This is a genomic window from Caulobacter sp. BE254 (assembly GCF_031457295.1).
GTDB lineage: Bacteria > Pseudomonadota > Alphaproteobacteria > Caulobacterales > Caulobacteraceae > Caulobacter.
The window spans coordinates 507,020-564,690 of sequence record NZ_JAVDWJ010000002.1; the positions used below are offsets into that span (position 1 = coordinate 507,020).

35 protein-coding genes and 1 pseudogene (2 of these 36 running past the window's edge) are annotated in these 57,671 nt (G+C 67.9%); 18 read left to right on the top strand and 18 right to left on the bottom strand.

The window, feature by feature from the left end; translation table 11 throughout:
• Both tssB and J2X41_RS06485 read right to left on the bottom strand, forming a co-directional pair.
• Window positions 1–330 carry the 5' portion of a type VI secretion system contractile sheath small subunit gene (gene tssB / locus J2X41_RS06480; RefSeq protein ID WP_310080574.1) on the bottom strand. It extends 180 nt beyond the left edge of the window, so 330 of the gene's 510 nt are visible here — the first part of the coding sequence; it begins with the start codon at window positions 328–330; its stop codon lies off the left edge, out of view.
• 85 nt (window positions 331–415) lie between these two features.
• Window positions 416–1,432 (bottom strand): type VI secretion system ImpA family N-terminal domain-containing protein, encoded by a 1,017-nt coding sequence (locus J2X41_RS06485; RefSeq protein WP_310080575.1) that lies wholly within the window; start codon window positions 1,430–1,432, stop codon window positions 416–418.
• 202 nt (window positions 1,433–1,634) lie between these two features.
• Between J2X41_RS06485 and J2X41_RS06490 the strand changes: the two genes are divergently transcribed.
• From J2X41_RS06490 to tagH, 3 genes are read left to right on the top strand one after another with little or no spacing between them, the layout of a single operon-like run.
• Entirely contained in the window at window positions 1,635–3,599 is a 1,965-nt protein-coding gene (locus J2X41_RS06490; protein WP_310080576.1) for a type VI secretion system tip protein TssI/VgrG, read from the top strand.
• 8 nt (window positions 3,600–3,607) lie between these two features.
• The gene (locus tag J2X41_RS06495; RefSeq protein WP_404979880.1) at window positions 3,608–4,162 is read left to right on the top strand and encodes a DUF6931 family protein; all 555 of its coding nucleotides are present in this window, start codon (window positions 3,608–3,610) and stop codon (window positions 4,160–4,162) included.
• Window positions 4,159–5,529 carry a type VI secretion system-associated FHA domain protein TagH gene (tagH, locus tag J2X41_RS06500; RefSeq protein ID WP_310080580.1) on the top strand — a complete coding sequence of 457 codons (1,371 nt, stop codon included), beginning with the start codon at window positions 4,159–4,161 and terminating at the stop codon, window positions 5,527–5,529. The genes J2X41_RS06495 and tagH overlap by 4 nt, the downstream gene beginning before the upstream one ends.
• Window positions 5,530–5,560: 31 nt before the next feature.
• On the opposite strand, the gene J2X41_RS06505 is transcribed toward tagH, so the two are convergent.
• The 5 genes from J2X41_RS06505 to tssK are packed head-to-tail and all read right to left on the bottom strand — an operon-like array spanning window position 5,561 to window position 13,026.
• The gene (locus J2X41_RS06505; RefSeq protein ID WP_310080582.1) at window positions 5,561–6,301 is read right to left on the bottom strand and encodes a protein phosphatase 2C domain-containing protein; all 741 of its coding nucleotides are present in this window, start codon (window positions 6,299–6,301) and stop codon (window positions 5,561–5,563) included.
• Between the two features lie 9 nt (window positions 6,302–6,310).
• Entirely contained in the window at window positions 6,311–6,847 is a 537-nt protein-coding gene (gene tagF / locus J2X41_RS06510) for a type VI secretion system-associated protein TagF (protein ID WP_310080583.1), read from the bottom strand.
• Entirely contained in the window at window positions 6,844–10,287 is a 3,444-nt protein-coding gene (gene tssM, locus J2X41_RS06515) for a type VI secretion system membrane subunit TssM (RefSeq protein WP_310080584.1), read from the bottom strand. The genes tagF and tssM overlap by 4 nt, the downstream gene beginning before the upstream one ends.
• Before the next feature lie 7 nt (window positions 10,288–10,294).
• On the bottom strand, window positions 10,295–11,686 hold the full coding sequence (icmH, locus tag J2X41_RS06520; protein ID WP_310080585.1) for a type IVB secretion system protein IcmH/DotU: 1,392 nt from the start codon (window positions 11,684–11,686) through the stop codon (window positions 10,295–10,297).
• Entirely contained in the window at window positions 11,683–13,026 is a 1,344-nt protein-coding gene (gene tssK, locus J2X41_RS06525) for a type VI secretion system baseplate subunit TssK (protein WP_310080588.1), read from the bottom strand. Before tssK ends, icmH begins: the two co-directional genes overlap by 4 nt.
• Before the next feature lie 249 nt (window positions 13,027–13,275).
• Here tssK and J2X41_RS06530 point away from each other — a divergent pair, with 249 nt between their 5' ends.
• From J2X41_RS06530 to J2X41_RS06545, 4 genes are all read left to right on the top strand, one after another.
• The gene (locus tag J2X41_RS06530) at window positions 13,276–14,508 is read left to right on the top strand and encodes a peptidoglycan DD-metalloendopeptidase family protein (protein ID WP_310080590.1); all 1,233 of its coding nucleotides are present in this window, start codon (window positions 13,276–13,278) and stop codon (window positions 14,506–14,508) included.
• Window positions 14,509–14,713: 205 nt separating this feature from the next.
• Window positions 14,714–15,334 (top strand): thioesterase domain-containing protein, encoded by a 621-nt coding sequence (locus J2X41_RS06535; protein WP_310080592.1) that lies wholly within the window; start codon window positions 14,714–14,716, stop codon window positions 15,332–15,334.
• 175 nt (window positions 15,335–15,509) lie between these two features.
• The gene (locus J2X41_RS06540; RefSeq protein WP_310080594.1) at window positions 15,510–16,310 is read left to right on the top strand and encodes a MipA/OmpV family protein; all 801 of its coding nucleotides are present in this window, start codon (window positions 15,510–15,512) and stop codon (window positions 16,308–16,310) included.
• A 5-nt stretch (window positions 16,311–16,315) separates the two neighbouring features.
• A complete protein-coding gene (locus tag J2X41_RS06545) occupies window positions 16,316–17,011 on the top strand; it encodes a response regulator transcription factor (protein WP_310080596.1) in 696 nt (231 codons plus the stop codon).
• On the opposite strand, the gene J2X41_RS06550 is transcribed toward J2X41_RS06545, so the two are convergent.
• The 8 genes from J2X41_RS06550 to J2X41_RS25260 all read right to left on the bottom strand — a co-directional run bounded on the left by J2X41_RS06550 (window position 16,963) and on the right by J2X41_RS25260 (window position 30,066).
• Window positions 16,963–18,012 (bottom strand): ATP-binding protein, encoded by a 1,050-nt coding sequence (locus tag J2X41_RS06550; RefSeq protein WP_310080598.1) that lies wholly within the window; start codon window positions 18,010–18,012, stop codon window positions 16,963–16,965. The two genes, J2X41_RS06545 and J2X41_RS06550, sit on opposite strands and share 49 nt — an antisense overlap.
• A gap of 65 nt (window positions 18,013–18,077) precedes the next feature.
• A complete protein-coding gene (locus J2X41_RS06555) occupies window positions 18,078–18,611 on the bottom strand; it encodes a hypothetical protein (protein ID WP_310080600.1) in 534 nt (177 codons plus the stop codon).
• A complete protein-coding gene (locus tag J2X41_RS06560; protein WP_310080602.1) occupies window positions 18,611–19,423 on the bottom strand; it encodes a VacJ family lipoprotein in 813 nt (270 codons plus the stop codon). Before J2X41_RS06560 ends, J2X41_RS06555 begins: the two co-directional genes overlap by 1 nt.
• Window positions 19,424–19,667: 244 nt before the next feature.
• Window positions 19,668–20,198: an OmpH family outer membrane protein gene (locus tag J2X41_RS06565; RefSeq protein ID WP_310080604.1), complete on the bottom strand. Its 531-nt coding sequence runs from the start codon at window positions 20,196–20,198 to the stop codon at window positions 19,668–19,670.
• Window positions 20,199–20,214: 16 nt separating this feature from the next.
• Complete coding sequence (bamE, locus tag J2X41_RS06570; protein WP_310080606.1) at window positions 20,215–20,667, bottom strand: outer membrane protein assembly factor BamE; 453 nt, start codon at window positions 20,665–20,667, stop codon at window positions 20,215–20,217.
• Window positions 20,668–20,704: 37 nt separating this feature from the next.
• On the bottom strand, window positions 20,705–26,485 hold the full coding sequence (locus tag J2X41_RS06575; protein WP_310080607.1) for a YadA-like family protein: 5,781 nt from the start codon (window positions 26,483–26,485) through the stop codon (window positions 20,705–20,707).
• A gap of 152 nt (window positions 26,486–26,637) precedes the next feature.
• Window positions 26,638–27,198, bottom strand: coding sequence for a hypothetical protein (locus J2X41_RS06580; RefSeq protein ID WP_310080609.1), 561 nt, complete (start codon window positions 27,196–27,198; stop codon window positions 26,638–26,640).
• 1,122 nt (window positions 27,199–28,320) lie between these two features.
• Window positions 28,321–30,066, bottom strand: a complete 1,746-nt coding sequence (locus tag J2X41_RS25260) for a Ca2+-dependent phosphoinositide-specific phospholipase C (RefSeq protein ID WP_404979881.1) — start codon at window positions 30,064–30,066, stop codon at window positions 28,321–28,323.
• Between the two features lie 39 nt (window positions 30,067–30,105).
• On the opposite strand from J2X41_RS25260, the pseudogene J2X41_RS06595 reads away from it, so the two are divergent.
• Window positions 30,106–32,989, top strand: a pseudogene (locus tag J2X41_RS06595) (TonB-dependent receptor).
• A 120-nt stretch (window positions 32,990–33,109) separates the two neighbouring features.
• Here J2X41_RS06595 and J2X41_RS06600 read toward each other — a convergent pair.
• Both J2X41_RS06600 and J2X41_RS06605 read right to left on the bottom strand, forming a co-directional pair.
• Window positions 33,110–33,301 (bottom strand): hypothetical protein, encoded by a 192-nt coding sequence (locus J2X41_RS06600; protein WP_310080612.1) that lies wholly within the window; start codon window positions 33,299–33,301, stop codon window positions 33,110–33,112.
• Window positions 33,302–33,405: 104 nt separating this feature from the next.
• A complete protein-coding gene (locus J2X41_RS06605) occupies window positions 33,406–34,146 on the bottom strand; it encodes a GntR family transcriptional regulator (RefSeq protein ID WP_310080614.1) in 741 nt (246 codons plus the stop codon).
• 553 nt (window positions 34,147–34,699) lie between these two features.
• On the opposite strand from J2X41_RS06605, the gene J2X41_RS06610 reads away from it, so the two are divergent.
• The 10 genes from J2X41_RS06610 to J2X41_RS06655 all read left to right on the top strand — a co-directional run bounded on the left by J2X41_RS06610 (window position 34,700) and on the right by J2X41_RS06655 (window position 56,018).
• On the top strand, window positions 34,700–37,423 hold the full coding sequence (locus J2X41_RS06610; RefSeq protein ID WP_310080615.1) for a TonB-dependent receptor: 2,724 nt from the start codon (window positions 34,700–34,702) through the stop codon (window positions 37,421–37,423).
• Between the two features lie 85 nt (window positions 37,424–37,508).
• Complete coding sequence (locus J2X41_RS06615; protein WP_310080617.1) at window positions 37,509–39,743, top strand: glycoside hydrolase family 2 TIM barrel-domain containing protein; 2,235 nt, start codon at window positions 37,509–37,511, stop codon at window positions 39,741–39,743.
• A complete protein-coding gene (locus tag J2X41_RS06620; RefSeq protein WP_310080618.1) occupies window positions 39,743–41,392 on the top strand; it encodes an alpha-L-fucosidase in 1,650 nt (549 codons plus the stop codon). The genes J2X41_RS06615 and J2X41_RS06620 overlap by 1 nt, the downstream gene beginning before the upstream one ends.
• A gap of 14 nt (window positions 41,393–41,406) precedes the next feature.
• The gene (locus J2X41_RS06625) at window positions 41,407–42,480 is read left to right on the top strand and encodes a glycosyl hydrolase family 18 protein (RefSeq protein ID WP_310080619.1); all 1,074 of its coding nucleotides are present in this window, start codon (window positions 41,407–41,409) and stop codon (window positions 42,478–42,480) included.
• A gap of 9 nt (window positions 42,481–42,489) precedes the next feature.
• Window positions 42,490–44,802, top strand: coding sequence for a family 20 glycosylhydrolase (locus tag J2X41_RS06630; RefSeq protein WP_310080620.1), 2,313 nt, complete (start codon window positions 42,490–42,492; stop codon window positions 44,800–44,802).
• A 26-nt stretch (window positions 44,803–44,828) separates the two neighbouring features.
• Complete coding sequence (locus J2X41_RS06635; protein ID WP_310080621.1) at window positions 44,829–47,468, top strand: glycosyl hydrolase 2 galactose-binding domain-containing protein; 2,640 nt, start codon at window positions 44,829–44,831, stop codon at window positions 47,466–47,468.
• Between the two features lie 9 nt (window positions 47,469–47,477).
• Entirely contained in the window at window positions 47,478–50,105 is a 2,628-nt protein-coding gene (locus tag J2X41_RS06640) for a glycoside hydrolase family 3 C-terminal domain-containing protein (RefSeq protein ID WP_310080622.1), read from the top strand.
• Entirely contained in the window at window positions 50,102–51,553 is a 1,452-nt protein-coding gene (locus J2X41_RS06645) for a glycoside hydrolase family 125 protein (protein WP_310080624.1), read from the top strand. Before J2X41_RS06640 ends, J2X41_RS06645 begins: the two co-directional genes overlap by 4 nt.
• Window positions 51,550–53,877, top strand: coding sequence for a GH92 family glycosyl hydrolase (locus tag J2X41_RS06650; protein WP_310080626.1), 2,328 nt, complete (start codon window positions 51,550–51,552; stop codon window positions 53,875–53,877). The genes J2X41_RS06645 and J2X41_RS06650 overlap by 4 nt, the downstream gene beginning before the upstream one ends.
• Window positions 53,878–53,942: 65 nt before the next feature.
• A complete protein-coding gene (locus J2X41_RS06655) occupies window positions 53,943–56,018 on the top strand; it encodes an alpha-L-fucosidase (protein ID WP_310080628.1) in 2,076 nt (691 codons plus the stop codon).
• Between the two features lie 125 nt (window positions 56,019–56,143).
• Here the strand turns inward: J2X41_RS06655 and J2X41_RS06660 are convergent, their stop codons facing one another.
• Window positions 56,144–57,671, bottom strand: partial view of a TonB-dependent receptor domain-containing protein gene (locus J2X41_RS06660; protein ID WP_310080630.1) — the 3' portion only. It continues 1,391 nt past the right edge of the window; 1,528 of the gene's 2,919 nt are visible here — the last part of the coding sequence; its start codon lies beyond the right edge, outside the window — the gene reads right to left on this strand; it ends in the stop codon at window positions 56,144–56,146.

Below are 57,671 nucleotides of genomic sequence, written 5' to 3' on the forward strand. Positions count from 1 at the left end.
GCCCGGCGAGAAGTCTTCCATCGACTTGAAGGTCAGGTCGACGCCGATCTTGCCGTCTCCGGTCAAGGTGTTCTCGACCGTGAAAGCGGCGCGGGGTGCGATCGCTTCCATCTTCTGTTCGAAGTTGTCCATGTCGAACTCGACAAAGTCGCGCTTGTCGAGCGGCTTCTTCTCGACGTTCGACTTGCCGGACAGGTCAGACATAACTCCGACCACGAACGGAATTTCGATCTTCTGGCGGGAACCAAAAGTCTCTACTTCGTATTCGATATGAACACGAGGCGCGCGATTCTCCTTGATGAAACGCTGCCCACCTTTGTTCGACGCCATGGCTATCCACCCGCAATTAGACGTTATGTGCCGCTATAATCACCACCATCATAGATCTACATGATGGCGCTGTTCAACCGATAGCTCAAGCTTGTTCGCGATGTTTTCTTGATTGCAGAACGTTGCGAGCTTCGTCCACGCTGCCGGGCGCGATATCTTCGAGAATTGCCATGAAGTCCAATCCAACCCATTCACGCGCACGCTGCAGCAACGTCAGGATCGGATGCCCCGGTTCCCTGCGCCGGTAGTAGTCGCCCAACGCCTCGAGGGCGCGGACGACATCGTCCCGGGTCTCGATCCGCGCGCCCAAGCCGGGCGTGGAGTTCGAGAAGCTTGGCGATGCAACGTCCGGTTCGGCGGTTGGTTCCCCGTTTTCTGGCGCGGTAGGATTTAGAACGAACGCCTGCACCGCGCGCCGCATCTGGCCAAGCGCTTCGTAGGTCGGCCGAAAATTCGTGGAACCGCCGTCGTCGGCGTTGGCGGTCAGCGTCAGATCCACGCGGCGAAGGCTGTCCTCGATCGTATTCAGCCGCTGGACGATCTCCGCGAGGCCGTCCTGGCTCACATCTTCGAGCGCGGCCCGGAACATTCCGTAGCCTTCCTCGGTTTCACCTCCCAAGCGGAAGCGTTCGAAGTCGTCGATCGAATAGTCGCCGAGGCGAGGATGGCGGATCAGCGTGATCCTGCGCAGGGGCTGGATGAACTGCGAGCTCCCGGCCAGGGAATCGCACGGGCCCTTGCGCCCCTGGAAACCGTACTCCTCGAGCCGGGGGTGCAAGCTCGGCCAATAGGCCTCCAGCAGGCCCGCCAGGTACTTGGCTCCGGTCTCGACGGTTTCCAGGTCGCCCGCGCGGGCGCCGGCGCGGCAAAGATAGATGGGCAGCCAGATGTCCTTGGTGCGCGCGCTCTGCTCGCCGATCTTGGCGATGGTCGCCCGCCAATCGATGTCGGACGCCTGGGCCTCGACGCCGGACGCGTCGATCGACACCTCGGTCTCGAAGGCCTGCTCGATTTCGTAGCGCTGCGGATCGTAGGCGAGGTCGGGGCCGGTCGGGTCGTCGTCGGAAACCGGCGCCAACAATCGACTCGGATCAAGCGCCATGTTCGCGTTCGCCTCAACGTTGATACAGCGCCCACGCCTTTTTTCTCGAACCCGCGAAAATCGACGGTGGGGGCGGGCGCGGAGTGTGGCCCAAGAAATCGTTTTGGCAAGTGTGTCTGGTTGAGATGTTTAAATTGATCGCTACACCTATGCAATGCGAGCCGCGGGCCGTAGGTTTCAGGCACAGTAACGGGAGCGATTAATGGATCGGCAGGCTACGATATCTGTCGCTCTTGGTACGGCTAAGCTTCACCTTGAGCGCTTCGAGTCCATTGAGCGCTTGAGCGAGCCGTTTGTGATTGTTGTGGAAGGGTTTTCCGCCGACGAGATCGATTTTCTGCCGCACCTCGGCAAGCCGGTTTCGCTGGACGCCGGCGATGAGATGGACCACGTCCGCTTCTTCCATGGGTTGTTGACAGAGGCCGCCCTGATCAAGGTCGACATCAACGGCGCGCACTACCGGCTGACCGTCAGGCCCTGGCTGTCGCTTCTGGACCAGAACCGAAATTACCGGATCTTCCAGGACAAGAGCGTTGTCGACATCGCCAAGCAGGTGTTCTCCGACGCCGGCATGAAGGACGTCGAGTTCGACCGGCTGACCGGCAGCTACAAGCCGCGTGAATATTGCGTCCAGTACAAGGAAAGCGACTTCAACTTCGTCTCGCGCCTGTTCGAAGACGAGGGCATCTACTACTATTTCCGGCACGAGGAAGCCGCTCACAAGCTGGTCCTCTGCGACGGAAAGTCGGCCCACAAGCCCGAACCTGGCTACGAGAGCATCCGCTTTCTTCCGGTCGCCGGCGACGAGACGAGCACGCCCGACACCCTCTCCGACTGGAACGAGCGGATCAGTTCGGTCAGTCAGGCCAGCGTGACCCTGCGCAGTTTCGACTTCACCAAGCCGCAGAACCCCGTCGAAGCGGTCAGCCAGGGCGCCGGCCAGCATCCCGGCGACGCGCTGGAGGTCTACGAATATCTCGGCGACTTCACCGACAAGAGCGAGGGCGAGGCCCGCGGCCAGGCGCGTTTGGCGGCCAGCCGCGCGCCCCGGCGCCTTTATAGCGGCGGCGGCGACGTCCTGGGTTTGGCTTGCGGCAGTCTATTCACCCTGACCGAAGCTGGGGTCGACCGCTTCAACCAGGAATATCTGATCATCGGCCTCAATCATGTCGTCGAGGCCGAAAGCCATCGCAGCGGCGACGACCGCCAGGCCCGGCGCGTCAATGTCGTGGCGATCCCCAGCGACACGCTGTTCCGCCCGCCGCTGGTCGCCACCAAGCCGATCTCCAGCGGCGTCGAGACCGCCACGGTGACTGGACCGCCCGGCGAAGTGGTCTATGTCGACGAATGGGGCCGCGTGAAGGTGCGCTTCCACTGGGATCGCTCGCCCGACCAGCCCGGCAAGACGTCGTGCTGGATGCGTGTCTCGCACCACTCGGCGGGCGCGGGTTTCGGCAATGTCGACCTGCCGCGCGTGGGACAGGAGGTCATTGTCGATTTCCTGAACGGCGATCCGGATCGGCCGATCATCACCGGGCGGGTCTATAACGGCCAGCGCAAGCACGCCTACGACCTGCCGGCCCAGAAGACCCGTTCGCTGTGGCGCACCCAGACGATCGGGCGCTCGGGCGACTATGCCGGGGCCGAGAAGACGCCGCCGCCCAACAGCGCGGGCTTCAACGAGATCCGGCTGGAGGACAAGGGCGGCGCGGAGGAGATCTATATCCACGCCCAGCGCGAGATGGTGCGTGACGTGCTGCTCGACGACACCCTGACCGTCCAGCGCGACCGCGCCACACGGGTGGGGCGCGACCGCAAGACCGCGGTCAAGCGGAACGAAACCACCACGATCGAGACCGGCGACGAGACCCACGAGGTCAGCAAGGGCAAGCGCACGACCACGATCGAGCTTGACGATGGAACCACCGTGCGCTCTGGCAACTATAGCTTGAAGGTGGACAAGGGGACGGTGACGATCGAAGCCGCGCAGAGCATCACGCTCAGGGTGGGGAAGAGTTCGATCGTGATGACCCCTTCCCAAATCACGCTGGACGCCGTGACGATCTTCAGCAACGCGCATGCATTGAACATCGTGAACGGTCCGCACACCGAGGTTCACGGGACAGGCGGAACGACGATCACAGGCCGCGTCGTCAAGATCAACTAGGACCGCGAATGAGACGCTGGAAGCAGGTTAGGTGGGCCGAAGCAGGCCAGATCACCGCGATTCTCGGATGGCCGAAGTCGGATCATGACGCCGATCCGCCCGAGGTCTTTTTCGATCGTCTGGTCGAGGAGGGGCGTGTGGACGACGCCGCCCTGTTCCTCGGCCAGGCCTTACCTCGCTTCGAAGCGGTCGCCTGGGCGGCCCGGACCGTCCAGGACCTGTCCCCGACCTCCGGCGTCCAGGACGCCGAAGCGCTCAAGGCGACTTTGCTGTGGCTGCAGGAGCCCAGTGACGGCCGGCGTCGTGCGGCGTCCGAGATCGCCGAACAGTCGCGAGGGACCAGCCCGCAGAGGATGTGCGCCCTGGCGGTGTTCTATTCGGGCGGCTCGATCACGTCGACGGATGTCGAACCCGTCCTGCCGCCCAAGGATGTGGCCGGCGCCTTCGCCTCGGGCGCCGTGCTCACCGCCGCGGCCGAGAGCGGGCGCCACACGGAAAGTCTTCGCTCGGCGCTCGTGCTCGGCGACGCGCTGGCCAGCGGCCGTGAAACCGCGCGCCCATGACCCTTGTCCTGACCATCAAGGCGCTGGATCGTCTCGACAATGGGGAGGCCGCGCGTCTGAAACTCGACCGCCACGGCGCACGCATCGGACGATCGCCCCACATGGACTGGTGCTTGCCGGATCCCCGCAGCTACATCTCCTCGGCCCACTGCGAGATCCAGTATCGCGACGGCGCCTATCTGCTCGTCGACCGCAGCACCAACGGCACCTTCGTGAACCGCGCGACGTCACGGCTGACGGCCCCGCACCAGATCGTCGACGGCGACGTGATCCTGATCGGCCACTACGAGATCGAGGCCCGCCTGGAGCAGGGCCGCGGGGCAAACGTCGAAGAGCCGGCGTCCGTCGGCGCTTGGGGCGGCTGGGACAGCCATGGCGCGCGGGAGGTCGCCGACGACCCGGCGCGGTGGGATCAGCCGCCGCCACGGGCGGCCGTCACCGGCCAGGGTTCGGTGTCCGGAGCCTGGGCGCCGCCGCGCATGGACCCCGCGCCCCAACCCGCCTCGGCCTGGAGTCCGGCTCGACCGGAAGCGCCGCCGCCGTCCGCCTGGTCCAGCGACCCGCCGGCCCAGGCCACGCCTTCGGCGGTCGACGTCTGGGGGCAGTTGGCGGCCACCAACGAGGTGGATTGGGCCCGCGGCTTCGGCGGTCCCGCCACGCCGGCGTTCGACGCGCCATCCTTGGCCCCGCCCTCCACGGCGCCTTGGGGCCAAACCCCCGCGCCGGCGCCAGAGCCTGCGCGAAAGGCGCGCCCGGCGCCCGCGGCCAGCGATGGCGCCGAATGGCGCGCCTTCCTGCAGGGCGCAGGCCTCAAGTCCGAGGACTTCAGCAGCTCGCCCCTGGAGGTGCTGTCGACGGCGGGCGGCGTCCTGCGGCGGCTCCTGGGCGGCATGGTCGTGATGATGGAGGCGCGGGCCAGGGCGAAGGCGCAGCTCGGCGCGCAGAACACCAGCCTGGAATTCGACGGCAACAATCCGCTGAAGTTCACGCGGTCGGCCGACAAGGCCATGGCGCAGATGCTCAACCGGCCAGATCGCGGCTTCATGCCGGCCGACCTGGCCGTGGAGGACGCCTTCCGCGACCTGCAGGCCCACCAGCTGGCCACCTTGACGGCCATGCAGGGCGCCCTGGCCGCCACGCTCGACCGCTTCTCGCCCTCGGCCATTCGCGGCCGAGCCGAGACGCGCGGGCTGCTGGCCAAGATCCTGCCGGGCGCGCGCGCCGCGGCGCTCTGGCAGGCCTATGAACGGGAGTTCGAGGGGGTCACGCGGGGATCGGACGAAGCCTTCATGGAGGTCTTCGCCAAGGAGTTCCGCGACGCCTATGAGCGCATCGCCGCCGACATGAAGGCCAAGCGCGGGCCGTAAAGCCTACCGCCGGTTCCTACGGCTCCGGCGATCAGGACAGGGCGAGCAGGGTGGTCTCGTCGCAATTGACCACGACGACGCTGACATTGTCCGGCGCGCCACGGTCCAGGCAGATCTTCACCAGCTCGTCGGCGGCCGCGGCCGGATTGCCTTGGGCCAGGATCGTGGCCAGCTCGGCGTCGGGGATCGTGCGGGTCAGACCGTCGCTGCAGACCAGGAAGACGTCGCCCACCTTGGCCTCGTCGGAGACGGCGTCGAGCTCCAGCCGGGGCGCGACGCCCACGGCCCGCGACAGCACGTGCGACATGGGATGGTTCTCGGCTTCCTCCGGCGTGAGCCGCCCTGACGTCACCATGTCCTGGACCTGGGAGTGGTCGACGGTCAGCTGGTAGAGCTCGCCGCCCCGCAGCAGGTAACAACGGCTGTCGCCGGCCCACAGTACGACGAACCTGCGGTCGCGCAGGAGCAGGGCCACGACCGTGGAGCCCATGGGCTGGCCCACCGACTTGGTCCAGATCCGCTCGTTGGCTTCGTGCACCGCCGCGGCGACGGCCGAGGCGGCGTCGTCGAAATTGGTCGGCAGGACGGCCGCCTCCAGGGTGGTGGTGATGGTCTTGGACGACCATTGGCCGTTGGCGTGGCCGCCCATGCCGTCGGCGACCGCCCACAGGCCCTGGTCCGGGCGCGCCAGCACCTGGTCCTCGTTGTCGCGCCGCACCTTCCCCGGATGGGTCAGGGTGGCGTCGTGAAACCGCAAACTCCCGTCATCCATGGACAGCTCCTATGTCGTCAGAACCTGGGTCATCAGGTCGGCGGGTGGTTGGCTGGCAATCAGATCGAACGGCGAGTCCGGCAACCAGAAGCGGCCATGCGCTTCGGTTCCGCCCTCTGATTCCAGAGTTTGAAAGATATTTTGCGCGCTGGCCACCATCGCGTCGATGTCGGCGGCGTCTTCGAACGCGCGGTGGATCTCGTCCTCCGCCGCCGTGGCGATGCGGTCGACCGCCGGCGTCGCCGGCGCCTGGTCGGTACGGCCGCCAAGAACGATGATGAAGCGGCGTCCGGCCGCGTCGATGGACGGCGCCAACGCCCCGGTCCGCCAACCCTCGCCGAACGGTCCCGGCCCGAACGAGAAGCGCAGCGGCGGGGCCGTGTCGTGCCGGCCCTCGAAATCGGAACCCAGGACCGTTCGCGCCCGCGCCAGCCCGGCGCTCGCCCAGGCGTCCCAGGCGTCCCGCTCGGGGCCGGAAAGGCCGCGGGCCACGAAGTCGCCGTGGGCCGGCAGCTTGCCGAACGCGAAGGCGCGCGGCGGCGTCAAAGCTTGGCCGGGCATCGGAATGACCATAGGCCGCCGCGGCCGAACGGGTTCTTGTCGGACGGCAGATTGACCTTGAGCGTGAAGTACTGGGCGCCTTGGCCGAACGTGGCCTTGATCGCGTTGGGACCGGCGTTTTCCTTCTGTGCGGCGTCCATCAGGCGGAAGAGCGCCCATACGCCCTGACCGTCATACCGCCGCACCTCCTTGGCGCCGGCGTAGAGGATGAGGTGGGCCTCGGGCAGGCCGGAAATCGCCCACATCACCGGCTTGGCGCCGACGCTGTTGGGCTCGAAGCGATAGGTCGCGCCGCCGGCCGAGAACTCGGCGGCGGTGACGGCGCCGCCGAAGCCCGCCGCCTCCACCCGGACCGGCAGGCCGGAGGTGAGCAGGTCGCGGATCTGGGCGGCCTTCTGGAACTGCTCGGCGCTGGCCGGATCGAAGGCGGCGGCCACGGGATCGTCCGAACGCCAGCGCCAGACGGGACCGGAGGTCAGCAGCAACGGCTGCAGGCGGTCGCGCATCATGCTGTCGAACTGGCCGTTCAGGCCCAGCACGCGCATCATGTCGGCCGCCGTCGCGTCGTTCTGGGCGGCGCCGTAGAACGGGTAGCGATTGTCGCTGACGCTACGGCATGCGCCGGCCAGATTGGTCGCATACTCCTGTCCGATGGCGTTCTGGGCCGAGGACACCACGGCGCCGCGACCGCTCTGGGTCGCCTGGGCGACGAAGCCCTGAAGCTGCGGCGGGGCCACGACGCTGGTGGTGGCGACCTGTCCGAGCGCCGAGGCCAGTTCGCCTTGCGCCGCGACGCCGCCCAACCCGCCGCCGGCGATCCCGGCGGCCATGTTGGCCGAGGCGGCCTGTTTCACCGCCGCCAGGAACTCGTCGATCGGCGCGGCGCCCTTGCCGTCGCCGACATAGGTGGCGAGCGGCCGGAAATAGTCGGTGATGGTCTTGCCGGCGTCGACGCCGCCGGAGTCCAGCACGGCCCCGCCGACGACGCGCGCGGCGGTCTTGAGCTTGCTGGGCGCCCGGATCGCCGGCGGCTTGCCGAAGGTGGTGTTCTTGCGAACTTCCAGAAGCAGCACCTTCAGCGGCGACGGCGTGCGGGTGAAGGCGCCGAGGGCGGCGGGGTTGGTGAAGTAGTCGGCCGGCTTCAGGCCCTGGACCACGCCGTCCCAGGCCGCGATATATTCCTTGGCGTAGAGCGCCGCGACGCCTGGCTTGACCTGGGCGATCTGCCCTCGGATCGCCGCCTTGTCGGCGTCCTGGCCCATGACCCACAAGTCCTTTTCCAGGTCCGAGGCGACGGTCTGGAGCCCTGGCTGATAGGCGCGCTCGAAACCCCCGCGAGTGAAGAAGTAAGGTACGCTGGCCTCGAGGATCGCATCGCCGTTCAGGAAGGCTTGGCGATCGCCGCTGGCCAGAACGCTGTCGGCGCGCCAGTCGGGCTGGTCGGCCGCGGCCGCCTTCTGGCGAAGAATCGCATAGGCGCGGTCGGCCAGGGACAGGGTCTGCACCGCCGCTCGCGTCGACTCGATCAGCGCGCCGTCGAGCGGCGCCTCCCGTCCCGGCCAGACGCGGCCCAGTTGCGGGTCGGCCAGCAGGACGTCCAGGTGCTTGGCCAGTTCCTCGCGGACCTCGGCGCGATCGGCGCCCGGCAGGGCGTTCTCGGCCCAGTCGTCGGTTACCCACGCCTTGACCGCCTTGGGATCCAGCGGGCCTTGGCCACCCAGCATCAGATAGACCTTGAGCGGCTCGTAGACCTTCAGCGGCTCCTGGGCGTGATCCTGCATGTAGCGTTCCAGGCGCAGCAGAATGCGCGGCAGGAGGATGCGCTGGAGCGCTTCGCGGTAGGCCTGGTCGGCGGCCTTGGCGTGGCCGTCCTGGAACAGGCCGAACCGCGTCAGCAGGGGCGGCCCGCCCTTGGCCTGGTCGCCGTGGCCGCGCGGCAGGTCGCGCAGGGCCCGGATCAGCGACAGCGCCTGCTCCAGGTCCGGATCGCCCTCGCGCACCTCGACCAGGTCGACGCCGGTCTCGCGCACCTCTGCGCTGACGTTCTGCGCGCCGACCAGGAGCTGGTCCTGCAGCGCCCTGTTCCTGGTGAAGCTGACGCCCCACAGCAGGGCGATCAGCAAGGACAGGGCGGCGACACCGGCGACGCCGGCGATCAGCGCCGTGCGCCGTCGGGCGCGGGCCGCCGGATCGCTCTGGACGAGCCCCGCCTCGGCGAAGATCACTTCCTTGAGCAGCCGGTTGAGGAAATAGGCCCTTCCGCCCTGGCCGCCCGAACCGGACGAAAACGCGGGCGCATCGTAGACGGCGGCCACGTCGCCCAGAATCCGGTCTAGCGGCGCGCCTTCCTGGACGCCGCTGGTCAGATAGAAGCCACGGAACAGCGGCGGCGCGTCCTTTTCCGCAAGCAGCGCCCCGTCCAGGAACCGGCTGAGCCTGGCCCGCAGTGAGGCGACCTGCGAGGGGAAGCCCAGGATCAGGCTGCGGCGATGCGGGTCGGTCTCTTCCTGCAGGCGCTTGGCGACGCGATCGGCCAGGGCCTGGACCACGGCGTCGAACTCGGCCAGCACGGCCTCAAGGCTGGTCGACGCTTCCAGCGGCAAGGTCGCGCCGAGAATGGCGCGTCGCCCCTCGACGTCGAGGTCGTCGAAGAACTCGCCAAAGCCGGCCAGCAGATCGGCCTTGGTGAAGAGCACATAGACCGGCGCGGAGACCTCCAGCGCCCGGCGCAGTTCCAGCAGGCGACGCCGCACCGCCGCGGCGTGGTCGTCCAGTCCCGCCCTGTCGCAATTGAGAAGCTCGTCCAGGCCGATCGCGACCAAGACCCCGTTGATCGGCTGCAGGGGGCGGGTGCGGCGAAGCAGCTTCAGGAAACTGTCCCAGCCCTTGTGGTCCACGACGGCGTCGGAGGTCTGGGTGGTGTAGCGACCGGCGGTGTCGATCAGGACGGCGTCGTCGGCGAACCAGAAGTCGAGATTGCGGGTTCCGCCTACGCCTTTGAGCGCCGAATCCGCGAACGGAAACTGGACGCCGGACTTCAGCAGGGCGGTGGTCTTGCCGGCCCCGGGCGGACCGATGATCACGTACCAGGGGCGAGCGTAGAGATAGTCGCGCTTGTCGCCCGTGGCGGTCTTCAGCTTGGCCAGCGCCGAGCGCATGCGACCCGCCAGCGCCTCGGCCTCCACGTCGCCCGGCGAGGCGGCGGCCAGTTGCTTGGCGATCTCGGCGGCGGCCCTGCGGGCCTTGAGGATTCGCAGCGTGGCGAAGACGCCCCAAACGAGCGCGACCAGCACGGCGAGCAGGGTCTTGACCCACCAGGGCCTCAGGAACGGCGCGACCAGCGGAAGGACCAAGACCAACAGCACCGCGACCAGGATCGCCGCGAGGCCGGTCAGCAGCCACCAGTTCAGGAAGAAGCGCTTCATCGTGGCCCTATTCGGCGCGCGGAATGACGATTTCGACCCGGCGGTTCAGCGCCTTGCCGTTCGCGGTGGAATTCGATGCGATCGGCTGGCTGTCGCCGAACCCCTCGGTGCTGACGCGGCTGGCGTCGGTGATCTTGCCGCGCAGGATTCTGGCGGCGGCGTCCGCCCGCGCCTTGGACAGAGCGAAATTGTCGGGGAAGGTGACGCTGACCAGGTGATCCGCGTCGGCGTGACCCTCCACCCGAACCGGGCCGCGCTCGGCCTCGATGGCCGCGCCGATCCGGGCGAACAGCGCCTCGCGGCCGGGTTCCAGCTTGTCCGACCCTGACCTGAACAGCTGGCCGACGGTGGTGCGCACGCGGATGGACTGGCTGTCCTGCTCGACCGCCACCAGATGCTGGGCGATCTCGGGCGCCAGGAAGCCCTGGATGCGTTGCAACTGGGTGCTGGTCGGGACAGGCGGCGCGGGCGCGACGCGCGACATCCGCAGCGGCTGGTCCGGGTTGATGGCCTTCAGGGCGTTCAGCGAGGGTTGGCCCGTCTGGCTCAGGATCACGCGTAAAAGGATGAACAGGGCCAGCAGGACGGCCAGGGCGACCGCGCCGGCCAGGGCCAGGGTCGCCCAGAAGCTGACACGGGCGGCCGGCGTGGGCTGGCCGCGCCAACGTGGCGACAGCTCGGTTTGCGATAGAGTGCGGACATGGTCGAGGGCCGCGTAGACGCTGGCCATGATCTCGTGCAGGCGGCGCTTGCCGTCGGGCGCGACGCGATAGCGGCCCTCGAAACCGGCGGCGAGGCAGGCGTGGTAGAGTTCGATCAGGTTGGCGAATTCCGCCGGACGGGCCAGCATGTCGTCGAGCAGGCGCCAGAACCGGTCGCCGCCGATGTTCTCGTTGAACACCTGCACCACCAGGCTGCGGCGCGCCCATTCCGCGCCGTCGGCGGCCTGGCCGGGAAGGTTCTGGGCGATGTCGTCGACCGTGGCGCACACCGCATAGCGCGCCCGTTGGCGGGTCTCGGCGTCATAGCCGGCGGCCTGGAGCGCTTGGTCGAAGGTCGCGACCGCGGCCGAAGCCTTCTGGTGCAGCTCGGGCAAGCTCAGGTGGACACGGCCGGACCGGACGCCGACGATCAGCGACAGCACCGGCGCGGCCGCCATCATCATCGGATTTCGGGCGCGCGCGGCCGGCGGGGCCGCCGGAATGTCGTCATCGCGGCTGATGGCGCGACGCGGCGGAGGTACTGGGTTGAAGGACGAGGATGCGAACGACGCCGGTTCGCTGGACGCGAAGGCCGGCGCGGGTGACGGGGAGGGGGGGGCGGACCTGCGCAGGTTCTGCAGCGGCGACGGCCGGAAGACCGTCTTGTTCGGGTTCTTCTCCTCGTCGTCGCCGGTCATCGTAGGGTCCCCTTGACGCACCAGAGCTCAAGCTTGAGGTCGGGCCATTCGCCTGCGACGTGCAGGCCCAGAGCCGCGGCGTTGGCGAAGTCGCGCCAGTCGGGGACGGAGCGGTCGAGCTCGAAATAGACGTAGCCCGGGATGACGCGCAGTTGCGGCGGCGGGGTCGGCGTATGCCTCAACGGCACGCCGGGCAGGGCGGAATCGACGATCTCGCGCATCTTCTGCACCGCGCCGATCTTGGCGATGGCCGGGAAGCGTCCGCGGATGTCGTCCAGCGACGCGCGGGCGTTGACGGCCAGGTAGAAATAGCCGGACTTGTAGAGATTGTGATCGGTGATCCGGGACGTGTAGGCGCCCGGCCCCGCCACCTGCAACGGCAGCTGGATCGCCGAACGGTCGAACACCGCCGAGAGCGCGGCCTGCAGCACCTCGAACACCGGCTCGAACGTCAGCTGAAGTTGCTCGTGGACGTAGTTGGGGAACGGCGGCGGTCGCCGATCGGGACGGGTCAGCGTCGCCAGTTCGCCAGCCATGCCCAGGAAGGCTTCATACAGGCGCTCGGGATGCACGGCGGGCAGGGCGGCCAGGTGCCGCAGCTGGCTGACCCACCGGTTGAGCGCCTGCAGGAGCAGGAAGCTGGCGAAGGTTTCCGCCCCGCCGTCCGTGGCCTCGACCGCTCTCAGGGCCAGTTCGTCGACACGCTGGGACGCACGGCCGATGATGTCGGTCAGAAAGCCCGACAGGCGCGGGCTGGCCCGGATGTCCAGGGTCGGCGGAATGTAGCGGTCGTCGAAGACCACGGCGCCGTTGTGCAGCTCGCGCACGCGCGCCAGCCCCAGCAGCACCCGTCCGTAGGTCTGGTCCTGGGTGACGCCGAACGCCAGGTTGGGTCGGGCCACCTCGATCGGCTCCTGGCCGCGTTCGTCCGAAAAGGAGTCGGCGACATCCTCCTCGTCGACCACGTAGCGCACGGTCGCGCCGCCCCGCTCGCCGCGGCTCTTGAACTCCACGGCGCCGCTCTGGCGGGCGGGAAGGGTGAGATGAACGATCACGTCGCGGGCGTCCGGCGGCATGTCCAGCGGCGGCGGCGGCGGCAGGTCGCCGGGAATCGAGAAGGGTAGGCCGTCGGGCAGGACGCCGGTCATCGATTCGATCGCGAACTTGCCCAGGGCCGCGAGGTCGGCGTTGATCTTCAGCTCCGACAGGCCCCACGGATAGGGGCGCAGGCCGTTGGCGCGCGCCGCGACCAAGGCCTCCAGATACCGATCCTGCTGCTGAAAATGCTGTTGTCGAAGGAATAGGCCCTCGCGCCATGCGACGCGGCTGTCGCTCTGCATACGCTTCCCTCAACGGACTCTAGAAATACCACTTAAACACTAGTCGGCAGAGCTGCGGAAGACGCATTTGCCATCTGCGGCCCTGGTTCTCCCGCGCCTTGCGGTTATGCTTGGCGAAAGGCAAGCAACGAGAGATGGATGCGGGGCTCACGGGAAGACGAACCATCGTTCGATCCTCGCAGCTGGCGACGGAAACCTGACCCGCCAGACGCCGCGGGCGCGGATAAGCCACGCTCGTCTGAAACAAGCTTGAGCATAAGAAGACCAGTGCTGTCGGCCGTGGCGGCCGCGGCGATTCTGGCGATCCTCGTGGCGGTCGGGTGGAGCGTCTGGCATCGCCCGTCCGCGCCCGCCCGTCCTGCCGCCGCGTCCAAGGCGCCCGCGGCCTCCAACGGGTTTCATCGTACGCTGGTGATCGCGCGCATCCAGGATCTGGCGGGCGCGTTGACCGCCGAAGGCGTCGCGACGGACCGGGCGCTGCGCTTCGGACTCGCCGCCAACCAGAAGCTTGAGGGCGCGCCGGGCGAACTGCGCGTTTCATTGACCTTTCCGAACGGCAAGGCCGACGATGTCGAGAGGATCGAACTGCGGCGTCCGGACGGCTCCGGCTTCGTGATTCACCCCGACCGCAACGGCCGCCTGGTCGCCGAAGACCTGGCCTCGGATCTTCAGGTCCGGATCAAGGTGGTGCGCGGCGAGATGGACGCCAACAGCTTCTATTCCTCGGCGGTGGCGGCCGGCGTCGTGGACTCGCTGGTCAGCGACTTCGCCGGCGCCTTCGCCTTCGACTTCGACTTTCAACGAGAGATCCGGCCCGGCGACATTTTCGAGGCGGCGTTCGAGCAGAAGGTCGACGGCCGGGGCGACGTCGTGGGGGCGGAGCGGCTGGTGTACGCCTCGCTGCAGACCCAGACCAAGTCGCGCGCGCTCTATCTGTTCCAGCCGCCAGGCGACGCCAAGCCCAGCTGGTTCGACGGCAATGGCGCCAGCGTCGCGCGGGGGCTGATGCGTACGCCCGTCGAAGGCGCCCGCATCACCTCCAGCTTCGGCCCTCGGGTGCATCCCGTGCTGGGATATACCCGAGTCCACAAGGGCACCGATTTCGCCGTTCCCGTGGGAACGACCGTCTATGCGTCGGGCGATGGGGTGGTGGATTTCGTGGGACCGCATGGCGGCCATGGCAACTTCATCCGGATCAGGCATTCGCCGGAACTCCAGACCGCCTATGCGCACCTGTCCGGCTACGCGTCCGGGGTGGTCGTGGGCGCGGCCGTCCGGCAAGGCCAGGCCATCGGCCTTTCGGGCAATACCGGCCTCTCGTCGGGACCGCACCTGCACTACGAGGTGATCGTCCGCGACGTGCAGGTCGACCCCATGGCCTTCCAGACCACCAGCCGCCGCAGCCTCAATGGTGAAGCTTTGGCGACGTTCCGCAAGGCGCGCGACAGGTTAGATGCTCTCAGGGCCGCGCAGAACGGATGACGGTGGAAAAGGTTCCCAAGCTTACACCGCCATATACTTGCGTCGCGTTGCTCGGCATCGCGGGCGGTTTACATGGCCTGACGGAACGTATCTGATTGACGTGCAAGAGGATTTTTCAAATTACAACAAAAGGTGGCAAAGCTGTATTGAGTAAGCTGTGCGCCAACGCTAGGCTCCCGCGCAATTCAGGCCAGCGAGAAAGAGTATGATCGTCATCATCGATGGGACCGGACCTGACAACGACCAGGAGTACGCCAAGGAGATGGGGAACTCGTTCCCCAGCCAGATCGCCAAGCAAGTCGTCGGCAGCACCTATTTTCGGGGCCCCTCGCTGACGGGCAAGGAAGTTTCCAGCATCGCCGACCGCGCGGTCGGCGCCGCCCAGGGCGGATCCGGACCGGTGATCCTCGTGGGCTACAGCCGCGGCGGGTGCACCGCGATCATCGCGGCCAAGCGGCTCAAGGCCCAGGGAAAGCGGGTCAAGGCCATGTTCCTGTTCGACGCGGTCGACATGCAGACCAGCGAACTGGGCCTTTCGCAGACCATTCCCGACAATGTCGACTTCGTCGCCCACGCCCGGACGGCGCGTGACCTGGCCTTCTGGATTCGCAATCCGGTCAAGTCGCGCTTCTATTTCTACAACACCGGGCGCTGGCTCGACGGCGACGGCGTCCTCGAGGAAAAGAAGTTCACCGGCACCCACGGCGCGGCTGGCGGCGTGCCCTGGGCCGACGTGGTGGGCGACCGGGCATGCTCTCTGGCGGTGGCGGACTGGATGACCGGGCAGCTCAAGGCCAACGGCGTCGACGTGACCCTGAAGGCCTGACGCGAGAATCCTGCTGTCTCGGTCGTCAAAGGCCGAGCGGCAGTTCCCGAGCGTTAACAGAAAGCGGCTGGTCGGCTTGGTCGGTCACGGGCCCGACCTGCCGAAAGGTCCGCGCAAGCTTGGGCTCGCATAGGCCAATCACCGCGCCAAGGCGGTGTCGCCGGACCTGACCGAAATGAAATCGCATCTCCTGACCGTTTGTCTCACAGCGCCTGTCCTGGCCGTCGGCGGCGCCGCCTGGGCCGAGGACGGCGCGCGCGACGGCCTGCACCTGTCGCTCGGGGCGGCGGGCGTCTATCGGCCCGAGTTCAAGGGGTCCAAGGACTACGAGTTCAAACCCCTGCCGTTCGTGGGCCTGCGCTACGGCCGCGGCGACTACTATGTGGCGCTCGAGGGCGCCGCCTTGCGGGCCAACCTGCTGCCCGGCGACTTCCTGGAGGCCGGCCCGATGCTCTCCTACGAGCGTGGGCGCGACGACGACGTCAAGAACCTCGCGGTGCGGCGGCTGGGCGAGATCGACGGCGCCGTCAACGCCGGCGTCTTCGCGCGCAAGCGTTTCGACGTCGGGAACGGCGTGCTGACGATCGGCGCGGAGGCGCTGACCGATACCGGCAAGGTCCACAAGGGCGTGCTGGCCACGGTCGGCGTCGACTACGATCGGCCGCTCTCCGACCGCTGGAGCCTGGGCGCCAACCTGTCGACCACCTGGGCCGACCGCAAATACATGCAGACCTACTATGGCGTCTCGCCGGTCGGAGCCCTGGCCAGCGGCCTGTCGCCCTACGCCGCCAAGGCGGGAATCGAGAACGTCGAGCTTGGCGCCAGCCTGCGCTACCGGATCAGCGACCGCTGGAGCGTCCTGGCGCATGGCGACTACCGCCGGCTCGTTGACAGCGCGGCCGACAGTTCCATAGTCGTGGGCGAGGGCTCCGCCGATCAGGGTCAACTGGCCTTCATCCTGCTCTACAGTTTCTGACGGCCATGCGCGCCCTGCTGATCGAAGACAATGTCCGGCTGGGCGAGGCGACCGTCCGGTCGCTGGTCAAGGCCGGCTTCACGGTCGACCTCTTCGCGGCGGCCGAGGATGGCTGGCACGCCTGGCGCAGCGTCAGCTACGACGTCGTCGTTCTCGACATCATGCTGGGCGGCGAGAGCGGGCTGGACCTGCTCGCGCGGGCGCGCGCGGCCGGCCTGCGCGCGCCGGTGCTGATGCTGACCGCCCTGGGCAGCGTCGACCAGCGCGTCCAGGGGCTGGAACGCGGCGCCGACGACTATCTCGTCAAGCCGTTCGCCATCGAGGAACTGGTGGCGCGCCTGCGGGCGCTGGGACGTCGGCCGGCCCTGACCGCCGACGTCCTGCGCTATGGCGACCTCGAATATGACCAGGGCGCGCGCGAGATCAGCGTGCGCGACGCGCGCCTGCCGTTGTCGCGCGGCGAAAGCATCGTGCTCGAGCGCTTCCTGCGCCATCCCGACCGGGTGGTGACCAAGGCCCAACTCGGCGACAGCCTGCACAGCCTGGAGCAGGACTACACCGACAACTCCATCCAAGTGCATGTCCACCGCGTGCGCCGGAAGATGGCCGACCTGGGCGCCGACGTGACGATCCGCGCCCTTCGTGGGCTGGGCTACATGGCCGTGCGGTTGGCCGAGGGGCGAGCCGGCGCGGGCGAGTGACCGTCGCGCCGGCCGCCCGGCCGGAAGTCGAGCTCGAAGCAGGCGCCCCGGGCTGAATCCGCCAGCCGCACTTGGCCGCCGTGCCGCTCCATGATCTGGCGGACGATCGACAGGCCAAGGCCGGCGCCCGAACCGCGCGGATCGCCGCGGCTGAACCGGTCAAACACACGGTCCCTGATCGCCGCCGAAACGCCGGGGCCGTCGTCGCTGACCCGGACGACGCCATCGGCGTCCACCGTGACCAGGATCTCGGCGTCAGGTGGGGTGTGCCGGACGGCGTTCTCGAGCAGGTTGCGAAGGGCGGTCTCCACCAAGCCCGGCTGGCCGTCGACCATCATCGTCGGAATCGCGCTGTCGAAGCCGACGCCGCGGCCGCTCGAAAGGATGAAGCTGGCCATGTCGCTGGCCACGTCGCGCGACAGGGCGACCAGGTCGAAGCGCGCGGCGGCCCCCGAGGCACCGCCCTCGGCCTCGGCCAGGGCAAGCAGTTGAGCGATCAGCCGGCCCAGGCGCTCGAACTCCTCGCTGGCCGTCCGGCGTTCGGCGGGCTCCAGCAGGCTTTCGACCTGGGCCCGCAAGGTGGCCAGCGGCGTGCGCAGCTCGTGGGCGGCGTTGGCGGAGAAGTCCCGTTGCGCGCGCAGGCCCACCTCAAGGCGGTCCAGAGCGGCGTTGAAGGCCTCGACCAGCGGCGCCACCTCGCGCGGCGCAGCCTCGGCGGGCAGCCGGGCCTCGATGGTGGCCGGGGCGATGTCGCCGGCCAGAAGGGAAAGATGGCGTAGCGGCCGCAGGCCGATGTGCAAGGTCACATAGACCCCGCCCATCATCAGGACCAGGAGCAGCATGATCTCCGGCGTCGCGTCGCGGAACTGGGCCACGATCCAGGCGGGACGCAGGCGTTGCAGGATCGGCACTCCAAGGTCCTCGGGATCCTTGCCGTGTACGGCCGCGAACACGATGGTCGTGCTCACGGCGAACAGGACCAGCGGAAACAGCATCCGCATCAGCGACCGTCCGCCACGCCGGCGCGTCGGGGGTCTCGTCAGCGCGCGCATCATCGGCACGTCCTTCATTCGCGACTTCGCCTCGGCGGCGCCGAGCGGCGCGCTAGCCGGGCTCCGCGACACTCAACGTCGATCAGTCGCCATCCGCCTGTCGATCGCAAGACCCGCCAGGACATCTGGGTCGGCCTGAAGCCCCGGTGGTCGGCTAGGGTGAAGGTGACGACGACCTCGTCTGGTCTCGGGCTGTGCGAACTGAGCAGTGTCGTGTCGACGGACCCCAGCCACAGGCTCCCGTCGTAAGCCCAGCCGATCGGCGCGCCGGGCTGGGCCGTGAACCCTCGCGCCTGTGGGCGCTCCGGAGCGCAAGCCCACAGAGGGAGATCCGCGACGAGGTCGACGTCCGTCAGGCGGCCGACGGCCAAGGCGAAGGCTTGCGCTCGTCCGGACGGCGTCAGACGCGCGTCCCCGAGGATGCGCAGGAGCTCCCGCGCGGCGATGGTCACGAACGCCTCGGCGTCGGGCTGACCGGTCACGATCGCCCAGGGCGCGGGGCGCGCGCACCCGGTCAGAATGCGCCAGGGACTGGAGAGGTAGCCCATCAGGGCTCGATCCTGGCCGCGCCAAAATCGGGCAGGACCTGGACGCCGCCGCGAGCCTGGCGGACCATGTCGGCGCGGTTCTGCAGGTAGGCCGACCGCATCATGGCGTAGGGATCGGCGGCGTCGTCGAGGGCGCGGATCAGGCCGTCGGCCGAGGCGCGCGCATCCACCGCCGTGAGGCCCGAACGAACCCTGCCGAAGGTCTTGGAACCGCCGGCGGTGGCAAGCGAAACGGGATCGGTCATCGTGTCGACAAGCCCGCCGGCGGCGTCCCGCAGGGTGGTGGGCCCCATCAACGGCAGCACGAGATAGCGGCCCGATCCCGAGCCGTAGCGCCCCAAAGTCTGGCCGAAATCCGCCTCATGGCCCTCCAGACCGAGCTTGCCGCCGACGTCGAACAGGCCCAGGCCGCCGACTGTCGAGTTGATCAGGAAGCGCGAGGCCGTCACGCCGGCGGCTCGGGGCCGCCCTTGCGCCAGGTCGTTGATGGCCGTGCGCGGCTCGGACAGGTTGGCCACGAACGAGGACACCCGACCCCTCACGACGCGCGGCGTCACTTTCATGTAGCCGCGACCCATCGGGCCGATCAGAAACCGGTCGAAGCCGCGATTGAACTTGAACGCTCCGCGGTTGAAGCCTTCCCAGGGATCGTCGGGTGTCGGGGCGTTGGTTTGCGCCAACTCGGACGCGCCGTCAGGCGCAAGACTATCCGGAAGCGGCTGGGCCGACACGACGTGAGGGGCGGCGCCGAGCGAGGCCAGGCCGACGAGCAACCCACAACGGCGGGCGAGGGAGAACGACGAGCGGATCATGACGAGGGGCTCCAGAAGGGACGCCTACGTCAATGCGCGGCCTGGCTTGCGCGAACCTTTCCGGGCCGTGGCGATACGATCCCGCGCCACACGATTATCCGACTCGTCTTCCATAGCGGGCCGTGTCCCAATTTCTAGGCCGTCATCCCTCGATCGCTTGATCGCGCCTGGGCCGTGTTGAGCGGTTCCCGTTCCTAGCGGGTCTGGATCGATGCAAGGCGAAAGGCATTCTCAGGCTCACGGTTCACTGGATCGAGACAGCCTGCAGGACGCCGTCCATCTCTCGGGCGGTGACCGGCGTGATGTCCATCGCGTTGTTCCAGCCATAGGCGTTGTCGCGTTCGATCACGACGCTGCAGGCGTTGCGGGTGATCACCCGGCTGAGCGCCTCGTTGAGCGTGCGGTCCACCTGTTGCTGGCCGCGGGTCTGGGCGGCGACGAAACGGGCGTTCTGCTGCTGGTCGAGGGTCTGGGCCTGCTGGTTGAGGCTGGCCAGCTGACGCTGGAATTCGATCGGCGCGATCACGCCTTGCTGGGCTTCGAGCACCCGGCGCTGCTGGTCTAGGGAGGCGCGGCGCTGCGCCAGGTCGGCGTTCAACGACCCCTGCATCTGGCGCAGTTGAGCCTGCAGCGACTGGCCGGCGCGCGAGGCGCTGATGGCGCCGGCCCGGGACAGCAGGCACACGCCCGCGATGGGCGGTCCGAACGTCTGGGCGGAAGCCGACGCGCCGACGAGCGTCACCAGGCCGACGATCGACAGTCCGATCAGACGCATTTGGATCCTCATTCGATCAGCTTGCCGCCGCGACCCTATCCGCGCAGGATTTCTCCTGCCAGACCACTTCGGACACCGTGACGTTGTAGTGTCCGCGCGGGCGCGTGAAGCGGATCTCCACCCGGCAACGCACCCGGTCCACGCTGCCTGGGGCCACTGGGAAAAACAGCACGTAGTTCCACTTCCGCCTGACGCTCTCGGCGAAATGCGGCGGGCCGAGCAGCGGATAGATGCTGAACTTGTCGACCCCCGGCGTGATCAGCCGCACGGAGGCCGGGCTGACCGTCACGCCCAGCTTGTCGCGTTCGCCCGGAACTTCGTGAAACGCGCCGGGATCGACCGTCGCCACATAGAGCGCGGGGGAGGGGGCCGCGGCGGACGGGGGCGTGGCGTCTCGCGCGATGGCCGCAGCCGGACTCACGAGGCTGAGCCCGGAAAGGATCGTAAGGATGAGGCGCTGGGCTTTCATCATGTCCTCCTTGGAATGATCGAATGAACGATGCGGATCAGAATTGGAAGCCGATGCCGACATTGGCTCCGGTGCGTTCCTGGGTGTCGTAGGTCGCGCCCGCCTTGAGGATGGTACGGCCGTCGTCCATGATCCGCGAAAGGCCCATGGCGAAGGCGGACTGCCCGCCATAGGTCCCCGCGCCTAGAGCGAACATGCTGCGGCCCGGTTCGTAGGCTTGGGGCAGGCCCGCCGCCGCCAGCGCGCCCGCGGTCCCGGCGAAGGACTCGCGCCGCGCTTGCGACATGTCGACCACGAAGCCCTGCAGCCGCGCGTCGGTATAGGCGTTGGCGGTGGAGACGGCGTTCGACAGCCCGTCATTAAGCTGCTGGACATTGACCGCGTCGGTCGGCGCCACCCCGGCGGCGACATTGTGCAGCGTCGTCGCCTGGCCGCCCGGATTGAACGTCACCGCGTTGTGGCCGGCGTCGTACTGCACCGAATTGCTGGCCAACTGCTGGGTCGGGTAGAGCTGCGAGCCGTTGACCGCGTCGGTCGAGGTGGCGGTCACCGCCCCCGCCCCGACGTTGCGGACCACATTGCCGCCCATGTCCACGCTGGTGTTCTGGCCCACGGCCAGACCGCCATTGGCGTTGATCACCCCGCTGAAGGTCGGGTTGTCGGCCATGGCGATCTGCAGCTGGTTGCCGTTCAGCGTCACCACTGTGTTCGTGCCCGCCGTCACATTGAGCGTGCCGTTCGACGGGACATTGGTGGCCGGGCCGCCATTGGCCTGGATGTTCCACCCCGCCCCCGCCGTCTGGTTCAGGGCCTGCAGCGCGTCATTGACGTTGCTGTAGTTGTTGCCGCCGACGTTGAGGCTGGTGGTCACAGTGCCGGTCGTGGAGTCATAGCTCGAATTCCCGCCCAGGCCGGCCGCCACGCTGCCGCCGAGGTTGGTGACATTGCCCTCGACCGTGGTCACGCGGTTGTCGAGATTGGTCACCGCCGTCGTCTGGGCGCCCAGGGCGTCCCCGACATTGGTGTAGGTGTTCCCGCCCACCGTGTAGGTGGGCGCGGTATAGGCTCCGGTCGTCGAATTGTAGGACGCTCCGCCGCCCAGGGCGGTGGCGGTGTTCTGGGCCACTTGATTGAGTTGGCTGACATTGACCGCGTCGGTCGGGGCCGAACCGGCGGCGACATTGGTGATCTGCCGCTCGGCGCCCGCGCTGCCCACCGACACCTCGCCGACCGAGGTCTGCGGCGCGGCCAGGCCATAGCCGGCATAGCCGGTCTGCGCGCCGACCGCCGTGGTCGAGCCGGCGCCCAGGGCCACGCTGCCCGCGAAGCTGGCGTTGGCGCCGGCCCCCAGGGCCAGGGCCTGAATGCCGTTGGCGACCGAATTGGTCCCCAGGGCCACGCCGTCGGCCAGGTTCACCGTGGCGTTCTGGCCGAGGGCTACGCCGCCGGGCGCCGTGATCTGGACGACCGCGCCGTTGCCAAGACCGACGCCGTTGTCGCCGTTGACCGTGGTCCGCGGGCCGATCGCCACCGAGTCGAGGCCGACGGCCAGGGAGTCCGAGGCCGTGGAATTGGCGTGGAAGTACTGGATCGGCGTCACCGAGAACGAGCTCATCGCCCCTTTCAGCTGCCGCAGGGTCACCGCGTCCTGGTCCAGCGTGCCGTCGGCGACATTGGTGATCTGGCGATAGCTGGTGGCGTTGCCCAACGACAGCGAGCCCAGCAGCGTCAGGTCGGTGGTGTTGTAGGGCACCAGGTTGGTCCCCACCACGATGCTGCCCGAGGTCGGCGCCAGGGCGCGGTCGGCCACCGATCCGGAGCCCAGGGCGATGCCGCCCAGGATGGTGGACTGGGCGCCGCGTCCCAGCGCCACGGCGTCGCCCGCCGTCGTGCGCGCTTCGTAGCCAAGCGCCGTCGAACCCACCGCCTGGGCGAAAGCGTCGCTTTGGGTGAGTCCGACTTCGTTGGTGCGGGCGTAGCGGATGCCGTCGCCATTGGCGTCGGTATAGGCGGTGGAGGTGTCGCCGGCGATGTTGGTCAGCGCGCCGCCCATGTTGGCGATGTCGGTGGTATTCTGGGTAACCTGGGTTCCGAGATTGGTGATGTCGCTCGTGTTTTGGGTGACTTGGTTCCCAAGGTTGGTGATGTCGCTCGTGTTCTGAGTGGTCTGGTTGCCTAGATTGGTGATGTCGGTGGTGTTCTGGGTGACTTGGTTGCCCAGGTTGGTGATGTCGCTCGTGTTTTGGGTGACCTGAGCGCCCAGATTGGTGATGGCGGTCGTGTTGTTGCCAATGGCCGTGGTGTTGGCCGTCACCTGGGTATTGGTGGCGAACAGCTGCGAGCCGTTGATCGCGTCGGTCGAGCCGCCGTCGATCCGGCCTGCCGCCAGATTGGTCAGGGTGCGCTCGGCGCCGACCGCGCCGATGCTGATCGTCGAGCCGGGGGTCGTGCCGGCGAAGGCGTAGGTCACGCCGCCGATCACCGTGCTCGCGGTGCCCACCGCGGCGTCGGTGGTCGAGCCCGCGCCCAGGGCCACGCTGCCCGCGAAGCCGGCGTTGGCGCCAGCCCCCAGGGCCAGGGCCTGGATACCGTTGGAGACCGAATTGGTCCCCAGCGCCACGCCATCGGCCAGGTTCACCGTGGCGTTCTGGCCGATCGCGGTTCCGCCCGGGGCCGTGATCTGGACGACCGCGCCGTTGCCGAGGCCCACGCCGTTGTCGCCGTTGACCGTGGTCTGCGGACCGATGGCCACGGATTCAGCGCCGACGGCCAGGGAGTCCGACGCCGTCGAATTGGCGTGGAAGTACTGGATCGGCGTCACCGAGAACGAGCTCATCGCCCCCTTCAGCTGCCGCAGGGTCACGGCGTCCTGGTCTAACGTGCCGTCGGCGACATTGGTGATCTGGCGATAGCTGGTGGCGTTGCCGACCGACAGGGCGCCCAGCAGGGTCAGGTCGCTGGTGTTGTACGGCACCAGGTTGGTGCCGACGATGATGCTGCCCGAGGTCGGGGCGATGGCGCGGTCGGACACCGAACCGGAGCCCAGGGCGATGCCGCCCAGGATGCTGGACTGGGCGCCGCGACCCAACGCCACCGCATCGCCGGCGGTCGTGCGCGCTTCGTAGCCCAGCGCCGTGGAGCCCACGGCTTGCGCGAAGGCGTCGCTTTGGGTCAGGCCTGTATCATTGGTGCGGGCGTAGCGGATGCCATCGCCATTGGCGTCGGTATAGGTGGTGGAGGTGTCGCCGGCGACGTTGGTCAGCGCGCTGTTGAAATTGGCGATGTCCGTGGTGTTCTGGGTGACCTGGTTGCCCAGGTTGGTGATGTCGCTCGTGTTCTGGGTGACCTGATTGCCCAGATTGGTGACCGTCGTCCCCAGATTGCTGATGGCGGTGGTGTTGCTGGTCACCTGGGTATTGGTGGCGAACAGTTGCGAGCCGTTGATCGCGTCGGTCGAGCCGCCGTTGATCCGCCCCGCCGCCAGGTTGGTCAGGGTGCGCTCGGCGCCGGCCGCGCCGATACTCACCGTCGAACTCGGCGTCGCCGTGCCGGCGAAGTTGTAGGTCACCCCGCCGATCACCGTGCTCGTCGTGCCCACCGCGGTCGCGGTGACCGAGCCCGAGCCCAGCGCGACGTCGCCGGCGTTGTTGGCGGTCGCCGTGTCGCCGAAGGCCAGCGCGCCCGCGGCCCCCGCACGGCTGAAGTTGCCGAGCGCCACCGAGCCCTGGCCGATCGCGACGTTGTTGTTGCCGATGGCGACCGCGCCGTTGGCGGCGTTGGCCGCCGTGGCGGTTTGCGTGCCGTCGGCGTTGGCGATGTTGTTGGCGCCGCCGGTGAAGGCGCCCGTGCCGCTGGCGTAGCTCGGATCGCCTATGGCGACCGCGCCGTCGCCATAGGCGGCGTTGCCGGCGCCTATGGCGACCGCCTTGCCGCCCGTGGCGTTCGCGCCGGTGCCGATGGCCACGGCGTCGGCGGTGTCGGCCACGGCGGTCGTGCCCATGGCGATGGCGTTGGAGCCGCCCGCGAAGGCGCTCTGCCCGATCGCGGTCGCGCTCCCCGACCCGCCGTTCAGCGCGCCGTCCGTCACGGCGTTGAAGCCCAGGGCGAGGTCGTTGGTGGCGCTGGCCAGGGCGTTCGAGCCGACGGCGGTGGCGCTCGCGCCCGAAGCGATCGCGACGCGGCCGACCGCCGTGGCGTCGGCCCCGCTTGCTCTCACTTCCGTACCGATGCCGACGGCGTTCGCGCCAAGGGCGCCCGTGCCCGCGAGCGTGCGCGTGCCGAGATAGATGGCGTTCGCGCCGCTGGCCAGCGCCCCTTGCCCCAGCGCCGCGGCGCCGACGGCGGTCGCCTGGCTGGCGCGTCCCATGGCGATGGCGTCGGCCTGGGACGCCGTCACGTCGGTGCCGATGGCGATGGCGCTCTGCCCGCTGGCCCCGGCTCCAGAGGTGCGCGCGCCGAAATAGACGGAGTTCAACCCGGACGCGGTGGCCGAGACGCCGATGGCGACGGCGTTCGTGGCGCTGGTCGTGGCGCCGATGCCGAGCGCGGTGCTGCCGATCCCGCTGGCGTTGGCGCTGACGCCGGCGGCGAGGGTGTTATTTCCCGTCGCCTGTGCGCCGGACCCGAACGAGGAGGCGTTCAAGCCGCTTGCGACGGCCGTGTTGCCAACCGCCGTGCCGGCGGCGGCGGTCGCCTTCGCGGCCGTGCCGATCGCGACGCCGAAACCGCCAGAAGCGAGCGCATTGGCGCCGATCGAGGTCGTCGAATTGGTGGTGACGCCAATACCGGCGTTGGTGCCGATCGCGACGTTGTCGTTGCCGGTGACGAGGCTGCCCGCGGCGGCCTGCAGGGTTCCGTCATAGGTGACCGTGCCGTCGCCGGTTCCCAGGGCGACGTTGCGCGTTCCCGTGACGCCCGAACCGGCGCCCCGCATGACGCTGGGAATACCGCCGCCGATGGCGGTGTTCCCAGCGCCGCTCACCAGCGTACCGGCCGCGACGCCCATCGCGACCGAATTGGAATTGCCGGTGGTCGAGCCGGCGCCGGCCCCCTGTCCGACCGCGACCGTGCTGCTGCCGATCGCGAGCGCCTGGGCGCCGAGGGCGAGCGAACTATTTCCCGTGGCCCGGGCGCTGTTGCCGACGGCGGTGGCGGCGCTGTCCGTCGCTTGGCTGGAGCTGCCGATAGCGACCGAATTGCCGCCGGTGGCCTGGCTCGATACGCCCACGGCCGTCGCGGCGGCGCCGGCCGTGGCCGTGGAGCCGATGGCGGTCGCGTTCGCGCCGTTCGCGGTGGAGTTGACACCATAGCTTGACGCGCCATCCGCGAGTGAGCGGGCGTTCCCGCCGATGGCGAGGGCGTTGACGCCGGTCGCGTTGGCGAAGACACCGATGCCGATGGCGTTGAGGCCATTGACGCCCATCGAATAGCCGATGGCGATCGAAGCGTTGCCGGTTGCGGTGGCGGCGGTGCCCATCGCCACGCTGTTCACGCCATTCGCCGTGACGCTGTTACCGATGGCGATGGCGTTGCCAGCCGTCGCCGAACCACCGCCGGCCGCGTATTGCGCCTGGGCCGGGGCGGAGAGGCCCAACGCCATGACCACGGCCAGGCCGCCGACCGCGCCGGCCGGACGCAGCCCGCCGCCGACGCCGAGGGTTCCGAGCCCCAGACCCTTGCGGCGGACGCCGAGCACCTGATGGGCCCGGCGCAGGATGGCCATCAGCCGGCGAAGCTGCGACCAGCCCTGGCCGCCCCCACCCATCCAGTTGCGGACGAAGCCGGCGCCACGACGTTTCTTCGACACGTAGGTATTCATGGCAACGCTACCCCTCAATGTCGGCCCGCCAGCCCTTCTGGGCGTCGGCGAGAGCCGCGATCTGGGCCCGGTTCACTTCTCCCGCGCGGACGGGCCGCCTCTCCGCACGGTCGATCTCGCAAGTTCGCTTCGCCAGGCTGGCGAGCGGGGCTTCATCGGCGCTGGGTCATTCCGGACAGGGTCACCACCACGCAGGCGGCGCCGCTGGGGATCATCAGCGCCTGGCCCTGGTTTCCGGCCAGCTGGTAGCGCCAGACGCCCGAAAGGGCCTCGCCCGCGGTGCTCCCGGCCGGGAGCAGGCTGACGACCTCGGCGCAGGGCTTCTGGAAGGGCGCCACGCGCACCATGTAGCCTTCGCATCCGCCTTGGCCGGGCGCGGCGAGCACCACCCCGCCGGCCGGTCCCTTGAGGTCCGGCTGGTCGTAGGTCAGGCCCAGCACGCCCTGGACGAGGTGGGCGTCGGGGGCGGTCCTATCCGCCTCGGTCTTCACCGAATAGGCCGCGCCCCGGGTCAGGCCTTGGCCGAGCGCCTCGTAGAGATCCGCGCAGCTTCGCGCGCCGACCTTGTTGGCCTGCTCGCGGAAGACATCGGCGCTGGCCGGCGCGACTTTCGCCGCCGCCGCGGCGGCGGCTGGCGCGACGGCGCACAGATTGCCGATGAGCGCGAGCCCGAGAAGGGCCGAGAAGGCGCGACGTCGGACATCGCTGCCCACCAATACTCGAATCATCTTTACCCTGAACTCCCGTCTGGCGCTGACTGTCGCGATGCCGAAGGCTTTCTTGCTCCGGAATGACGTCAGTTTCGCGCTTAAGTGGCAGATTATGGCAAGCGAGCGGCCAAAAGTATTAACAAGTAGTTAATTGAAAAATGTTCACAGGTAGGAGTTTATCGATATCAGCTGCTGATAAGCTCAAAATGCCAATAGAACTGTACTATATGAAAAGTAAATCCCAGATCATGCCGGGCGATACGCGACCTATACCCAGCATATCCAGAGAAAAGTAAGCAATTATCGCATAAATTTTCCTCCTTATCCGTAGAATATAGGTATATTTGAGAATATATCTCCTGTAATTGAAATATGCATTTTCGCCGAGATGATCCGTCTGAGCCGTTAGGGGCGATCGATTGGCCGCGCAAACTCGCGCGCCAGATATGTAGTATAAATCGTATACTGAACGATCCCAGGACGACTATATCGAGTGAATTCATGTGCAGTGTCGTTGGTGTTTGCTGTCCATTCTTGGGGTATTTTGTATAGATGTGGACTTTCCAAAGGTCGTCTGGATTTGAATTGTGCTGTACGCAGATGGGGGAAGCTTTCTGAAAAATTCTCGGAAAATAACGCCGTTATAACGTGATCATGGTTAAATCATGCGACCAGTCAGGGGTGGTTTTTACATATCCGTCAAGAATGGAAGCTTTTATCCTCTTTCGACGTAAGAGGTCGGCCCGCATGACCTGAAGTCTCATGTAAATGATCAGAATTTAAAAGTAAATAAATGTGACATTACAAGTATATATGTGTCATGCACGCGCAATGGATGGATTTTTGTAAAAACTGACGTTGAAATGGCAAGATTATTATCGATAAAGTCGTCCTGTTGAGAATTTGAAGTTCGACGATGTTTAAAACGGCGGTTTGCTTAATGGCCGCCGCCGTAAAGGCGAGTACTGGCAAGAGGTTAGCGGGGAGAGTGTGAGCGACCCGCATCTGGCCCAGATCGCCCTGCGAGCCGGGGCTCGATCGCTTACGGCGGCGTGGAGCGGATACGGGCCGGCGACGGCGCCTGGCGCGGCGTCGGCCTTCGCAGGTCGCGGATACCCGGGAAGCCTATCTTCGCGGCGCCGATCCGAGCGCCGCGTCGAGTTCCGCGCGGGCCATCTCCATGTCTTTCCGGAAGATCGGCGAGGCGTGTTCCGCCGCATAGATCACCGCGCCGGCCTGGAGGCCCGCTTCCGCCGCGCTGAAGGTGTGCGAGCCGCAGACGTAGCGGCTTTCGGCATACTCCCGGCCGCGCGCGTACAGGGCGGCGGCGCGCGAAGGCGCCAGTTCGGCCAGGATCATCGCGACCTGCTCGCCGTGGGCGGCATGCCCGGAAGGGTAGTCCGGATTGCCGGCCAGGTGATCGCTTCTGGCCTCGCAGATCGGGGCGGCGTCCTTGCCGATATAGGGCCGCTTGGTTCCCCAGTAGGTCTTGGCCAGGCCGACGACCGAGCGATCCTCGCCGGCCCGCTCCAGGAGGGCGGTCAGGACCGGCGCGCTCTGGGGCGTCAGCCGCACGCCCAGGGCCTGGGCGAAATGGTCGTACATGGCGCCGTCGACGTCGGCGGCCGCCAGGGTCCAGCGAGGCGTGTCCTTCAGGGCGCGGGTCTGGTCGAAGATCGCGGCGTCGGCGACGGCGCGGGGCGAACCCGCAGTGGGCGGCGGCGCCAGGATGGTCGCCAGGTCGGGCCGGTGCTGGGGCGAGAGGTAACCGCGCGGCGGGACGCCGGGCTGGGCCTCCAGCGCCAGACCGTCGCAACGGTCGGTCGCCCGCACGGGATTGCAGACAGCGACGTCGCCGCCGGCCAGTCGCGCCGTGTAGCCGCCAGGCAAGCGTGGGTCGGGCCAGACGTAGTCGGTCGAGACATATTGCGCGCCGCTGGTCAGGGCGGCGCTGCGCTGTCTCACGTCATTGGTGCGCGCGGCCCAGGTGTCGGCGTCGGCGCGCGTGCGGACGATGAAGCCGGCCTTCACGGCGGCGGCGATGCGATCCTTGTCGGCGATCGGGTCGTTGAGGGTCAGATAGGCCGCCGCCGGCGAGGCCTCGTCGGTGTTGACGAACATCGCTCGGCCTTCCAGCGAGCGTCTCGCGCCGCGATAGAGCGCCACCTTGGTCGGGCCTTCATCCAGGGCGAAGAACACCTTGCCGCGCGCGGCGGACAGGCTGGGCCAGCCGTCGGCCAGGATCGCCTCGCGCAAGGTGGCCCGCCGGCCCCGCACCTGGTCGGGCGTGATCAACTGGTCGTCGCCGAAGACCGAGCGGATCTCGGCGTCGAGCGCGTCGAACGTCTTTTCGTCGAAGGGCAGGGGCGTGACCCCGCCGGGCAGGCTGGCCTGGCCGTCCTTGGCGTTGAGCAGGATCAGGATCGGCACGTGGCCGGGATGGGCCTTGGACCAGGCCTTCACCTGCGTCAGGCAGGCGACGAAGGTCAGGCAGGAACTACGGAAGTCGACGTCCGGCATGTGCAGGACCTTGAAGCCCGGTCGGGCCAGGGCCTCGGCGGCGCTGGGCGCCAGCACCGTCCCGCGCCCCAGGGCCGTCAGGGGCTTGGCGTAGAGCCCGCCGCGGGGGTCGGCGACCACGTCGATCTCCAGCTGCCTGGCGCCGGCGTCCAGTTGTTCGGCCAGCGGCCGGTGGGCGTAGTCGATACCCAAGGCGGCCTGTCCGCGCGCGGCGACCATGGCCGCCAGCTCCTCGGGCGGAACGGCCAGCTTGTAGCTGTTGTGCGTGCCGACCGCGGTCAGGTCGTTCATGCGCAGCTCGGCGGCGGCGGGACTGGCGCCCATCAGAAGCGCGGCGACGAGACTCAGCATGGAACCCTCCGAAGATCGCGGTCCGACTAGCCACGCTCGATGACGGTTTCGCGTCGGTGCTCGGGCGCCCGCCCGCCGTCGTCACAAACCCTTATTCGAAACGAGAACCCAGAGTCACGGAACACCCCTAACGCCCGGCCTCTCGCCGGACGTCCAGCCTGGGCCTTCTCCCTCCGGCGCCAGTACAGGGGGTTTTCCAATGTCACCTATCAAGAAGACGCTCGTGATGGGCGCCGCGGCCGGGGTCCTCGCCACGGTCCTGTTCGCCGGATCGGTCCAGGCGGCCGACGTCGCGCCGGCGGTTTCCTCGGCCGACAACGCCGTCGACGAGGTCGTCGTCCAGGGCTTCCGCAAGTCACTGGGCGCGGCGCGCCTGGCCAAGAAGGACAGCGCCATCGTCGCCGACGTGATCGTCGCCGAGGACATGGCCAAGTTCCCCGATCTCAACCTGGCGGAGTCGCTGCAGCGCCTGCCGGGCGTGGCCATCAACCGCGAAGGGGGCGAGGGCCGTCGCGTCTCGCTGCGCGGCCTGGGTCCCGACTTCACCCGCGTGCAGCTGAACGGCATGGAAGTTCTGGGCAACGTCGACTCGCCGATGGACAGCCGGGGCCAGACCTCGCGCGACCGGGCGTTCGACTTCAACATCTTCGCCTCGGAACTGTTCTCCAAGGTGGACGTGCGCAAGTCGTTCTCGGCCGAACAGGACGAGGGCGGCATGGCCGGTACGGTCGGCCTCTACACCGCCAAGCCGTTCGACTATTCCGGGACCAAGGGCGCCCTGTCGCTGCAGGGCGGCACCAACAGCGCCACCAAGGACTTCCAGCCGCGCGGCGCGGCGATGTTCAGCAAGAACTGGGACGACAGGTTCGGCGTCCTGGTCTCGGTGGCCTATTCCAAGCGCCAGACGCAGGAGCAGGGCTACAACACCTACGCCGCCCCGACGACCAAGGCCCTCGCCGCCAACGTCGTCAATCTCAGCGCCGGCGACCAGGCAAAGGCGACGAACGGCGAGCTGATCTTCCAGCGCGGCAACCGCCTGACGGTATGGGGTTCGGACCAGGAGCGCCTGGGCGTGACGGGCGCTCTGCAATGGCGGCCGGTCGAGAACGTCATCCTGACCCTGGACGCCCTGCACGGCAAGTTCACCAACGACCGCAGCGAGAACAGCCTGGCCACCCGCGCCACCCTGAACTCGACCATCCTGGGTGCGGCCACGCCGCACTCTGGGACACTGGTCAGCCCCCCGCCGGTGCTGAATTCGATCCAGTACGACCGGTACAATTCGGTGGTCTACGCCGATGTCGACAACACCGTCTTCGCCACCGAGACCCGTCGCCAGCAGACCAAGAACACCTTCGACCAGCTGGTGCTGACCGGCGAGTGGAAGATCACCGACAAGCTGACCCTCGACGGTCACATCGGCCGGGAGACTTCGGACTACGACATCCCGATCTCCGACAAGTTCTACACCGAGGCGTTCGGCGGCCTGATCACCGACTATCGTGGCGACACCGGCCACAACACCTACAAGTGGAACACCACCGACCCCAACAACTACCGGGCCCACGAGATCGACTTCTCGGCCACCTACCAAAGCACCGAGCTGAAGAACGGCGAGCTGAACGGGGCCTGGGCGTTCAATGACGCCCTTACCTTGAAGGGCGGCGTCTCGTATCGCGGTTTCACGAATTCGGGCTTCAGCCAGACCAATGACGACGTGAACAAGACGGCCTGGGAAAAGGGAACCCTGGATGACCGGGTGACCAGCTACTACACGATCTTCGACAAGCACCACGACCAGTCGTGGGTGAACGTCGACTTCGATAAGGCCCTGGCCGCCTACAACGTCACCCGCGTGCTCGGCGCGCCCAAGAGCATCTACGAGGTCAAGGAAGACACCCAGGCCGGCTACGTCCAACTGGACTGGAAGGCCTCCCTGTTCGGCAAGCCGCTGCGCGGCAACGCCGGCCTGCGCGGCTACGACACCGAACTGACCTCGTCGGGCGTCATGGCGGTCAAGGGCGTCAACACCCCGACCGAGGCCAAGAAGAAGTATTCCGGCGTATTGCCGGCCTTCAACGCCGTGCTGGAGGTGTCGGACCAGTTCCAGATTCGCGCCGCCGCCGCCCAGAACATCAACCGCCCGTCACTGGCCGCCTATGCGATGAACGGCACGATCAGCGTCGACGGGAGCAACGTGACGGTGTCGACCGGCAATCCCAACCTGAACCCCTACACGTCGGACGAGTTCGACCTGTCGGCCGAATGGTACTTCGGCAGCATCGGCATGCTGACCGCCGGCGTCTTCCACAAGAAGATCGACGGCCTGGTCAGCAGCCAGACCGTCAACAACGTCACCTATGCCAGCACGGGCCTGGCCGAAGGGCTGTATCCCGGCGTCACCGGCTCGACGAACGTGGCGTCCTACACCCGGTCGGTGAACCTCAACGAAGCCACCCTGACCGGCCTGGAGCTCAGCGCCCAGAGCGACTTCTTCTTCCTGCCGGGTCCGTTCAAGAACATGGGCGTGGTGGCCAATGTCACCTTCATCGACTCCGAGACGACCAACCTGGTCAACGGCAAGAACCAGAAGGGCGCGATCTACGGGATGTCGGACCTGAACCATAACGTCACGCTCTATTACGAGACGGCCAGGTGGGGCGCGCGGATCTCCTCGAACTATCGCTCGGACTACACGATCGACAGCGGCGGTTTCAAAGCCACGACCTATATCGACGCGGCGGCCTTCTATCAGCTGACGCCGAGGATCCGCCTGTCGCTCGACGCGGTGAACCTGTCGAACGAGCGCGAGTCCCAATACAACAGCTATAACAATGGGTTCGGGGCGACCGGCGCCCGCCGGTTGTGGAACGACACCACCAGCGGACGGACGGTGTTCGTCGGCGCGAACATGCAGTTCTAGGCTTCCCGACGGATGCTTGGCGGGGCCGCTCGGACAGCGTTTCGGGCGGCCTTCGGCGGGCCGCCCGATCATTCGCGAGGGCGGTTCCGGCATGGCCCTGGCCGAAAACGGCCGTGCTGCTCAGTAGCTGGAACGCCGCCTGGCGATCAGGAACAACACGACGCAGGCCAGCAGGACGCCGATCGAAAACCACGCCCGCGAGGCGTCCTGGGCCTGGGAACTGGGAATCTCGCGCACGAAAGCCGCCTGACCGAAGGCCAGCAGCGCCAATGACGCCGCCACGGTTCCCGCAATGGACTTGCCCCTGCTCATCGTCGCTTCCCAACTCGATACATTCGGTCGGCGCGGTGCACGGATGGCGCCAGGACGGCCCGTCGCGATCCTTGAACCGGGACTCGGAAGCGCCTTCCGGGGCTTTAGAGATTGCTGTTGAGCTCCGCGACGACGTCATAGGCGTCGCCGCGATAATAGGACTGGGTGAATTCCGCCGCGCGGCCGTCGGGCAGAAAGCCGCGCCGTTCGATCAGCAATCCGGCGTCGCCCGGACGGACGCCGAGGGTCTCGGCCTGCTCCGGGGAAAAGGTGACGGCGCGGAGGCGCTGCAAGGCCCGCACCGGCCGATAGCCGGCCTTGTGCAGGGCGTCGTAAAGCGAATCCTCCACCACATCGAGGGACGGCAGGCAGTAGGCCGGAATGGTCGAATACTCCAACGCCATGGGGGCGTCGTCGGCGTAGCGTATGCGGTGGAAACGGTAGACCGGCGTCCCGGGCGACAACACCAGGGACAGGGATTCCTCTGGCGTCACAGCCCCGAGCGAGCGGTTGATCCAGGCGCTGTGCGGGCGACGACCCCGGGACAGCATGTCCTCCGAGAACGAAGACAGCTTGGAGAAGCTCTTCTCGACGCGGCCGGTGACGAAGGTGCCGGCGCCTCGGCGGCGGCTGAGAAGACCTTCCTCGACGAGGCCGCCCAGCGCCTTGCGCACGGTGATGCGCGAGACGGCGTATTCCTCGGCCAGGTCACGCTCGGGGGGAATCGCCACGTCCGGCGTCAGGACGCGGCGCTTGATCGCGTTTCGCACAACACGCTGGAGCTGGAGATAAAGCGGCGTCGTGTCGTCGGCTTCAAGTCGACCCACGATGTCGGAGAAGGACATGGAATTCCCTAGGTCTTTCATTCGGAGCGAGGTCTCGGCTGTCGCGGGATCGGAATGGAGCGACCTGCTCCTACCAATAAGAGGCGGGCGGGGAGGGATCACGCAGGGCGTCCTGGAGCGAGAACCAGCGATGCATACCACCCATGAGACCATTTTCAGCCCAAGCAATAACTATCATCAATTTGCTTTAATTACTACGCCGGCTGCTCGGGCGCTCTGGTTGAGGACAGCTCGCAGCGCCAGCTCGTTCCCTTGATCTGCTGGGCGTGCCGAATATAATTAAACAATTCCAGATATTTACGAGATTGTCGAAATTGATCGGCGCTGCGCAAGCGCGGCGGGCTGTGGCAATTCGGTGCGCTTTTCAGAATTATATATGAAATTTAATTTACTAATTGACGAATGTGCGAGCCCAAACGTAGGCTCAGGCTCGCATCAGGTATCCCAATGGTCTTGGATTGGTATCTAGAGGCCTTGGGGCGCTTGGGCGGCTGTCGTGGCGACGGTCTGGCGAGGGTGGGAGCTGCGGCGCCCAAAGGGGAGGGGACTCAAAATGAGCCTCAGATCATATATTCTGCTGACCACGGCGCTGGCGGGGATGTCGGTGACCAGCGCGGCGATGGCCCAGGCGGCCAGCGGCGCCACCACGGTCGATGAGGTCGTCGTCACGGGCCTGCGCGAAAGCCTCAAGAAATCGATCCAGGTCAAGCGCGAGGCCAATGCGGTCATCGACGTGATCACCGCCGACGGCGTCGGCAAGTTCCCCGACCGCAACGTCGCCGAAGCCCTGGCCCACGTGCCCGGCGTCAGCGTCGACCACCAGTTCGGCGAAGGCGAGCGGGTCGCCATCCACGGCACCGACCCCGCCCTGAACCGGGTTCTGGTCGACGGCCACAGCATCGCCTCGGCCGACTGGGGCGGCAACCCGTCCGACCGTTCGAGCCGCAGCTTCAACTATTCGCTTCTCGCCCCCGAGATCGTCGCCCGCGCCGAGGTTTTCAAGTCGCCGGAAGCCCGGATCGACGAAGGCAGCCTGGGCGGCACCGTCATCGTCCACACCCGCAAGCCGCTGGACCTGGACGCCAACACCTTCTCGGGCTCGCTGGGCTACGCCTATAACGACCGCTCAGAGAAGGGCAACGCCCGCGCCTCGGGCCTCTACAGCTGGAAGGACAGCTCCGGCACCTTCGGCGTCCTGCTCGGCGCCACCTACGACAAGCAGCACCTGACCCGGGCCGGCGTCGAATATTTCGGCTACAGCGGCGGCGACAGCTTCGACAGCGCCTTCTCCTATGACGGCAACGGACAGCCCTACAACACCGACCCGGTGACGGGGGCCAGGACCACCCCCAACAACGTCACCGGTGGTCCGACCATCAACGGCGCGGCCCCGACCAACGCCAGCCTGGCCACCTTGCGCGGCTCGCGCCTGCCGTGCTGCATCAACTTCGCCTATTTCGACCAGACCCGCGAACGGGTCGGGGTCTCCGCGGCCCTGCAGTACAAGCCGACCGACGACCTGGAGTTCCTGGCCACCGGCCTGCACATCGACGGCAAGTACGACAACTACAGCCAGTCGGAATATTCCGTCGCCGTCTGGACGCCCACCACCCTGCAGGCGGCCACCGTCAACAACGGCCTGATGACCAAGGGCGTCTTCGGTCCCAAGCCGAACGGCGACACCGCCCAGCTCGACACCAACTTCCGCAAGACCACGATCAAGAACGACAGCCTGAACCTGGCCATGAACTGGAAGCCGGGCGTTTGGGATATCCACACCGACGTCGGCTACACCAAGGCGACCGGCGGCAAGGATCCCGAATACCTGTTCTCGGCGATGACCAGCGCCGGCTTCACCTACGAGTTCGACGGCAAGCACACCGTGGTCGACTACACCTCCGATCCCAGCGTCCCCGGCACCTTCGCCAGCCGCAAGAACGGCACGGTCAACCGCAACGGCCAGACCTTCACCGGCTTCCAGCTGGGCGGCGTCTACAAGGGCGTGACCTCGGACGAGGAAGCCTACGGCCAGATCGACTTCAAGCGCGACGTGGAATGGGGTCCGTTCACCAAGATCCTGTTCGGCCTGAAATACGCCGACCACACCAACCAGGAAACCTCGTCGGGCACCTCGGACTATTCCGACACCCCCTTCAGCCTGGCCGACATCGAGACCAAGAGCACGCCGAAGGACCTGTTCGACGGCCTGGGGGCCAGCGGCAACGCCACAGTGTTCACCACCATCCCCAAGGCGGAAGTCATCCGTCTGATCCTGGCGAGGAAGTATTCGTTCTTCAGCACCGACTACGGCGCCAGCTTCAAGGTCGACGAGAAGATCGCCAACGCCTATGTGCAGGCCAATTTCGAGCAGAACGGCTGGCGGGGTAACATCGGCGGCCGCTTCGTCAGCACCAAGGACGACTCCCACTACTGGCTGAGCACCGACGGCAACAACACCTTTACCCCGGCGACGACCTCGACGGACTACAACAAGTTCCTGCCGTCGTTCAACGTCGCCTATGCGGTGACGCCCGATGTCGTCGTCCGCGGGGCGCTGGCGAAGGTGATCGCACGGCCTCGCTACGGCGAGTTGGCCGGGGCTTTCAGCCGAAACGATACCTCGACGCCCCTGACCGCCGGTGGCGGCAATCCCAACCTGAAGCCGTACGAAGCGGTCAATGTCGAGCTTTCGGGCGAGTGGTACTTCAGGCCCGGCGCCCTGGTCTCGGCGGAGCTCTTCCACCGCGACATCAGCTCGTACATCGTCACCACGACGAGCGATATGCAGCTGTTCAATCCGAACACCCAGAAGACCGAGACCTATAGCGTCAGCTCGCCGATCAACGCGCAAAACGCCAAGGTCACCGGCTTGCTGGTCTCGTACCAGAGCGACATCGCCTGGGGCTTCGGCATCCAGACCAACGTCTCCTATGCCGAGGCCGAGGTCGAAGACTACAACATGCCGTTCCTGTCCAAGTACACGGTCAACATCATCCCGTACTACGAGAAGGGCCCGTTCCAGGCGCGTCTGAGCTATAACTACCGCTCGTCCTACTTCACCGGCATCGGCCGTCGGAATTCCAAGGACAGCACCGATGGTTACAACCAGCTGGACCTGTCGGCGTCCTATCAGATCACCGACCGCATGGCCCTGACGGTGAACGCCCAGAACCTGCTGGACGAGACCTACTATTCGTACAGCGGCGACAAGGCCGCGCCGACCGCCTTCTACAAGAACGGTCGCGTGCTGGCCCTGAGCTTCGCCTACAAGATGTAGTTCCTTCCCCTTCCTCCCCCTGGGCGGCCGTCGCACTGCAAGGCGATGGCCGCCCTCTTTTTCTTCCGGGGGCGCGGATGGGCGGATGAAGATGATTGCGGGCGCGCCTAGGCTGGGTCTGGCCGGCGGCTCGCTCGAAGCGGCCAGGGAGGGTGGTGAGCGCGTGACGAAGACAGGCCTGCTTTCCCGCCTGCTGATTTTGTTCATGGCCTTCTTCGCCCAGGCGGCGGCCGCCGCCGTGCGGATCGACATCGACGGCGACTGGCGTTTTCGCACCGACCCGCAAGGCCAGGGCCTGGCCCAGGGCTGGGCCGCGCGGACGCCGGACGGCGCGCGGGCCGTCACTGTTCCCCACACCTGGAACCTTGGCCAGGACCAGGCCTTCGACGGCGTGGGCTGGTATTTCAAGACCCTGGTCCTGCCCGCCGACTTGGCCGGCCGTCCCGTCGAGCTGAACTTCGGCGCCACCTTCTACAAGAGCCGCGTGTTCGTGAACGGCGTCGAGGCCGGTGGCCACGAGGGCGGTTTCACGGCCTATCACCTGGAGGTCGGCAAGCTGCTGCGGCCCGGCGAGAACCGGATCGCCGTGGCCATCGACAACCGGCCGGGCTTTGCGACCATTCCCGGCTACGCCATGCGGCTGCAGGCCTCGGCCAATGTCTGGTACGACTGGTGGCGCAACGGCGGCATTCTGCGCGACGTCTGGCTGAGCGTCGTCGACAAGGGCTTGATCCGCCAGCAGACGATCACCCAGAACTTGTCCGCCGACCATGCGACCGCCACCGCCCGCGTGCGGGTCGAGAATGTCGACGCGACGCCCCGCGCCTACCGCCTGGCGGCCGTCATCGAAGACCCGGAAGGCCGCGTTGTGGCCCGCGCCGAACAGGCGGTGCGCGTGGCGGCGGGCGGGGCGGCCGAGCCGTTGCTCAGCCTGCGAGTCGAACGACCTCAGCTGTGGAACGTCGGCGCCGCCAAACTCTATCGCCTGTCGACGCAACTGCGCGACGAGGACGGGCGGCTGCTCGACGAGCACGCCGATACGGTCGGCTTCCGCAAGATCGAGATCAGGGATCGCCGACTCTATGTGAACGGCCAGGCCGTGCGCCTGACCGGCATGACCCGCCACCAGGACTCCCCGTGGGAGGGCCAGGCCGAGAGCGCGGGCACGATCCGCCAGGACTGGAACGACCTGGCGGCGCTGCACGTCACCCTGACCCGGCCGGTGCACTATCCCCAGCCGCAGGCGGTGCTCGACGCCGCCGACCGCGACGGCATCCTGCTGATCCCCGAGATCCCGATCTGGCAGATGACCGAGGCGCAGCTGGCCGATCCGCGGCTGCTGCCCCTGGCCAAACAGATGATGGGCGAGATGATCGCCGAGGCCGGCAACCATCCCAGCGTCCTGGCCTGGAGCGTGATGAACGAGAGCGACGCTTCCAAGCCCGGCGGCCTGACGTTCTTCCGGGCCATGAAGGCGCACATCAACGCCATCGACCCCGGCCGCTTCGTGACCTTCGCCGATTCCGACGTCTCGATTGCGCCGTGGAAACCGGCCCAGGCCCTGCGCGAAGCCGACTTCATCATGGCCAACGCCTATTTCGGCAGTTGGAGCGGCGGGGCCGACTCCGTGGAGCCGTGGCTGGACTTCTTCGCCAAGGCCTATCCCGACAAGATGCTGGTGATCTCGGAATTCGGCTGGCCGGGCCCGTTCTCGGCCGATCCCAAGGCCGCCGACGCGGCCCGCGTCGAGAACCTGCTGGGCCAGATGGCGGCGTTCGAAAAGCGCCCGTTCGTGGGCGGCGCGATCTTCTGGACGTACCAGGACTACCATTCCAACCGGAACCTCTATGCCGGGTCCGTCGACGGCTATGTGGATCACGGCGTGGTGGACGAGTACCGCCAGCGCAAGCCGTCCTATGCGGCCTGGGAACAGCGAAACCGCGCGCTCGAGGTGTCGGTGTCCTGGACGGTGGGCGAGGGCGGTCTCAAGGGCTTCATCGCCAAGGTCGCGCCGCGCGGGACGGGGGCCCTGCCGTCCTATCCGTTAATTGGCCAGCGGGTTCGCTGGAAGGCGTTGGACCAGAACGGCGCGGTCGTCGCCGAGAGCCCGCCCGCGGATCTCGACCTCTCGGCCCCCGCGATCGCCACCGGCGCATGGGACAAGCCGGTCGACGGGATCGTCCGTCTCAGCCTCGACGTGCTGACGCCGACCGGCGTGCGGGCCGGGGGCGAGACGGCGGAGTATCGACCTTTCAAGCTGGGCTCGGCGCCGTTCCCGCCCGATCCCGCGCAGCTTTCCAGCAACCCGGCGGTGCGTTGATGTCCAAGACCGATCTGAACAGCCTCGATCGCCGCGCCTTCCTGGCCGTGGCCGCCGCGGGCGCGACGGCGGCGGTCGCCACGCCGAGTTCGGCGACCGAGCCGGGCGTCTCGCCGACCGCGCCGACCGCCCAAACCCTTAGCCCGGAAAAGATCGACCAGGCCTGGCGCCGGGCGGCGGCCAAGTTCGACGCGACGCGCGCCGCGGTGCTCAAGCGGGCGCGCGCCGTGGCCGCCAGCGGGCCGTTCCGCCCGGACTGGCCGTCGCTGCAGACCTATCAGCCGCCGCTCTGGTACCAGGACGCCAAGTTCGGGATCTTCATCCACTGGGGCGTCTATTCGGTGCCGGCCTTCGGCGGCGAGTGGTACTCGCGGCTGATGTACCAGAAGGGCTCGAAGGAGTACGAGCACCACATCGCCACCTACGGTCCGCAGGACCGTTTCGGCTACAAGGACTTCATCCCGCAGTTCACAGCCAAGGCCCACGACCCGGCCGGCTGGGCGAGCCTGTTCAAGCAGGCGGGGGCTCGCTACGTGGTGCCGGTGGCCGAGCACCACGACGGCTATGCGATGTACGACACGCGGCTGTCGGACTGGACCGCCGTCAAGACCGGCCCCAGGCGCGACCTGATCGGCGCCTTCGCCAAGGCCGCGCGGGCCGAGGGCCTGCACTTCGGCCTCTCCAGCCACCGCGCCGAGCACGACTGGTTCTTCGACGAGGGCCGCAAGATTCCGTCCGACGTCAACGACCCGCGCTATCTGGAGCTCTACGGTCCCGCCCAGCTGCGCCTGTCGGGCAAGGACGACGCCGACCTTTATGGCGACTTCACCGCCGTCTCCCTGGCCTGGGTGGACGACTGGCTGGCGCGGACCGCCGAGCTGGTCGAGCTCTACGATCCCGAACTGATCTATTTCGACTGGTGGATCGGCAAGGCCGAGTTCCGCGCCGCCCTGCCAGCCATGCTGGCCCAGTACTACAACACCAAGGCCGCCCAGGGACGCCAGGGCGTAGTCAACTACAAGCTGGGCTCGATGCCGGTCGGGGCCGGGGTGCTGGACATCGAGCGCGGCCAGGCACCGGGCATCCAGGCCTCGGCGTGGCAGACCTGCACCTCGATCAGCGACAAGGCCTGGGGCTTCATCGAGAACGACACCTACAAGAGCGCCGGCCAGCTGATCCACCTGCTGGTCGACGTGGTCTCCAAGAACGGCAACCTGCTGCTCAATGTCGGCCCGCACGCCGACGGCAGCATCCCGCCAGCGGCCCGCGACACCCTGCTGGCTATGGGCCGGTGGCTGGATCAAAACGGAGAGGCGATCTACGGCTCGCGGCCCTGGCGGGTGTTCGGCGAAGGGCCGACAGAGATCGCCGACGGCTCGTTTCAGGAAACCAAGACCAAGCCCTACACGGCCAAGGACTTCCGGTTCACCACCCGGGACGGGCGGCTCTACGCCCTGCAACTGAGCGCGCCAGAGGGCGAGCAGGCCCTGATCGCCTCGATCAAGCCGGCGGACCAGGTCCGCTCCGTCACCGCGCTCAGCACCGGCCGGCCCGTCGCCTTCAGCCAGACCGCCGAGGGCCTGCGGCTGGCGGTCGGTGGACAGCCCGCCGGCCACGCCGCCTACGTCTACCGTATCGAACTCGCCTAAGTGAAAGGGCCGTCATGCGCCGCATCCTGACCCGCGTACTTTTCGCCGCCGCCTTGGGGACCGCTTTTGCCGGGGCAGCCCAGGCCCAGGGCAAGGCCACCCAGCCCGTGGCGCTGTTCTATTTGATGGAAACGCCCAAATCGACGCGCTCCTTCGAGCAGCATATCGACAAGATCGGCCTGCTGGTGCCGACCTGGTACGGGGTGTCCAAGGACGGCCTGGTCACTGGAGCCCCCAATCCGGGGATCCTGGCCAAGGCCAAGGCCGCGCGCCTGCCGGTAATGCCGATCATCTCGCTGACCGACCGCGCCGGCCTGCACCAGCTGATGCAAAGCGAGCCGGCCAAGAAGGCGATGATCGAGGCCCTGGTTCGCGAGGCCAAGGCCAACGGCTATGTCGGCTTCCACTTCGATTTCGAGAACATCAGCTATCTGGACCGCGACGCCTTCACCTTGATGGCCAGGCAGACTGCGGACGCCCTGCACGCCGCCGGCTTCACCATGGGCGTGGCCGTCGTGCCCAACGCCCCCGGCCATCCGGGCAAGGGCGCCTATTCCAAGTGGATGTGGGAGTACTGGCGCGGCGCCTATGACCTGGAGGCCCTGGGCAAGATCGCCGACGAGGTCAGCCTGATGACCTACGACCAGCACACGCGCTGGACCCCGCCGGGCCCGGTCGGCGGCATGCCCTGGGTGATGGAGAACCTCGACTACGCGCTAAAGGTCGTTCCCCGCGAGAAGATCTCGCTTGGCATTCCGCTCTACGGCTACCGCTGGTTCGCCGACAATCCGGTGCGCCCCGATGGCACGGAAGCCGTCAACATCAGCGGCGTCTATTTCGACGCAGACGAGTCCATGCCCATGGCTCGCGAATATGGCGTCAAGGTGCAGTGGGACGATGTCCAGAAGGAGAGCTGGTACGTGCTCTACCGTGACCAGATGAACGAGTGGGTTTCGATGCCCGACGCCCGCAGCTTCAAGGCCCGCTACGATGTCGTGAAACAACAAGGCCTGGCCGGCTTCAGCGCTTGGGTGCTGGGATCCGAGGATCCCGCGATCTGGGACGTCCTGCCCGTCGTCAAGCGCTGAGGATCATCGATGCGACCCGCTCATCGTTTCGCGACCGCCAGCCTGGCGGCCCTTTCCCTGGCCCTGGCCACCGGCTCGGCCCTGGCCGCCTCGCCGGCGCCGATCATTCCGGTCCCGGCCGAGCTGACCCCGGGACACGGTGCGCTCGTCGTCCGGTCCGGCGCCGTGGTCTCGGTTCCGACCGGTGACGCCGCCGCCCTGTCGGCCGCCCGGCTGCTGGCCGGCCAGGTCAGGCAGACGCGAGGCCTGGACCTGGTCGCTCAAGAGAGCGGGGCGGGGACGATCGTACTGGTCCGCGATCCGTCGGTGGCCGCCGCCGAGGGCTATGTGCTCACGGTGACGCCGAAGGGCGCGCGCATCGCCGCCAAGGACGACGCCGGCCTGCTGTACGGCGCCATGACTCTGGCCCAGCTGCTCAGCCCCGACGCGGCGTTCGGCCGGCCGGTCAAGGTCCCGGCCCTGACCATCCACGACCAGCCGCGCTTTGCCTGGCGCGGGATCATGGTCGACGTGGCCCGCCACTTCCAGCCGGCGGACTCGCTGAAGCCGCTGATCGACGCCATGGCGGCGCACAAGATGAACGTGCTGCACCTGCACCTGAGCGACGACCAGGGCTGGCGGGTCGAGATCAAGCGCTATCCCAAGCTGACGGAAATCGGCGCCTGGCGCACCCCGCCGACTGCGGGCGAGGCGTCCTCGGGCCAGCCCTATGGCGGCTTCTACACCCAGGACCAGATCCGCGATCTGGTGGCCTATGCGCGCGAACGGTCGGTGACCATCGTGCCGGAGATCGACCTGCCGGGCCACGCCCAAGCCGCCGTCGCCGCCTATCCCGAGATCGGCGTCTTCGGCGACCGCCCGCCCGTCAGCGTCGACTGGGGCGTCAACCCCTATCTGTTCGACGTCGACCAGCCCAGCCTGACCTTCATCGAGGGCGTGCTGGACGAACTGATGGACCTGTTCCCCTCGACCTACATCCACGTGGGCGGCGACGAGGCGATCAAGGACCAGTGGCAAAGCTCGCCCGCCGTCCAGGCCCGCATGCGCGAGCTGGGTCTGAAAAGCGAGCACGAGATGCAGAGCTGGTTCATCGAGCATCTGGGCCAGTACCTCGCCGCCCACGGCCGGCGCCTGATCGGCTGGGACGAAATCCTCGAGGGCGGTCTGCCGGCCTCGGCCTCGGTGATGTCGTGGCGGGGCGAGCAGGGGGCGATCGACGCCGCCAATGCGGGCCACGACGTGGTGCTGTCGCCGGCGCCGACCCTCTATCTGGACAGCCTGCAGAGCGATCGCGCCGACGAGCCGCCCGGCCGATTGTCGATCGTGACGTTGAAGGACGTCTACGCCTACGAGCCGATGCCCAAGGGCATCGCCCCCGACAAGGCCGGCCACGTGCTGGGCGCCCAGGCCAACGCCTGGACCGAGTACCTGGTGACGCCGAGCCAGGTGCGTCACGCGATCTTCCCGCGCCTGGACGCCGTCTCGGAGATCACCTGGTCGCCGAAGGACCGGCGCGACTGGACCGGCTTCCTCGATCGCCTCGACATTCAGCGCCTGCGTTATGCACGCCAGGGGATCAACGCCGCTGACGGCGCCTTCGCGGTCAACTTCGCCCTGGACGGCGGCCGTGGCGCGGCGCTGCGGTCGGGCCAGGCGACCCTGGCCCTGTCGACCCAGTCCGGTTTCGGCCAGATCCGCTACACCCTGGACGGCAAAACCCCGACCGCCCGCTCGCCGCTGTATGGCAAGCTGCTCAAGGTTCCGGTCGGCGCCACGGTCCGCGCCGCGGCCTTCACCGCCGACGGTCGGCCGACCGCCGAGCCGCGCGCCTTTGACGCCGGCAGGATCGCGCTGCTGACCCGAAGCAACACCGAGCTGACGGCCTGCCCTAAGGGGGCTCTGGGCCTGCGTGTGCCGCTAACCTCGGAGGCCCAGGCCGACGCCCCGGCCTTCAACGTCAATCTGTTCGACACCTGCGCGATGTACCCGGCCGCGCCGCTCGACCTGGCCGGCGGGTTCGAGGTCAAGGTGGCGCGCGTGCCCCGCCACTACGGCCTGGCGGCCGACACCGACAAGGTCCGCTGGCACTACAACGCCACCCGGTTCGGCGAGCTGGTCGTTCGTGCCGGCGGCTGTGAGGGGACAGTGGTCGCGACCTTCCCGCTGCCCGATCCGGCCACGGCCGACAACCGATTGAAGTTCCGGGGCGCGTTGCCGTCAGGCACGGGCGATTCCGACCTTTGCCTGTTGTTCACAGCGCCGCTGTCTGGCCCGTTCTACGCGGTTGAGGCCCTGGCCCTGACGCCCCGCTCTTTCAACTGATCAAGTCCTCAAGGCGAGACCAGACCATGCTTCGATCCGCGCTGCTTTCCGCCTTCGCCCTGGCCGCCATGGCGTCGACCGCCCTGGCCGGACCGGTCGAGACCCGGAGCCTGGATCAAGGGTGGAGCTTCCGGCTCGATCCGGCCGACGCCGCGGCCAAGACCCACGCGGCCGAGGCGGCGCAGTGGCGGCCGGCGACGGTCCCGGGCACGGTGCAGACCGACCTGCTGGCCGCCGGCCGCATCCCCGATCCATTCGTGGGAACCAACGAGGCGCAGCTGCAGTGGATCGGCCTGGCCGACTGGCAGTACCAGCGGACGCTGGACGCTGACCCGGCCCTGTTGGCCCGCGACCATGTCGACCTGGTGTTCGACGGCCTGGACACGTTCGCCGAGGTCTTCGTCAACGGCGTCAAGCTATTGTCGGCCGACAACCAGCACCGCCGCTGGCGCGTGCCGGTCAAGGCGGTGCTGAAGCTGGGCGCCAACCTGATCACGATCGCCTTCAAGTCGCCGATCAAGAAGCTGCAGCCAGACCTGCTCAAGCAGCCCTACGTGCTGCCCGGCGCCTATGACTCCGCGTTCGGCGACGAGCCGCCGGCCAAGCACACCTCCACCTATGTCCGCAAATCGCCCTACCACTACGGCTGGGACTGGGGGCCGCGCTACGTCACCGAAGGCATCTGGCGCGAGGTGCGGCTGGAGGCCTGGGACGAGGCGCGCATCGACGGCTTCCGCATCCGCCAGGACCAGGTGGCCGCCGACCACGCCCGCCTTTCGGCCGAGTTCGAGATCGAGTCCGACGGGACGCGCACGGTCGAACTGGCGGTCACGCCCACCGCGCCCGACGGCGCGGCGCTGCCGGTGGTCCGCCAGACCATGACCCTGGCCCCCGGCCTCAACCGCGTCTCCGTGCCCGTGCCGATCGAGGCGCCCAAGCTGTGGTGGCCGGCGGGCTATGGCGCCCAGGATCTCTACCGCTTCAACGCCTCCGTGGCCCTGGACGGCGCGGTCGTGGCCAAGGCCGAGCGCCGCTCGGGCTTGCGCACGGTCGAGCTGCGTCGCGAGACCGACGCCTGGGGCAAGAGCATGGGCTTCGTCGTCAACGGCGTGCCGGTGTTCGCCAAGGGCGCCAACCTGATCCCGTTCGACAGCTTCTCGCCGCGCGTCACCGACGAGAAGATGCGGCAGATCCTGACCTCGGCCCGCGACGCCAACATGAACATGCTGCGCATGTGGGGCGGCGGCCACTATCAGAGCGACGCCTTCTACGCGATGGCCGACGAGCTGGGCCTGATGATCTGGCAGGACTTCATGTTCGGCGGCGCCATTCCGCCCTACGACGTGGCGTTCCGCGAGAACACCCGGATCGAGGCCGTCGAGCAGGTCAAGCGCCTGGGCGACCATCCCAGCATCGTGCTGTGGAGCGGCAACAACGAGGTGCAGACCGGCTGGGAAAACTGGGACGACCGGGTCGCCTTCAAGACCTCGATCCCGCCCGAGGAGCGCGAACGCATCGTCGTCGGCATGACCACCCTGTTCGGCCAGGTTCTGCGCGGCGCGGTCGCCGAGAACGACCCCGACACGCCCTACTGGGCCGGTTCGCCCAGCACGGACTATGACGGGGCTTCCGACCTGCTGACCGATGGCGACCGCCACTACTGGAGCGTCTGGGGCGGTTCGCTGCCGGTCGAGGAGTATCTCCACGTCACGCCGCGCTTCATGTCGGAATACGGCCTGCAGTCGCAGCCGGAAATGCGGACGCTCAGGACGGTCGCCGGGCCGAAGGACATGTCGGTCAATTCCACCGTCATGCGCGCCCACCAGAAATACGCCAAAGGCGAGGGCAACGAGCGGATCCTGTTCTACATCCGCCGCAACTACGGCGAGCCGAAAACCTTCGAGGACTTCGTCTATCTCAGCCAGGTGATGCAGGCTGAAGGTATCGAGCTGGCGGCGTTGCACCACCGATCCTCGCGGCCCCAGACCATGGGTTCGCTGTACTGGCAGCTCAACGACGTCTGGCCGGGTGCCTCTTGGTCCAGCGTGGACTATTACGGGCGCTGGAAGGCGCTGCAGTATCATGCCCGCCGTTTCTACGCCCCCGTCGCCCTCGCGGCCGTGCACGACAAGGGCGCGACGACGATCACCCTGCTGTCCGACCGCACGACCGCCGCGGCGGTCCGCTGGCGGGTGCGGGTGATGGATATCGACGGAAAGGTCCTGTCGGACAGCACGTCCGACGCCGAGCTCAAGCCGCTGGCGGCCACCCAGATCGCCGACCTGCCGGACGCGACTCTTTTCAAGGGCGCCGATCCCTCGCGGACCTTTGCTGTGGTCGAGCTGATCGAGAACGGCCGGACGATCTCGCGCGGCGTGGTCACCCAGGTTCCGGCCAAGGCCATGGCCTTGCCCGACCCGCGCCTGGAGGCGACCTGGTCGAAGACGGCGGACGGCTATGCCGTGACCATCAAGGCCGCCAAGCTGGCGCGGGCGGTCTGGCTGGGCTTCGGCGACCTTGACGCCACCCTGTCGGACAACGCCTTCGACCTGCCGCCGGGCGAGGTCGTCACCGTCCAGGTGACGTCCAAGGCCTCACTGGCCCAGTTGAAGCGGGCCCTGACCCTGCGCAGCCTCTACGGCGCCACCAAGCCCGTGACGCCCTAGGAGCCGACGATGGTTCGACCCCACGCCCTGGCGGCCTCGCTGCTGCTGTTCGCCACCGCCGCCCCCCTGGCCGAAACCTGGGCCGCCGAGACCCCGGCTGACCTGGTCTCGCGCCTGAGCCTCGAGGAGAAGGCCGCCCAGCTGCAAAGCGCCGCGCCGCCGATCCCGCGCCTGGGGATCCGCGGCTACGAGTGGTGGAACGAGGGTTTGCATGGCCTGGCCCGCAACGGTCCGGCCACGGTCTTTCCCCAGGCCATCGGCCTGGCGGCGACCTGGGACGAGGGCCTGATGGGCCGGGTCGGCGAAGCGGTGTCGACCGAGGCGCGGGCCAAGTTCAACGCCGTCGGCGACCGCGACCCGGGCCGCTACGAGGGCCTGACGATCTGGTCGCCGAACATCAACATCTACCGCGATCCGCGCTGGGGGCGAGGGCAGGAGACCTATGGCGAGGACCCGCACCTGACCGGGACCCTGGCCGCCGCCTTCGTGCGGGGGATCCAGGGGCCTGATCCGCGGCGCCCCCGCGCCATCGCCACGCCCAAGCACTTCGCGGTCCATTCGGGACCCGAAGCCGGCCGCCATGGCTTCGATGTCGATGTCTCGCCGCAGGACCTGGAGGCCACCTACCTGCCGGCCTTCCGCCAGGCGGTGGTCGAGGGCGGCGCGCGGTCGGTGATGTGCGCCTACAACGCCATCCACGGGTTCCCGGCCTGCGCCTCGCCGCTGCTGCTGGACCAGACCCTGCGCCACGACTGGGGCTTCAAGGGCTTTGTCGTCTCCGACTGCGACGCGGTCGACGACATGACCCAGTTCCACTATTTCCGCCTCGACAACGCCGCGTCGTCGGCTGCGGCTCTGGTGGCTGGCGACGACCTGAACTGCGGCAACGCCTACGCCCAGTTGCCGGCGGCGGTCCGCCGGGGCGATCTCGATGAGGTCGTCATCGACCGCGCCGTTGTCCGGCTGTTCGAGGCCCGCGCCGCGCTCGGCGCACTGCTGGCGCCGGATCCGGCCAACCCCTACGCCAGGATCGGCGCCGACGCCGTGAACAGTCCCGCTCACCGCGCCTTGGCGCTGGAGGCGGCCCGCAAGTCGATCGTGCTGCTGAAAAACGATAGGAAGCGCCTGCCGTTGGCCGCGACGACCAAGATCGCGGTGATCGGGCCGGACGCCGACGCCCTGGAGGTGCTGGAGGCCAACTATCACGGCACTGCGGTCGACCCGGTGACGCCGCTGCAGGGTCTGCGCGCCCAGTGGGGGAAGGGGAACATCCGCTACGCCCAAGGCTCGACCGTGGCCGAGGGCGTGCCCGTCGCCGTGCCGGAAACCGCGCTGCGCACCGGCGTCGGCCCGGACGCGGTCCAGGGGCTGACCGGCGCCTATTTCGACGATCCGGCGCTGGTCGGCGCGCCGCGCGTCACTCGCACCGACCGGGTCGTCAATTTCGACTGGGACCGCGCCGCGCCGGCGCCGGGCCTGGATCCCACGCGCTACGGCGTGCGCTGGACCGGCGCGCTGGTTCCGCCGGGGCCTGGCCAGTACGCCCTGGTCGTCGGCGTCGCCCGCTGCTTTGACTGCAAAGGTCACGACCCGGTCCGGCTCTGGGTCGACGACAAGCTGGTGGTCGACGACGACGGCTCGGGCAAGGCGGTCGAGGCCGTACTGAACTTCGCCGACGCACGTCCGCGCCGCATCCGCCTGGAGTTGTCGCACACCGGCGAGGACCAGGGCGTGCGACTGCAATGGCGCGCCCCGGCCGCGCCGCAACTGGCCGAGGCGGTCAAGGCCGCCGCCCAGTCCGACGTCGTGGTGGCGGTCGTCGGCCTGTCGCCCGACGTCGAGGGCGAGGCGCTGCAGGTCGCCGTGCCGGGCTTTGACGGCGGCGATCGCACCGACATCGCGCTACCCGCGCCGCAACGGCGGCTGCTGGAGGCGCTGGTCGCCACCGGCAAGCCCCTGGTCGTGGTGCTGACCGCCGGCGGCGCGGTCGAGCTTGACTGGGCCAAGACCCACGCCGACGCGATCCTGGCGGCCTGGTATCCGGGACAGTCCGGCGGCGTCGCCATCGCCGAGACCCTGGCCGGCTTGAACAATCCGTCCGGCCGTCTACCGGTGACCTTCTACAAGTCGGCGCGTGACCTGCCCCCCTTGGTCGAATACGCGATGAAGGGGCGGACATATCGCTATTTTGAGGGCGAACTGACCTATCCGTTCGGCTACGGCCTCAGCTACACGCGCTTCGACTACGGCGCACCGAGCCTGTCGACCGCGACGCTGAAGGCCGGCGAGGATCTGGTCGTCGAGGCGCAGGTGGCCAATATCGGCGACCGGGCTGGCGACGAGGTGGTCCAGGCGTATCTGACCCCGCCCAGGCCGGCGGACTATCGCGGCCGGCAGGCCGATCGGCTGCTGCTGCGGACCTTGGTGGGCTTCGACAGGGTGACGCTGAAGCCGGGCGAACGCGGCAAGGTGCGGTTCGTGCTGTCGCCCCGCGACCTTTCGCAGGTCGCCCGTAACGGCGCGCGGGCGGTGGTCCCCGGTCAGTACACGCTGTTCGTGGGCGGCGGGCAGCCGGGCAAAGGGCCTGGTCACGAGGTGAACTTCACGATCGAAGGCCAGCAGGAGCTCCCGCGATGAGTCTCAGTCTCTCCCGTCGCCAGGCCCTGCTGGCCGGCGCGGCCGCGGCCCTGGCCGCCACGCCGGCGAAGGCAGCTCCGTTCATCTCGCACCGGCCTCCGGTCGAGGCCCGGCGCTTCGCCAGCCCGGCTGTCGAGACCCTGATCCGCCAAGTGAAGGCCAAGATCGCCGATCCCGATCTGGCCTGGCTGTTCGAGAACTGCTTCCCCAACACCCTGGACACCACGGTCTTCCTTGGCGAAGCCGGCGGCAAGCCGGACGCCTTCGTGGTCACCGGCGACATCGATTGCATGTGGCTGCGGGATTCCTCGGCGCAGGTCTGGCCCTACCTGCCGCTGGCCGCCAAGGCGCCGGAGTTGCGGACCCTGTTCCGCGGCGTGATCGGCCGGCAGGCCCGCTGCATCCTGATCGACCCCTACGCCAACGCCTACATGCGCGACCCGGCGGCGCGGACGAACCTGAAGTGGTCGCAGCAGGACGTCACCGAGATGCGGCCCGGCGTCGGCGAACGCAAGTGGGAGGTCGACAGCCTCTGCTATCCGATCCGCCTGGCCCACGGCTATTGGCGCGCAACCCGCGATCCCGCCCCATTCGATGCCGAGTGGCGCCAGGCCATGGCCGTGGTGGTGCGCACCTTCCGGGAACAGCAGCGCAAGACCGATCCCGGTCCCTATAGCTTCCAGCGGCCGAGCACCCTGGCGACTGAAACCCTGATGCTGGAGGGCAGGGGGGCGCCGACCCGCAAGGTTGGGCTGATCCACTCGATGTTCCGGCCGTCCGACGACGCCTGCGTCTATCCCTTCCTAATCCCGTCCAACCTGTTCGCCGCCGCCAGCCTGCGGCAGTTGGCGGAACTGGCGACCGAGGTCATGCACGACACGGCCTTCGCCTCCGACTGCGCGGCCTTCGCCGACGAGGTGACGGCCGCGCTGCACGCCCACGGCCTGACCCGCGACGCCGACGGCCAGCCGATCTGGGCGTTCGAGGTCGACGGCTTCGGCAACGCGGTCTTCATGGACGACGCCAATGCGCCGGGTCTGCTGAGCCTGGCCTATCTGGGCTGCGTCCCGCACGACGACCCGATCTTCCGCCGCACCGCGCGTTTGGCCTGGAGCGACCGTAATCCGTACTTCTTCAAGGGGCGAGCGGCGGAAGGGATCGGCGGACCCCATGCCGGCCTCGACATGATCTGGCCGATGTCGATCATCATGCGGGCGCTGAACGCCCTGAACGACGGCGACGACGCCACGGTTCTGGCCTCGTTGCGGACCCTGAAGGCCACCCACGCCGGCACGGGCTTCATGCACGAGGCCTTCCACAAGGACGACCCGACCAAGTTCACCCGTGACTGGTTCGCCTGGGCCAACACCCTGTTCGGCGAGCTGATCGTCGAGATCGCCGACCGCCGGCCCGCTCTGCTGGCCCGCCCTCTGGACCCGACCGCATGACCCAAGTTCCCACCCTCGATCGCCGCGCCCTGATGGCAGGAGCCGGCCTCGCCGGGCTCGCCGCCGCCGCGCCCGCCCGTTCAGCGCCGCGCAAGGCGCTCTGCGACTTCGTCGACCCGTTCATCGGCACGGGCGGCCATGGCCACACCTATCCGGGCGCCACCCTGCCGTTCGGCATGGTGCAACTGAGCCCCGACACCAGCAACAACGGCTGGGATTCCTGCTCGGGCTACCACCAGCAGGACGGCTCGATCATGGGCTTCTCGCACACCCACCTCAGCGGAACGGGCTGCGCCGACCTGCTGGACGTGCTGGTAGTTCCCGCCACCGGTCCGGTGCTGCTGACGCCGGGCGAACCCGGCAAGCCGGACGAAGGCTACCGCTCGCGCTACGACCGGGCCAGCGAGCACGCCTCGCCGGGCTACTACAAGGTCCGCCTGACCGACACGCGGATCGACGCCGAGCTGACCGTCGCCGAGCGGGTGGGTCTGCACCGCTACACCTTTCCCAAGGGCGAGCCCGGGCACCTGCTGATCGACCTGCAGCATGGCCAGAAAGACTGGTGGGAGAAGTCGCCCGAGACCCGGGTCAAGAACGCCAGCCTGCGCCTGGTCGGCGATGACACGCTGGTCGGCGCCCGCCAGGTGTTCCAGTGGGCGCCGGGGCGCTGGATCTATTTCGCCCTGAAGCTGTCGCGGCCGTTCAAGGAGGCCCAGCTTTATGCCGCGGACCAGCCGCTGGCCGCCGAGACACGCGAGGCCAAGGGCGAGAACCTCAAGTGCGTGCTGCGCTATCCCGACGCCGGCGAGGCTCCGCTGCTGGTCAAGGTCGGCCTGTCGGGCGTCGACATCGAAGGGGCGCTGGCCAACCTGCAGGCCGAGGCGCCCGACTGGAACTTCGACGACGCGCGGCGTTCCGCCCGCGAGACTTGGGAAAAGGCCTTGTCGTCGATCCGCATCGACGGCGCGTCCGAGACCGACGCGAAGATCTTCTACACGGGCCTCTATCACAGCCTGCTGGCGCCGACCTTGTTCAGCGACGTCGATGGCCGTTATCGGGGCATGGACCAGAAGGACCATAAGGCGCCGGCTGGCCGCCGCAACTACAGCACCTATTCCCTGTGGGACACCTACCGGACCCTGCATCCGCTGTTGACCCTAGCCCAGCCGGCCCGCGCCGCGGACGTGGTCGCCGGCCTGGTGCCGATGGCCGAGGAGAGCCCCAAGGGGCCGTCCGTCTGGCCGCTGCAGGGGATCGAGACCGGCACCATGAACGGCTGGCACGCGGCCGTCGTCCTGGCCGAGGCGCAGGGCAAGGGCCTGGGCGGCCTGGATCCGGTCCGCACCTGGAAGGCGTTCCGCAAGCGGGCCTTCGACGACGATGTGCTGGGCCTGGACTGGTACAAGCGCCTGGGCTTCATCCCGGTCGACGAGGTCATGGAAGGCGCCAGCCGTACGCTGGAATACGCCTATGACGACTGGGCCATGGCGCACCTGGCCGCCGCGGCGGGGGCCCATGAGGACGCCAAGGCCCTGCTGGCCCGCTCGCGCAACTATCGCAACCAGTTCGACGCCGCGACCCAGTTCATGCGTCCCCGCAACGCCGACGGCTCGTGGGTGACGCCGTTCGAGCCGCGGGCCATCGGCCACATGGAAAAGTGGCGCGACTTCACCGAGGCCAATGCGTGGCAGGCGACGTTCCTGACCCAGCACGACCTCTACGCCTACATGGAGCTGTTCGGCGGCGAGAAGGGCCTGGAGGCCAAGCTCGACGCGCTGTTCACCGCCAGTTCGGAGATGCCGCCGGGCTCGCCGCCCGACATCGCCGGCCTGGTCGGCCAGTACGCCCACGGCAACGAGCCCTGCCACCACGTGGCCTATCTCTACGCCTATTGCGGCGCGCACCATAAGACCCAGGCCCAGGTCCGGATGCTGCTCAAGAGCCAATATCAGGCCAAGCCCGACGGCCTGTCGGGCAACGAGGACTGCGGCCAGATGAGCGCCTGGTACGTGATGAGCGCCCTGGGGCTCTATCCGGTCGATCCGGTCATGGGCGCCTATGTCTTCGGCTCGCCGCTGTTCCCGCGCGCCGAGATCGCGGTGGGGCAGGGGCGCAAGCTGGTGATCGAGGCCCAGGGCGTCGCGCCGGACCGCTTCTACATCCAGTCGGCGACCTGGAACGGCGCGCCGCACGATCGCTGTTGGATCGGCCACGACGAACTGGTCAAGGGCGGGCGGCTGGTGTTCCGGATGGGCGAACGGCCGAACCCGGCGTTCGGCGCGGCGCGCTCGTCGCGTCCGCCCTCGGCGCCGAAGTTCGCGTGACGCCGAGGCCTGGCTGATCCCCGATCCCGTTTCTTCCCCCGTTCCTCACTGGCCGGAGCCGAACGATGCGCCCCGAACTTCACCTTTCCCGCCGCCGCCTGATGCTGGCCGGCGCGGCCGCGTCGGCCCTGCCGGGCATGGCCTTCGCGGCCGGCCTGACGCCCTATGGCGCGACGCCGTCGGCCCGGCAACTGGCCTGGCATGGGCTGGAGACCTACGGCTTCGTCCACTTCTCGATCAACACCTTCACCGATCGCGAATGGGGCTATGGCGACGAGTCGCCGGCCCTGTTCAACCCAACCGACTTCAGCGCTGACCAGATCGTCGCCGCGGCCAAGGCGGGTGGACTAAAGGCCCTGATCCTGACGGCCAAGCACCATGACGGCTTCTGCCTCTGGCCCAGCCGGTTCACCGAACACAGCATCAAGAACAGTCCCTACAAGGGCGGCAAGGGCGACATCGTCCGGGAGATGTCCGAGGCCTGCGCGCGCGGAGGGCTGAAGTTCGGCCTCTACCTGTCGCCCTGGGATCGCAATCACGCCGACTACGGCCGCCCCGAATACGTCACCCACTACCGCAACCAGCTGCGCGAGCTGCTGACGCAGTACGGTCCGCTGTTCGAGGTCTGGTTCGACGGAGCCAATGGCGGCGACGGCTATTACGGCGGCGCCCGCGAGGTGCGAAAGATCGGCCCCAACTACTACAACTGGCCTTCAATCATCTCTTTCGTCCACGAGTTGCAACCCATGGCCGTGACGTTCGACCCAAAGGGCGCGGACCTGCGCTGGGTCGGCAACGAGCGCGGCTTCGCCGGCGATCCGTGCTGGGCGACGATGGACGATGGGCCCTACACCGAGGCCAAGGGCACCAGCGGCGTGCGCGGCGGATCGGTGTGGTGGCCGGCCGAGGTGGACGTCTCCATCCGCCCCGGCTGGTTCTGGCACGCCTATGAGGACGCCGAGGTAAAGTCCGCCGGGCGGCTGCAGAAGATCTATTTCGAGTCCGTCGGCCGCGGCGCGAACCTGCTGCTCAACCTGCCGCCGGATCGCCGGGGCCGCATTCCCGACGAGGACGTCGCCGCCCTGACCGCTTGGGGCAGCGCCCGGCGCGCGTTGTTCGCCCGCAATCTCGCGGACGGCGCCCGGGCCCAGGCCAGCAACATCCGCGCCGGCCATGCCGCCGCGAACGTTCTGGATAGCGCCCGCGATACCTATTGGGCCTGCGACGAGGGCGCGACGACGCCTGAGCTGACCCTGACCTTGCCGCAGGCGCGGACCTTCGACGTCGTGCGCCTGCGCGAGCACCTGCCGCTGGGCCTGCGGGTGACCGAGTTCGCCCTGGACGTCTGGGATGGAGGCTGGCGCGAGATCGCCCGACATCAGGGGATCGGGGCTCAGCGGCTGGTGCGACTGGCCGCCCCGGTCTCGACGCGCAAGCTGCGCCTGCGGGTGCTTGACGCGCCGGCCGGCCCGGCGATCAGCGAGATCAGTTTGTTCAAGCAGCCGGTCCTGGTCGATTCGCCGGCCATCCAGCGCGACCGCGAGGGGTTGGTGTCTATCATCGGCGACGCCCCGGGGCTGGAGCTGCGCTATACGGTGGACGGCTCTCCGCCGACGCGCGACGCCTTCCGCTTCAATGGACCTTTCCCGCTACCCGAGGGCGGACGGGTCCGAGCTATTGCGATCGAGCCGGCCAGCGGCGTGACCAGCGCGCCGGCGCGACGGGCCTTCGACGTGCGGAAATCCGACTGGCGCATCGCCCAGGCCAGCGCTCCGGGCGCCGAGGCGCTGATCGACGACGAACGCGGCACCGTCTGGCGGGCGCCGGTTCCCGCGGTCGTGGTGCTGGATCTGGGACAGGCCAGGTCGCTGTCCGGCTTTACGCTGCAACCAGCCTGGGACCGACCACAGGGCGCGGGCGCGCCGGCGGGCTATCGGGTCGCGACCAGCGCCGATGGCGTCGCCTGGACGACGGCGGGCGAGGGCGAATTCGCCAACATCGCGGCCAGCCTGGCGCCTCAGCGCGTGGCCTTCGCTCGTCGAGAAGGGCGGTATCTAAAACTGGAAGTGACGCGGGCGGCGGCGGATGAGGCGCAAGTCGCGTTCGCCGAACTGGGAGTCGTCACCTTGGACGACGCGTAAGCCTGCCTGACGCGTTTCTTCACGCGAAACCCGTTCCGGCTCGCGTGAAGAAACGGCTTGCAGACAGATGCTTGCTGACGTCAGGCACGAGCCGCGTCGTCCTGGGACGACGCGGCTCGCTCACCTCAGAAGTTGTATTGCAGGCTGATGTTCACAGCCCGGCCCAGCGGATCATAGAGACCCGTATAGGTGTTGGGATTGTTGGTGGTGCCGTCGACGAAGGTCGCGGGGACGACGGGGGGCGACTTGTCGAACAGGTTGTTGATCGCGATCCGCGCCGTCATGTCCTTGATCACCATCACCGACGCCGCCAGGTCGAAATAGCTGTAGGCCTTCATCTTGGTCAGGATCTTGTAGCCCTGCGGACCGGCGCCGCCGTTCAGGGCGTTGTCGGTGCTGTTGGCCGAAAGCTTGGTGTCGCCGATATAGCGCCAAGCGAGCGAGATGTTGCTGTTGCGCCACGGCGTGCTCCAGGTGGCGCGCGCGTTATGCGCCCACTTGGGGGCCGGGGCGTAGCAGCTGGGCTGGCCGTAGTAGCCCGCGCAGTCCTGAACCGGGGTGGTCGGCGAATCCTGGCCCTTGCTGTTGATCAGCAGCGTGCCGATCATGCTCAGGTCCATGCGGCCGTACTTGCCGATGTCGAAGTTGTAGCTGACCTGGAAGTCGTCGGCCTTGTAGTTGAGGATGTTGGTGTTCTCGGTGCCGCCGGAGATGAAGCCGGTGGTCGGCGAGGTGCCGTCCAGACGCCCGGTCGTCGGGTCGCGCTTGACGAAGCGGCAGTAGTATTGGAGGCCGGTGGTCAGGCAGTTCGACAGGGCGACATTGGCGTCGATATAGCCGATGAAGTCCTTAACCTTGATGTCGACGTGGTCGATCGAGATCAGCAGACCGGGCACGGCCGACGGCGTGTAGACCAGGCCCAGGGTCTGGGTGATGGCCTTCTCGGGCAGCAGGTTGATATTGCCGCCGCCGGCATAGCGGCGGCAGCCGTCGGCGCCGCAGTCCTGGATCGACTTGTTGGCGTATTGGGCGGCGGTGACGCCGGTGTTGGCGCACTGGGCCGCCGTCGCCGCGCCGGGCTGGCTGAGCGAGGTCGTCGAGCAGGGATCGACGCCGTTGTAGCTGAAGTTCCGCGGCGAATAGAGCTCGGAGATGTTCGGGGCGCGGGCGGCCGTGTTGTAGCTGAACCGCACGAGAACATCGCTGACCGGGCGATAGAGGCCTTCGACCTTGTAGGTGTAGAGTTCCTTCTTCTGATTGTCGTACTTGGACGCGCGGCCGCCGGTGTTGAACACCAGGCTCTTGACCAGCGGCAGGTCGTTGGCGATCGGCAGCTGCGCCTCGCCATAGACTTCCTTGACGCCGTAGTGGCCGCCGGTGGTGCTGAACCAGCCCTCGTAATCGATGGTCGCCTGGTCGGCGACGACCTTCAGGCTTTCGCGGCGGTACTCGCCGCCCAGGGCGACGGCGACGCCTTCGTTGGCCCACGGGCTCTTGATCCCGTATTGGCCCAGGTCGCCGGCGATGTTGGCCGTCACGTCCCGCTGCTCGACGACGTTCGTCCAGCGATAGTTGTCATAGATGTACGGATAGACCTTGGGGTCGATCTTGTTGGCCTGGAAGATGTTGGCGGCGACGCAGTTGGTGTCGGTC

Bases quoted from the DNA above. Each gene is read 5' to 3' on its own strand.
- J2X41_RS06485 (WP_310080575.1), bottom strand. From the start codon at position 1,432: ATGGCGCTTGATCCGAGTCGATTGTTGGCGCCGGTTTCCGACGACGAC.
- J2X41_RS06490 (WP_310080576.1), top strand. From the start codon at position 1,635: ATGGATCGGCAGGCTACGATATCTGTCGCTCTTGGTACGGCTAAGCTT.
- J2X41_RS06495 (WP_404979880.1), top strand. From the start codon at position 3,608: ATGAGACGCTGGAAGCAGGTTAGGTGGGCCGAAGCAGGCCAGATCACC.
- tagH (WP_310080580.1), top strand. From the start codon at position 4,159: ATGACCCTTGTCCTGACCATCAAGGCGCTGGATCGTCTCGACAATGGG.
- J2X41_RS06505 (WP_310080582.1), bottom strand. From the start codon at position 6,301: ATGGATGACGGGAGTTTGCGGTTTCACGACGCCACCCTGACCCATCCG.
- tssM (WP_310080584.1), bottom strand. From the start codon at position 10,287: ATGAAGCGCTTCTTCCTGAACTGGTGGCTGCTGACCGGCCTCGCGGCG.
- icmH (WP_310080585.1), bottom strand. From the start codon at position 11,686: ATGACCGGCGACGACGAGGAGAAGAACCCGAACAAGACGGTCTTCCGG.
- tssK (WP_310080588.1), bottom strand. From the start codon at position 13,026: ATGCAGAGCGACAGCCGCGTCGCATGGCGCGAGGGCCTATTCCTTCGA.
- J2X41_RS06535 (WP_310080592.1), top strand. From the start codon at position 14,714: ATGATCGTCATCATCGATGGGACCGGACCTGACAACGACCAGGAGTAC.
- J2X41_RS06540 (WP_310080594.1), top strand. From the start codon at position 15,510: ATGAAATCGCATCTCCTGACCGTTTGTCTCACAGCGCCTGTCCTGGCC.
- J2X41_RS06545 (WP_310080596.1), top strand. From the start codon at position 16,316: ATGCGCGCCCTGCTGATCGAAGACAATGTCCGGCTGGGCGAGGCGACC.
- J2X41_RS06550 (WP_310080598.1), bottom strand. From the start codon at position 18,012: ATGCGGATGCTGTTTCCGCTGGTCCTGTTCGCCGTGAGCACGACCATC.
- J2X41_RS06555 (WP_310080600.1), bottom strand. From the start codon at position 18,611: ATGGGCTACCTCTCCAGTCCCTGGCGCATTCTGACCGGGTGCGCGCGC.
- J2X41_RS06560 (WP_310080602.1), bottom strand. From the start codon at position 19,423: ATGATCCGCTCGTCGTTCTCCCTCGCCCGCCGTTGTGGGTTGCTCGTC.
- J2X41_RS06565 (WP_310080604.1), bottom strand. From the start codon at position 20,198: ATGCGTCTGATCGGACTGTCGATCGTCGGCCTGGTGACGCTCGTCGGC.
- bamE (WP_310080606.1), bottom strand. From the start codon at position 20,667: ATGAAAGCCCAGCGCCTCATCCTTACGATCCTTTCCGGGCTCAGCCTC.
- J2X41_RS06575 (WP_310080607.1), bottom strand. From the start codon at position 26,485: ATGAATACCTACGTGTCGAAGAAACGTCGTGGCGCCGGCTTCGTCCGC.
- J2X41_RS25260 (WP_404979881.1), bottom strand. From the start codon at position 30,066: ATGCTGAGTCTCGTCGCCGCGCTTCTGATGGGCGCCAGTCCCGCCGCC.
- J2X41_RS06600 (WP_310080612.1), bottom strand. From the start codon at position 33,301: ATGAGCAGGGGCAAGTCCATTGCGGGAACCGTGGCGGCGTCATTGGCG.
- J2X41_RS06605 (WP_310080614.1), bottom strand. From the start codon at position 34,146: ATGTCCTTCTCCGACATCGTGGGTCGACTTGAAGCCGACGACACGACG.
- J2X41_RS06610 (WP_310080615.1), top strand. From the start codon at position 34,700: ATGAGCCTCAGATCATATATTCTGCTGACCACGGCGCTGGCGGGGATG.
- J2X41_RS06615 (WP_310080617.1), top strand. From the start codon at position 37,509: ATGAAGATGATTGCGGGCGCGCCTAGGCTGGGTCTGGCCGGCGGCTCG.
- J2X41_RS06620 (WP_310080618.1), top strand. From the start codon at position 39,743: ATGTCCAAGACCGATCTGAACAGCCTCGATCGCCGCGCCTTCCTGGCC.
- J2X41_RS06625 (WP_310080619.1), top strand. From the start codon at position 41,407: ATGCGCCGCATCCTGACCCGCGTACTTTTCGCCGCCGCCTTGGGGACC.
- J2X41_RS06630 (WP_310080620.1), top strand. From the start codon at position 42,490: ATGCGACCCGCTCATCGTTTCGCGACCGCCAGCCTGGCGGCCCTTTCC.
- J2X41_RS06635 (WP_310080621.1), top strand. From the start codon at position 44,829: ATGCTTCGATCCGCGCTGCTTTCCGCCTTCGCCCTGGCCGCCATGGCG.
- J2X41_RS06640 (WP_310080622.1), top strand. From the start codon at position 47,478: ATGGTTCGACCCCACGCCCTGGCGGCCTCGCTGCTGCTGTTCGCCACC.
- J2X41_RS06645 (WP_310080624.1), top strand. From the start codon at position 50,102: ATGAGTCTCAGTCTCTCCCGTCGCCAGGCCCTGCTGGCCGGCGCGGCC.
- J2X41_RS06650 (WP_310080626.1), top strand. From the start codon at position 51,550: ATGACCCAAGTTCCCACCCTCGATCGCCGCGCCCTGATGGCAGGAGCC.
- J2X41_RS06655 (WP_310080628.1), top strand. From the start codon at position 53,943: ATGCGCCCCGAACTTCACCTTTCCCGCCGCCGCCTGATGCTGGCCGGC.